This window comes from Collinsella aerofaciens (genome assembly GCF_028206795.1).
GTDB classification, from domain to species: domain Bacteria; phylum Actinomycetota; class Coriobacteriia; order Coriobacteriales; family Coriobacteriaceae; genus Collinsella; species Collinsella aerofaciens_AX.
Window position 1 is genome coordinate 1 of record NZ_JAQLFJ010000002.1, and the last position, 57,671, is coordinate 57,671.

The window sequence follows — 57,671 nt, forward strand, 5'->3', positions numbered from 1 at the left end:
AGCAAGAAGGCGGAGGGCTAGAGCAAGGCGGGGCCGAGGCCGCCTCGATCAATTTGCGAAAGAATCTTGACGGTACCGGGAGTGGAACTCAAGACCCGGCGGCGGAATCAATACGCATGCAATCATGGGCGGGATCGCGCTCAACGCGGTCAAAGTCGACATATGCAAGGTCGACATACAGCGGCTCCCTGGGGCGGATCGCAGGTAAAAATAATTCACCGGGGACTAAGCTCAATATTGGCGGTACCATTTCACGGTACTTGGTGGTGCCTAAGCTAGAAAATTCAAAAAGTGTTTCAGCAATAATATGCTGCACCTAGAAACATTATTCCCGGAAAAAGCAGTGTAAAGGTAGCAGTAATCCAGTTGTTGTCGCCGGTTTTGAGAAGAGCTAAAGTTGTCGCGGTGGCAGTCTTGGGCTTGGACGACGTGGCCACCGTGGCCTGGTCGTTGTGATTGTCTTGGGCGCTGCGTTCGTGGGCTTCGCTACGAGGTCCGTCAACTACCAAGCACCGGGCTGCCCTGCAACATGACCGGCACCGCCAGCAGGCTAGCCCGCCCTGCCACCCACGCGCCGCATCCATCGGTCTCCACACAGCCGGTGGCGTGGCCACAACGGGTCCAATCACCACATACGCGGCCACGGCCCCCGGCAGCATCTACCCACCTCAGCACCAAAGACCCCGCCGGAAGGCACCACAAACCGCGCAGACACAAGCGAGCCGCCCGTGCGCGCAACGCTGCCATCGGCACCGGTCGTATCCAGCCACGAGGCATCGACGGTGCAACGTCCAACGCGAACGCCTGTGAAACGTTATCATGCACTGGGGGCTCGTCGCCGTCAGGGTCCCGGTACCGCGAAGTGCCTGGTTGCCCCACACTTCCATGTCGCATAGCGTGATGACCGCATCGGTCGCATGCGACTATATCACGGAGTTTTGCCCGGTAAACGTCAGCACCATGTCGCCATCTGCGCCGATGGCCTCAGCCACGTAGCCGTTAAACTCCAGGTGGTCAGCATCGGTCCAGGCCCATCCGGGGCCCGACACGCTCGGCACGTAGTATGCTTCCGGCAGGAAAAACGCGAATTACCCTCAGCTGCACAGGTTAAGTCGATACCGCTTGTAAATCAAGACGCCTTCAACCTAAGCAGTTGAAGGCGTCATCTTCGCGAGCATTATTTATATTGCATTGGTCGTGCTCTGCAACCAAGATCTTCGCGGTAGTCGTTCTTTTGATTTCATTGGTCGCGCCTTACGAACAAAAACTGAGTAAAGCATACAGACGAATGGAATGAGTAGCAAGGCATGCCTAATTGCCATTCATCAGCTTGCATGAGCATTTCAAAATTAAACCGCCTATGCAGCGAGCATGGGAACATAGGAGTCTTGATCGACGCCCCAAATGATTGGAGTAAGTCCGTAGTTTTTGCAAGCTTCGATAGACTCGGGGGAGACAACACCATCTTTAGTGTTGGTGGAGTTGAGAAAAACGACTCCTTCGCAATCGTTGCGTGCCGACTTAATGTCTTCCCATCCAAATAATGCATTTTGAATGCCTTGCTTACCAGGATTATTTACCGTTTTAATAAGGCGCATGGGTCTTCTCTTGTTTTTACCAATTGCATAGTCAAATTTAAACGAAAGTCCGGATCGGCCCTGGAAAGACGGGCCAGGAACATAAGGGATTTCATTATCAAGCAGCCAATTGCCGACATCTTCAGTGAAGAGGTTTCTCACACTGCTTTGAGATAACAAGAACATATCATCAACAGAGGCCATAGCCTGAAGAAGCATATTCATCTTCATAGGAAGGTCAGATCCGGAAGCCGTTATACACAGTTCGCCTTTTTCTTCCTTTACCGAAAAGCCAGAAAGAATCGAATTGAGCTTATCGATTCGCTGTCCTTTCATGGTGAATCCAGACAATTCAAGATCATTGATGGTTTCACCAAGATCAGAAATGACATAGCCGCCTGCTGGGTCATCACCCAGATAAACCCGCATGCAATCGTTGTTTCGATTGAGCATGGGGGTGGAGATGCAGACGCCATTACCTTGCTGGACCGGGACCATATTTGCCTCTACGAACTTGGCGTATGCGCTGATAAAGCCTCGAGCCTGATCTACGTTCATCTCACACCCCCAGAGATAGCTCTACTTTAAGCTTGTCTGTAATATTACAAGTTTCCTGAAATGACCAAAAGAGTGATGCAAAATCGTCGTTCAGAGGTTTCAGAATATTTTGACCTGGGATGCCACAAGCCCATTTGGCGCCGTATCCGTCTATATCAAAATGGACATGAGTACCAAGGACCAGCGATCCGTCTGGATTTCTGTGACGAAGGACCTCGGGATTATCACTATAATCAAGACGAATTAATGGACGATCCGATACGCGTGTCTGCATGGTGCTTTTTCTGTCAGCGGAAAGTCCAAGGATTAAGGAAGAACTTCTTTTATTCTCTGTAAGATCAAGATAAAACTTAAGGGCTTTATTCTCGTTAGCAACGAGTTCGATTAGCGTTTTACCTCCAGGCGTAGGCCATTGTTTGCGATATTGCATATCACGCACATCTTTGGCCATCAAGATGTATTCGCGAGCAGTTGGATTCAAGTCGTTCCAGCTGAAGATATTCACAGCAGTTCCAATCCTTATGGCTATTGCCCAGTAATCTCATCCTATGATAGATGCTCGCTGGGACAGATATTCGAAAATGTAGCGGAAGCGTTTCCCGCAGGGGCTTTCTTCGTTATGTGTGTATCACTTTGGCATAACAAAAGGTATCGATGCGCCGGCAGTTGCAAGGCTTGAACCCAGGAGTAAAAATTTCTCGGTCCCAAGAGCCTGCCCTCATTCGGGAACTGAACTAAATCCATCCCAAGCCAAACGATGCTTTGGTAGAAATTATATCATCATGAGCCTCGTGAATATCGTAGCGAGGTAGCACGCGTGAGATGGTGAATGATATGTCGGCAAGCGCAATCATGGCCAATTTTAACTAACTGACTGCATGAGATACAATCGCCGACTGTTGGTTGGCCTCTAATGGAGACAATTCCGGAAGTGCGGGATAAAACCGAGATCTGCTGACCAGCCCACGGTTTTACGCTTTCGCGACCTGTGGTTTTGTTGATAAATAGCGGGTTACGGTCGACAGGTTCTGCTTTCCCCGCACTTCCGAAAAATTAGTGTTTCAGCAGCGGCGTACGGCGACGAGCAGCACTGTCCCCAGCAGCAAAAGCGCCACGGACGCGGCGATCCAGCAGTTCTCGCCGGTCTTGGGGAGCGTGGCGGTTGTCGTGGTAGCCGTCTTGGGCTTAGTGGTCTTGGCGACCGTGGTCTTGGTTGCTGTCGTTTTTGTCTTGGTTGTCGCGGCCGCGGGTTTCAGTGCGGGATTTGCCGTGGGCCCTGTGGTGGGCTCTCCGGCAGCGGGGGTAGCATTGGCGGGAGACTTGTCCGTGCTATCACCCGGTACCTCGCCCCCATCGGTCTCCCCCGTTGACGGCGTGGCCACATCGGGCTCAACTACCACATGCGGTGCTACCGCACCGGAGGCATCCACCACGCTGCTAGCACCAAAAGCCCCACCGGCAGGCGTCACAAACCGTGCGGACACAAGCGACCCGCCCGTGCACGCAACGCCGCCGTCGGCACCGGCCGCATCAAGCCACGAGGCGTCGACGGAAAGCCGACAGCCGGCCGCACCATCGCCAAGGCCCGCATCCTGCAGATACACGCCGTAGGCGCGCACGCCCGCTCCGGACCCGGCGCCCGCGGCAATGACGCGTCCGCCGCCGCGCACGGCCATGTCGCCTGCGATCACGCCGGCGACCGCCTCGTCCGTGATATCGGCCCCGTCCGCCCGGGCGTCGACGGTGCAGCCGTCCACCACGAGCGCCTGCGAGGCGTGGATCCCGCACTGCGAGCCCGTCGCCGTCAGGGTCCCGGTACCGCGAAGCGTCAGGTTGCCCCACACCTCCATGCCGAACAGCGTGATGCCCGCATCGGGCGCATGTGACTCCGTCACGGAGTTTTGCCCGGCAAGCGTCAGCACCAGGTCGCCGTCGGCGCCGATGGCCTCGCCCGCGTAGCCGTTAAGCTCAAGGTGGTCGGCATCGGTCCAAGCCCAGCCGGGGCCCGACACGCCCGGCTCGCAGTACGTCGCGCCCGCGATGATGAGGCTCTCAGCGCCCGCGGCATAAGAAGGCCCGCCCAGCAAAACGCATAGGCAGGCCATGACAACAATCGCAATGTAATGACGGCTAGTGTGGGACTTGGCAGCAAACATACCTGCTCCGATCTTCGCAGGAGCCAATAGAATGTGCACCAGAAAATGCCCTGGTAGCAGCAGTTATTAGTTTAGTGAGATCAACCCGAAAACAAAGAAAATGCCCGTAAACAGTCCGAGGAATTAGGTGTAAATCGTTTTGCCAGTCGGTGAAAGGAAGGGGTAAATGAGATTCCACCAGACATGAATTGATGGTATTCCTTGCGGGCATTTCTTGTTCAACATACTGATATACAATATTGCTAAAGATATCGAATTTATGTTCGAAAATCACTAGCCCTTAATGGCGTCAACTATACCTTGTCAATTTTTTACGATTGGGGACTATTTGGAAGATATGAGCTTTGAAATTTCAATACCTTGTGATGATGATGGGTTTGTTCTGCTTCAATGCCCCCACTGCGGGGAACTGTTCAAACTCACTGTCAAAGACATAGAGTCCGACAGCATTTTTAACATTTATTGCCCTTCCTGTGGATTGACTGGCGATGGGTTTATCACTGAAGATGTTAGAGACCTGGCGCTTGCTAAAGCGGCGAACCTAGCGTTCGATGCAATCGCTCCGGAACTTCAGTCGTTCTCGAAAAGGAGCAAAGGATCTCTAATTCAGTTCAAAGTGAAGTCATCTAGCAATAGGGAGCCTGAACTGCCCATTCGAGCGTCTATTGAGGCTTTACAGATTGCAACGTGCCAAGATTGCCTGTGTCAAAGCAAGATTTCTCCAACTTTAATAATGTCTGCTTATACGTGCCCACTCTGTGGAATAGGACAGCTTAATGAACAATAGCAAGATTACATTGAAAAAGCTCCTCTATGAACACAATACAGAGGCGAATGCGCTGCTTCGCGCGAGCTATTCAGAACTTGAGACGGCTATTACTCGATATTTAAAGTTCATAGAAGATAGCCCCTTATAAAAGACTTTATCGAAGACGCCGTTGTTAATCACACCCCAGAGGGGTTTGATGCATCCGCTGTTGTTCAATCTGTTTCTAAAAACGTTTATTCGAAATTTGGTCCGTTTCCGCCTGATTATAAAGGAGAGACGGCTGTCGTTTATTTACTCCTTCACGCCTTGGTTGAAGAGCATGCATGCAACAGGGACTTGTTGCTCATGGGCTATTCGCATGGTTCAAAACGGTTCGATGATTGGACTAAGAACTTTTTGGAGGATGTTGCAAGGCGTCTTATTGCGGGGATTATTCGTATGCTCACGTTGGAAGGAATTGAAATGGGGCTAGATAGTAATGCATCGCAAATAAATTACTTTGGAAATAAAGGTGGTGCAGTCGCCGCTATGGCAACGGATAACGCGACGGTTACGGTTAGCCAAGCAGACGGCGAGCTTAAAGAAGAACTTGACAAGATTCTGAATGACCTTAAAAGCTCTGTTAGCAGTCTTGAAGTAGATTGCCGGCAAGACGCCTCGAATGCCGTTGAGGCAATGCAAGAGGCCTTGGCTGAGGAGAAGCCGAAGGCGTCAATCGTAAAGACGGTCATGGGTGCACTCAAAGATTTTAATGGTTGCGTCGCTTTCGCGAATAACGTCGCAGCACTTACGACGTTCATAGTCACCAATTATCCCGGTCTTCTTAATTAGACAGCCGATAAACGATTTGAAGATAAATTCTGGAAGTTGAAAAATGGGGTGTATCGGCGTATGCGCTGATACACCCCTGTCCGCTCGTTCGCGGACTCGTTGCTTCAGCGGTTGGCATCGATCACGTTGCAGTCGACCTTGAAGGGGTCCAGATCGTGGCTGGCCTAGCGACCGACATACAGAGTGGGCTCGTAGACCAACACGGGCACGGTGACTGGATGCAACTAAGCACAGGTTGCGGCTCAAGGCGCAGTTGGGTTCAACAATGCCGCAGTCGACATGTGAGAGTGCCCAATGGTTCTCCAACAAGGTGCAATAAATGGATGTACAGCATTGCTTGCTCAAAAAGCAATTAATGACTCTTGGTTTAAAAGTCTGCTCAAATAAGGTCGGATTGCTTTATTTACTAGTAGTAAAGCGGTCCGGCCTCAAAAATGTCAGCATTGGCAAGTTTGATGTTAGATGACTCTTTCGTTTTTATCCTTACTCTTGTTGATCCTTCTTAATTGATTCAGCAAGAATGTTTGCAGAGAAATTCTACATTTGTGGGTGGCGTAGCGACGGTCGCGGTCGGGGCGGGCGGCGACCCAGCCGAAGTCCTTCAGGCCGTGTCCCATGGCCTCGAGAATCAAGCGCAGGGCCGTTATGTTACTCATCTCCCCGTCGACGCCGATTAGGTGGTTCTCCCCCATGCGGCCCTTCGTAAGGATATTCCAGACCACAGAGCTGTGGTCCTCGGTGTAAATTCAGCCGCGGACATTCTCGCCGCTGCGGTAGAGCTTGAGGCGGACACAGCCGATGGCGTTCTTAGGCTCGAACGTCATCGGCTGTGTCCAACCGCACGCTTGATACAAATTAAATAATAGAACCACCCATTAGGTTCGTCCTCGATGAAATAAGCGAGACGGACTGTCATTGCCTTGAATAAACAGCGGTGCTGCTCACAAGAGCTAGTGTTGTTTTCGCAAATAGCTGCCCAGTACCTCAACTCTTTACATTTTGCGAAACACAAATCTTGATAAAATTCTGTCCTAAATCCGTAACTCTATAACTCCAGCGCCGAAAATCAAATCTTTTACCATCCTCGAGCTCAATTTTCGCCATCACATCGCGAATTGCCTCGCTGGATTCATATGCCTCGAACGCTGGCTTATCGGCTTCGGAGTAATAATCAAAACGCTTAAGAATTCCCAGCCGATCAAGATTCCCGAGGTACACTAAAGACTGCTCAGGATGCTCGCAGACAGTCAGGCAGCACTCGTTATAGCCTGAAACAATAGTCTTCCATTCGCTAGGCACGATTTCGTTAGAACGAACGATACGTAAATCAATAAGAGGAATAGAAATCGGGCCGTCAGTCCCTAAGCCAGCCATCGATCCCAAGAGCTTAGCCTCGTCAGGACTAATCTCTTTGAGTATCTGAACAAAGCTTGGGTGAACATATTCAGCTACACGATCGTCCATAGAGGAAAGCAAAAGATTAGCGTACATCTCTCGTAAATCCTCGCTGTCATAACAATATGAAAGTTGCTGAATTGCAGGCACGGCAATATGGGCAGGAGGCTCAGTGAGATGGTCCTCGGGAATCTCATCAACACGAGATCCCATTGCATCTATGGTGCGCGCGATGCTCTCTTCCCTGTTCACTACCCAACGGTCCCAAGACGAAAGCCAAATGGCAACCGTTCTTGGTAACAAACTGAGCATTTTGCCAACCGACTTAGCGGAGGGATGGACAAGATCGTCATAAGCTTTTTCAAGTACCGGAACCTCAGCAAGTTCCTTTACAGTGTCAATATTCACACCGACCTCCTTATTAATTGACATCAAGTATGCATTTAATCAAGTCTTATCGTACGAGCCGGTTGCGTTAGACGCCCAGCTTCAGAAGTGAATCGAATTTGAAAATCTTTGAAGATTCAACTGGAACAATATGTTTAATAGCGGTTTCTTTATCTGGCTCTTTAATTTCAGCAGCTTTCAAAAAAGAATCAATAAGATCTTTCCGCCGCGTTTGGAAACGTCGGAAAGAACCAGTCCTTCTGTCAGGAAGTTCATGATCAAAAATATAAAGACGAGTAGCGGAGGTAGTGATTCTCCTACCAACAATTTTCCAAATATAAGCGTCACTGAGGCCGAGGCTGCATCCATAAATACAGATAGCATTAGCGGAGCTCACAAGAGATGCCATCATTTGGCCTTTAGTGTTGCGCAATAAGCTGGCGTTTCGCTCGCTCTTAACCCATAGCTCAATAAAATCAGGATCCTCCGAGCATAAACTCGAAGAAATCTGAGACTGGTCAGAGACCCCAAATATTGGTGAATCACCGTTACCCGAACTATCAACAACCCCGTGCAAATGAAGAAGATGGTCAGGGTAAAAAGATATCACGGCAGCTCCGTTCGCAACGGAATCTAACTTCTCATCATGAATGGCTGAATTCCAAAGTGAATCAAAGGAGTTTGTATAGTTGAGCGAAATCGCAGAAACCCAAGCGTTCTCCGATGGAATAACCTCCGGAATTGCTTCAATCTGATCCAGGGCTTCAAGACGACGTGAAAACAGGCATAACGATTCCCTGAATTCATCAATAGCAGCAGGAGGAAACTCATTGGGCAAACGTCCCGCCTCTTGCGCTACGTACTCCAGAAGCTGGCGTTGAATATCTTCGAACGTTTCATGGAACAGGTCTACGTCATCCTCATAATACTGAGACACTTCACCTAATAGCCGCTCGAGATCAGACCAAAGATCCGACTGAGATTTTGGATCAAAAGTATCCAAACGCCTAACGAGCTCATCGCGATACTCGTTAGTTTCACCGGGTGCAAAATACTTATTAAGCAGAAAAGAACGATAACCAGTCTTCAAGCCAAGGTTTTTATCAAAGCCGTTGCCGATTATCCAAAGAACTTTAGACACAGAGATCCACCGATCGAATCCAAATAGATTACTTCCAAAAATAATATTAAAACGTAATTGGAACCTGGTATCCAACCAATTTGTAACTCATGAAATGCGGTATCTATGTAGTAATAATTATTTTGAAAAGGGATGAGGGTCTATCGGCGTTAGCCGATAGACCCTCATCCTCAACACAGTAAAATCAAAGAAAGGGAATGCGCGCCCAGCACAGGCCGTCCCCTCCCCTAGTCCCGCTTAAACAGATCCCTCGTGTATGCCCGTCCGCCACGCCCGCGAGCTCGTTGCTCCAGCGGTTTGCGACGATAACGTCGCGGCCGGCCTTGAAGACATCCTGGTCGTGGATCACCTCGGAGCCGAAGAACTCCGGCGCGTCCAGCGTGGGCTCGTAGACCACCACGGGCACGCCCTCGGCCTTCGCGCACTTCATGACACCTTGGATTGAGCTTGTGCGGAAGTTGCCGAAGCCGGTCTTTGTCAGGCAACACGCGCCCATGACCGGTTCTTTTTTGCCGTCGTAGACGCGACAACAAACTATTTACGCGTTCTGTTTAATCCGCTTGAACAGCTCCGTTTCCTCTAATTCAGACATAGCACATTGGCCTGTTTTGATCCGGCTCCAAAGCCAATCAAGCTCTTCTGCCGCTTTTCGGCCTAGCTCAACTTCATTGTCATCAAGAAGCTTATCGGTCTCAACGCAAGCAAAATCTGACGCAATAGAAAACGAAGTAATGAATGAGCTAACGGGAGAATACTCATGCGATGTATCAAGACTAGCGAGATGACAGATCTCCGCGAGTGGAACGTTGACTCCGCCAAGTTGACTCGCGTAATCACTCATATCTGAAAGGTACAGACCGCCCGACGGTCTAGCCGAATTGCTAAATGCATCAAGCATGCCGGTTATATGAATGGCAATTACTTTCTCTGAGAATAGTGCAGTGAATAAAACAGCAGTTGCCTCATATAACGTTAACTTATCTAGCTCATCAAGAATGTCTTCGATGTTAGACAAATCAATATAGTGCACGTTTGAAACATTATATGTTGCCTCCTTCAACTGAGGAAATGTTGACTAAGTCGCATTCACCCAATTGCGGTAATAATCCGTCTCAATGTAATGCTCAACAAAATCGTTTCCCAAACAATTCCCAATAAAGCTCTGGCTGAATTCGGGCGTTATGCAATCTGGGGATCTATACTCACATTGGGGGTCGCTTCTTAATATGGGGAATGGGTCGGCTGCAAGGCGGAAGATCGCACAAGCCTTTACGACCGCCTTGAAATACTCAGCGTAATCTTCGCGAATGCGATCTGCGCTTTCGGGGGCGGTTGACGAGACCTACATCTATGACACCGACCTCTCCAAGGGCTACGGGCAGGCCCGCAAGCGCGGCCTATCCCGCCAGAAGCTCTGCATCTGCGTGGCAATCGACATCCACAAGAATCCCGTCGCGGTCGTCTGCAGCCACAGGAAGCCCAGCTTGGCGCGCGTGAGGAAGGCCATGTGAGCTGGATGTCGCCCGGGTCGCCGCTCATCCACGACCTAGAGAGGGCGCACAATGCGTTGGTCAGGGACGACGGGCTCGAGAGCGAGGCGCACAGGACCGACATCAACGACCCGGTCGACCTGGAGTGGATAGAGGTGGCAAACAATCTGTGCTCCAGGCTCAAGTGCTACCTGTGGCGCTTCACGGGGATGTTGCTGCAGAACATCCAGGCGCGCGACAGATGGGACCAGATCGCAAGGGTGGTGCGCCATTACCTGATAGCCGACAGGACTTACCCTAGATTGAGATAGATGCGATACCACACTTTATCTAAACTGTTTGATTAAATTATTGGACGTAAGCAGATAAGGTCTTTCTAATCTATTCCCTTCCCTAAATCCCAAAAATGCGTTTTGTCAAAGGCGATTTCTTTGAAAGCTGGATGACTACGGCAGAAAGTAGTGCAGAACCTCCGAGCGAAAAGAAATAAAGCAGGAGTCGATCTGCATTATTCGCATGAATGTCAGGATTGACGCCGCCACATATTCCGTAAACGAATACGACGGCGAACATCATATGAACTAGATAGATTATCGTGCTCGCGTTACGCATACCAACATGGGGAAGGAGGTCGGGGCCGCAGCGTTTAATCGAAAGCAAAAACAAGCAGGTACCGGCGCAAGCGCAAAACGGCAGGTGTGCATTTGCATTTATGAAAATGCACCCTACTACGCCAAAGATAAGGCCGATAAGAAGATAAACGAACGGCATCGCTTCGAAACGCTCATGCTTTGTGCCGAAAAATGCGCCCAATGCAACGTAAAAGAAGCCTTCAAATAACCCATTGCGAGTGTTAACGAATAGTTTCTCGTAAATACCCACTGGAATCGCAATCGCCCTCGGCGCATCGCTCCACTCAGCAACTACCATGATGAAATAACCAGCCAACAGAAAGAGGAAGGATAGCCCAACGACCCGCTTCAGGGCCACACCGCTCCGCAGGCAGCAATACATCAAGGCAAAAGCAACGAATCCCGCCAGTAAATACCATAAAGGCCACGAGCAGAAGTTCTCTCCCACAAACAGCGTTTGACGAACAAACGCTAGAAGCCCATGCAGCAAGTCCTTTCCATACAGCAAATCACCAAAGATGGTTATAGGTAGATAAAGTACCGTCCAGATGAGATAAAGCTCAAGAAGTTTATAGGCGGTCTTGCGAACCCTAATTGAGGCGCAGGATGAAGAATCTGAAAAATCAGCCTCGCTTAGGCCTCGAAAGCAGAGAAAAGCCGAAGCGATAAAAAAGAATGGCACCGCGACCACGTCTATACCTTCGACGATCCTCTCGGGAATATCCAGAGCCTCCAATGGCCGCGTATGAATCTCAACAACAAGAAATGCCATTAACAGTTTTGCAGTATCTAAATCGGGATAATTGACCTTTGTTGATGACTCATGAAGGGGAGCCGTTTCGTCCCTCTCTGAATGAATCATCGCAGCTGCGCCCATTAACGTATCAACCCCTCTTCGCAGTAACGCTTCACGACAGCCCGCTTCTTGTCAAACCTAAGATTCTTAGTAGGAAGAAAGTCTTCCCTATTTTTCTCCATGTACTCTTCAACTGTCTCAATAACCCGCGCGGGAACACCCACTGCCACAGAGTCATCAGGAATATCGTGTGTAACGATAGCGCCTGCTCCAATGATGCAGTTCTTGCCTATAGTTACGCCTGGCATGATAAGAGAATTCATTCCGATGTGACAATTATCGCCAATCTTTACCTTGCCGAATCGATCCATATCCATTAACTCAGGATATTTACGGCGGAGCACCCAGACACCTCCGTCATGAGTGGTGATGTTAACACCTCTCGTTATACGAACGTTGTTGCCAATCTCAACAAGGTACGGCTCAGAGCCAAAATTGTATCCGTTGAGTATTTCGCATCCTTCTCCGATAACCAATCCACGCTCGCGGAGTTTTTTAAGTTTCTTCTCCCCCGGCATTAACTTCCAGACAACGGTCGAAATAATTGACATTTGGTATCACTCCAATCTTATTTCGACATTTATTAAAGCGAGGCGATATCTTCATTATTCAGCATGGTTTTAGTGTGCGGCCGTCGAAGATAAATAACCCTAGAATGCGAATGCGCTAAGGCAGAACTACTCTCTTGATGTAAATGGTCTTGAGACAAATTGCTAGCGCATACTGCATGCACATAGCAAGTGGAATCGCCATGACCCCCATTACGGATAAGAGGAAATAACAGGCGAGGAGGTATGTAACATTGGCCAGAAGGGTTATTCCGGTCGACTGTTTAGAAAGTCCATAAGCGGTGAAACATGGGTGAAGAGCCGTAAATACGATACCGACCTCTGTAAGGGCCGTAAGGGCCGCAAAGAGGTACCAATACCTCCCGTACAGCGGGTCCATAAAATAGCCGAGCGCTGGCGGTACGACAATAATAGCCAAAAATGCAAACGGCGTAACCACCTTGATAAAGATTCGCTCGATTCTCTTAACCACACTGTAAGCCTGCTCGTTCTTGCCTTTCGCAATTAACTCGGCCAATTGTGGCATGATAGCTTGCTGCACAGGAGTGGACAGAAGGGTAAAGGCCGTAAGCAGCTGCTTAAAGAACTTAAATACGCCGACGACCTCGCTTGACAGCATTGAGAGGAAGAAGACATCGAAGTATTGAATGGGCGCATCCGCAGTTCCAGCGAGATTCGACCAGAGCGTGAAGGAGAGGAAGCCCGAAGGAAGATCATGTTGTTTAGCGGCAACTACTTTTTTGAGCCCGATGCGCTTACTTACAACAGCAAGAGCCAGAACGAAGAGCGCAACTCCCTTGATGATGTCAACGGCACAGTAGACGCATGCAACCGCTACGACGTTTGGCCCGTACAAATAAAGGGTTGATGCGACTAGCGCAAGCTTCATCGCTGCAATAGAAACAGCGTAAATGGCAACGTAGTTGAACTTATCAAAAAGCCTCAGCACGCCTGTGGGCGTCCCTTCGATGTGAACAATGATCTCGAAACAAAATATCGTAGCGGCGGTAGTGGAAACAGCATCCCATCCGAGCAGACTGGAAACATAAGGAACGATGGCAAAGGAGACAGCACAACCAACAATGGCAGAACAGACATCAACAAAAAAGCCCGCTTTGATAGTTGCCGCGAGCCCATCGTCATCATGCCGCTCCATGCAAATAGAGCCGTAACGAATAACTCCTTGCCAAGACTGAAAGTTGAGAAATGCGTCCACGGCCTGCATGAAAGTCTGGCCGATCATCAGGGAACCGTAACCCGCGGCTCCGAGAATACCAGCGGAAGCAAAGGCAGTAACCATATTGAGGGCCGATGCACCGCCTTGCCCAACGACAATGGTGGAGACGTTCTTGGCAAGCTTAAGCCAAAACTCGTTTCCCTTGAGCCTTTGTATCAACGATTTTATTTTATCGCCCATCAGCGTCCTTCCTAAACAGTGTAATAGAGGTCAATACAGCAGACTGGTCATTAAACACACAACGCTGCATGCGGCCCTTTAATAAACAATGCAAATTGATCGTCTGGCAATATCATCTGCTGGCTATACTTTTATCCCCGCGAGTCGTCTAAACTTGTTAGTCACGGTATTCCAGATAAATACTCTTAATGGACCGTTGTCGCCCGTAAATATCAAGTTCTTACCGCCGGCTTCCCTTAAGGCCTTAATCCATTCGAAAGCGCTGGTGCCCGTATCCCTCATATAGCGAAAATAGCTTGTCTCATAAATAACGCGATATGACTTTTCAGGATATTCGCATACAAATCCACTAGGAAGGCCAAGGCACTCTTTAGCCCATATAGACGGGAGATACAAGCCTTCGTAAAACGTGAATGCAGCGATGCCGCTCTGCCTAAAATTGATCTCGTTTAATAACACCCGATCCGGGGTTTTAAAGAATTCAATGTCGCAGAGTCCTCGATATCCCTCTTCAGCCAGTGTACTCAACACCCTATGAATCACTTGAAGAACCGAGGGATCAGTTTCGAGACGTCCAGAAGCGATACTGCCCCTTCCCTCGGGATAAACGACTTCCTTTGCATAGGCTCTCCATGCCAATGACCCGTCAAGCCGGATAAGACCAACACAAGTTACCTCGTATTCATAGCCGATAAGTTCCTGGACTAAAACGCGCTTATATCCGGCATTTGAGAAGGCGCTAACAGCATCAGCATACTCTGCCGGGTTTCGGCAGATTCTGATATCCGATTTCTGACCCTCGGCGCTGACGGCAGGTTTAATTATGACGGGAAGCGCCAAGGGGCTGTGGGGACCCGAGGCAGCCAAATCAATCTCGATGCCCTTGGCAACGGGAATTCCACGTGCGGCCGCCCACTGTGATTGGGCGTGCTTGTCCATAAGGTCACAGATTCGCCATTCATCCCCTAAAAAACCGCTTGTCTTTACGCCAAGCGACCTGAAGCGCTCGTCAATAACGAGTGCGGATAAGTCAGAAGATGGCATGAGAAGACAGTCGGCAGGATCCGAATCCCCCAACCAAGCCTTGATCGCTTTGTGGATGGAGTCGTAGCTCCCCTCGGCATAAATAGGAACGGGCGCATACTTAGAAGCGAAAACGGAAGATTTTCCGCACGACTTTCCGCTATGTATTAACAAATCGAAGTCGATACCGGCAAGTCCCAACGCTCTAACGGAAGCAAGGGTGTTCTCGTGGTCTCCGCCGATAACGAGTACTCTGGAATTATTTAGAATCGAAGCGCTTGAACAGCTAGCAGGCTTAATCGTTTTCTTCACTTTGCAAGCCCTCTCTCGAACGCCTTTTCGCTCGCCTTCAGCTTTTCCCCTCGACAACTGAAAAAATCCATTGCAAATGCCGTCATGCCTTGACCTTCGAAACCGAGTTTTGCCGCAACGGCAAAAGTCCTGTCGATAACCCGATACAATTTTTCTATGGAGCTCTCATCGGGAAAATTAGGACTACCTCCCGGCATTAGCTCTGAGGAATGGATCATGAACATCGCGTAGGCGTCATTTTTTTTGGAAACGTCTCTCAGAAGCGAAGTTAAAGAACTCGCCGAAGGGTTCATAGAAGGCCTCAGCCACTGCCATTGTCCCATCACAAGCCGCTTGCCCTGTCGGAGAACGTCGTGTGGCTCGTGCACAGCATCGAGGGCAAATCTATTGGTTCGTCGGATGGTCATAGGTACCTCGAGCAAACCTGGGCGGAGCTCATAGGGCAACTCATCCGACATCGAATAGTCTGAACCCGGAATACCACTCTGACCGAGAGCCCCCTCCCAACTCATGTGAGGGGTCACGGAGCAATCGACAACAAAACCACGCTCGGCCAAAAGGGCGATGTAGCGCTCGTCAAGAGCCCATCTCCCTGACCTATGGGAAGTAATCGGCGCCTCAAAGTTGCTTTGCAGAGCATCGAGAAGAGCGTCTATTTTTGAGGCCATCTGACTCTCGGTGTATTCGATGAGGTATGCGCGCTGGTCAGTAACGGTCTCAAGCGGAAACTCCGGGGGATTGTTCCATGCGTGAAGATGCATGCCAATCTCGCACAACCCGGCATCATTCTTTGGCTTCATGTATTGAACGAAACGTTCGTCATTGCACATCTCCCAATTCGTAAGCCAGGTTGGGATAAACCCATATCGCTCGCAGAGCTCCTGAAACCTTGGAAGATACAAGGTGTTTTCAGTAGATATTCCACGAGAAACATCCCACTGGTTATCGGCTTCAGTGTCAATCGTGATAAGGAGCTTCTTGCTCATCAATCGCACCTTCCAATATTGAAAGAAATGTGTCCGCCTGAGTACTTACTAGAAAATCACGCGCTGTTTCAACGGCTCGATCCCCCATGCGACAGCGAAGCGCCGCATCGTTTATTAAGCCCATAGTCTTATCAACAAGACCTACCGGGGATCCGTTGGGAACGATGTATCCGTCAAACCCATCCGTAATAATCGAACGAGGGCCATCGTTATCAAATGCTACGCAGGGAACGCCGTGAGACATACCCTCTAAGATAGATAGTCCGAAACCTTCCCAGCGGGATGGCGAGATGAGCACACTTGCGTGCACGTAATAATCGTCTGGGTTTGATACAAAGCCTTCAAATATCATTTGAAAAGGAAGCTCGGCATCGGAAACCCAGCGCTCAAGTTCACTACGGTAGGGACCATCTCCGACGACTTCAAATAGTCCTTCAAACCCCGACTCGGCAAGCCCACTGGCAATAGCGGGCAAATAGTCCGCTCCCTTCGAGCCGGAATCGAGGCGACCGCAATACAGGACACAATTCTCAGCCTTGCTTCTTAAGCCAAGATCAGTAATAGAGTTGGGAAGAACGAACGCCGAGCATCCCAATTCTCTTTCATATACCTTTCGGCTCTCGTCAGTTAGAACGAAGTTGACGGAACAGTGCTCAATCGCATCTCTATACAGTTCTGTGAGTCCATAATAGCCTCTGCCCTTCTGGCGAAAATATCCATCATAGGTGCTATGCTGCCAACCGCACACCTTTGCCTCAAATCCGTCACACATATAAACTGCAAATATCGTATGCAAAGGATCGCAACCAACAACGAAGTCGAAATGCCCATCAGCAAGGCGAGAGCGCATTAAGTTAAACTCTTTACCAGTTAGAATCGATTCGGGAAATCGCCCGTTATGAATTCGGGGACGAGGAAATCCAGTATGTTGTCTCACTTTTGAAACACATCTAGAAATTATCGAACGCTTGCCAGTCGGCTCAACCTCGAGAATCTGTACCCTATTGGAAAGACCATAAGGGTTGGCATTTAGATTAGGTCCATCCATAAGCACTGCAATGTGCTCACCACGATTAGCAAGCTCATTTGCAAGCAGAACAACGGCCCTCTGAACACCTCCGAGCGTTTCAAGCGACTGGCACAGAAAACAGATTCTCATGTCAGACTACTCATCACCTTTAAGTTCGGACCGCTTTTTATATTCTATAAATTGCGATACACATAGAAACATCCATGTGATCAAGACACACCGAAGCATTCCATCTTGAGCTACGCAAATTGAAGAGTAAGTATTGACGTGAAAAAAATACAATGCGAGAAGTAGTGCCGAGACAGTTCCGGTTTTGCGGAAAACATAGATGACAGGCAGAATAAACAATACGATGCCCAAAAGAGCTGAGAACGCAATCCCATACATAAATGCAAACCTGAGTAGAGGATACTCGAGGGCAACCACCAAGGAGGCCCTTACATAAGAGGTATAGCCAGTATCAAAAGGATGGCCCTGAAACCAATCGTAACGAATAATTCCAGCCCTCGTCATCTCTACAAGCTTGGTATTTCTTGAGGAAGTAATGTCGCCCGCCGCGATTCCCATTACGACACGGTCAATCAGCGTGTCAAAAATTCCGAATGCATACAGCAGCAACATTCCAAATACGATTACAACGATATATCTAATATTCTCAGTGCTCGAAAAAGAAATCAGGATCATCGACAGCAACACAACGGCAGCCGAACGGCTTCCTGTTAATACAACAATAAAAACGGCAATTAATGTAACTAGGATTTGATTATTATCCAGATCCATTGCCTTAGATGCAAAAATGTTCAGGGCAAAATAAGCGAGCGCAATCTCAGCCGTCAAAAGACTATGGCCCATATAAGAAACCAATCGACTCGAAGAGGTCAACCATTCAAGCCCCTCAGTCCCATAAAAAGAACCAATAGTCCTTGAAACGGCATATCCAGTCACCAGATCAAGCGCCGCGCATGCAGCAATAACTGCAACAGAAAAGTTAATGCTTTTCAAAAAGCCCTTAAACAGGCTGGGAAAGATGGTTTCCGGAACAACCACAAGCAGAATGAGGAGCGGTGCCCACTCAGCAATATAAACCGAAATTGGCGCGCCGGACACATGGAGCAACACTCCGCAAGCAGCGACTAAAGTTAGTTTGACAAGCGATATTGTTCTTGATATAGCGTATTTATGTCTCAACATATAGAGTAGCAGCCAGAAAATAGCGAATATAGCCAAAGGGTTTAAAGCCCAAATAGCTTCTGAGCCAGGAATAAGCTTGTACCTAAGCAGATAAGGAGTTAAAAAAAGCGAAGCGCCAAGAAGATTGCCGACTCGACGCCCCATTGTTTTATCTTGAAAACTAGGTCTAGTATTCTCTTGTGAGTTAAATAGAACACTCATTGAGCAACAACTCGAATCCACTCATCAGCAATCTCACCAACAGCAAGCTTTTTACGCACGTTAGCTGCCGCAGTACCGAGTTTCTCGGCAAGCCCATTCTCATCAGCAATGCGTTCCATCGCTGCCTCTAGCTCATTTTCGCTTCCGACGGGAACCAAAAGTCCGTTTTCTCCATCACGAATCACCATGCGCGCACCGCCGCAGGGGCAATCGGTGCAAATCACCGGCATGCCTATGGCCATTGCTTCAAGCATGGAATTTGAGAGACCTTCGTAGTCGCTGGGAAGTACAAACATTCCTGCGTCACGAACATAGTTATGAACATCCTGGAGACCATGATTGATAACGATCTTATCCTTAATCCCAAGATCACTTGCCAAGGACATAAGAGAGTTCCGCTCGGAGCCATCACCGTAAATTTCAAGCGTCCAATCGCTGTGGATTTGCAAAAAGATTGCGAAGGCGCGTAAGAGCATCTCTAGGTTTTTCTGCTTATTCAATCGGCAGAAGCACACCACGGTATTTCTGCGCTTGCCAACAAAGGGTATCGGTAGACCCTCTTTAACAGGATTAAGAATTACTGTCTTTTTGACCTTATCTGAGAAGTACGCAGCCGCTTCATCGGTTTGGCACACAAGCATATCCGCATGTCTATACAGGCGTTCGCGTAGCCAATCGGTCTTTTTACCGCTCCCCACCCGGGCGGGATCGTTGCGCTCGCTAATTACTAAACGATTAGGAAGGCCCGCAAGGGCAATCACGGCCTGCATATTCACAAAGTACTCAAATGCGATAATACAGGCGCTAGAGTTACGTTTCGCGACGGCACGAAGCCAGGCAATGCGACGCCCCTTGGTAGCAGTGTCTGAGCCCTGAGGGCCATATTCCTTCTGGATACCGTCTGCCAATGCGTACTCACCGTCGAAGTCGTTGTAGACGGCGATACCCACGCGCTTGCCGCGGGCATTGAACTCTGCGGCAAGCACACATATCACGCGCGCCGCACCCCCGTTTGCAAGTGCGTTGCTCACAAATATGATGTCTCGGTTCTCTAGAGTCACGTTTCCCCTTATTATCCTATCAAGCTCCGAAGCAGCTGTTTATATACTCAGTCACGTTGAACGATCGGTTCGCACCGAAGGGCTCCCACGACGCCAAGATGAATTCGCTGTTCTTCGGGCAGTGGATACGCTTGCAGCATTTCAAATCAGGGTGTTCCTTGGCCGCAAATATGAGCTTATGCTCAAGTGGAAGCGCGTCAAATGCCTTCAAGTCCTCTTCGGTGGCCCCATTCTGGTCGTTCAGTTTGAAGATCAGCCGGTCGTGATTGACACGTCTCACGCGGCTCTCCCACTTGCGGCGGGCAGTCTCCTCGTCATGGTGGTGCAGCATGTGAAGCTCCACGTCTCCAATGCGCCCGATTAGGTACGTCCCCCAGTTGTCATTGGCACTGAGGGGGTCCTTCCACTTGGACTCATCGGCTGAGATGAACTTAAGCGGTTCGGCTAGGTAGCGGTCAAGGTCCGCACAGAACCGCACGAAGTCGCTCGGCATGATGAACATTCCTACTGTGGGAGTGTCCTTTCGCATGCCGTAACTCTCATATATTGTGCCACCCCAGCAGTTGTTCGAGATGATGGTGAACCCGTCCACCTCAAGCCTCCTTGCGCGGACCCTGCAGGTCCTGGGTAGCCATAGCCCGTTGCGTATCTTGAGTCGAATGGTTTCGCGTTTGAGTTTCTTGAGCTTTTGCAGGATCATCTAAGCCACTGCTTTCGCGAGTGATACGACGTACGATCCGTACTGGCATCCCCGCATACACGCCCGATTCCGACAGAGAGTGCGTAACGACGACCCCCCGACACATATTTTGTCTGCAAGGGAAACGCCCTTTGTAATAAGCACGTTAGCCCCTAGCCAACAGCGCTCGCCTATTACCACGGGCGCGCTAATCAAATCGCCGTGCACGCCCTCCGCGTCGAACACGTGGTCGTGGTCGAACACACACGCATTCGGCCCGAGCATGGTTTGAGCGCCGATGTTCAAGTCTTCGGCAGCGACTATCCTGCAGTTGGTGTTGAGATAGCATCCCTCACCGATACTCATATGGGCGTCCGAGCAAACCTGCAGGCGGCAGCGGTCATCGATGTACACGCCGGATCCGAACTCCATAACTCCTCCAAGTTCCACATCAAGCCTGACTTTCCGACCAAGATATACGGGCTTGCCACCGCTCGGCAGTCGCAGCTTGTAACCCAGCCGCATCTTTGCACTCGCAACGCGCAGCGCGCTTGCAGACCATTTAATAAGCTTGCCTATTTGCATCTCCCTACTCCCTCAAAGTACAAACGACGGAGCATCGTGGCATTTTCATTTATGTCGTAGCCGGCGGACTTCGCGCGCTTGCGCGCAGAAAAACTTTCGTCCATGCGGTTGATATTCGTCATAGAATGTTCAACAGTATCCGCCCAGTCATTTACGTCAGCCTCGAGCGAAACTTGAGACACGAGCGCCGTTATTGCGCACTCGTCGGTAATGGCGTCTGACATAACCACGGGAAGCCCGTTGAGCTGCCACTCCAGTACAACATTCGGAAACCCTTCGTACAGCGAAGGGAACACCATGCAGTCAAGTCCGTTGAGCAGTCTTGGCACATCGTCACGACGCCCCAGGAAACGAACCGCCTCAGCGACACCGAGTTCCTCAGTCTTCTCCTTAATCTCGGGTATCAAGTGACCCTCTCCTATAAGGAATAGCCGCCTTGCAGAATTACGCCGATAAAGCTCCGCAAATACCTCGACGAGCTTGACATGATTCTTCTGCTCATTAAATCCGCCTACGTGCCCGAAGGCTGTCTCACTTTCGGTGAGTCCCAACTCCTCTCGTACGGCTTTTCTGGCTTGTGGGTTAAAAGCGTACGCAGGTAATTTTTTTCCGTTAGGGATGACAGTAAATGGACGATTGCCGAAGAGCCATTTACCCGCATCTCGCCCACAGGCATATCTGTCCGTTAGACTTGATTGGAAAAGTGGATTCAAAAGAAAGTTAGCAATCTTATGGGAGCACGTCGTGTTGTGCGAATGCGCGATGCGCATCTCTACACCATTCGTCGATGCCTGGAAGAGCTCTATCGCAGCAAGCGCGCTGCTGCAACACACATGGACGACCTCGAAGTGTCTGCTTGTTAGCAGACACCTGAGAGCTCGAGAATAGGCAGTTAAATTGTGTTGACGAGACGGAAGCGTCACAACCTCGACCCCCGCCGCCTCAACGTCCTCGATAACGCCACGTTCTGCGTCGTCGTATGCAACAGTTGCGACCGATAGACCATCTAAGTCCATTGCTCCAAACGTCGCAACAAGCCATGCTGTGATTCCGTCTTTCAGAAGACCGTTGGTCGAAATGACCAAGACATTAATACAGTCATTGGCCATCTCCTAGCACCTAACTTCAGGGAGCTTAATCCATGATCCCAACCTCTCGTCCCACTCGGGCTGGTCGAAAGGTCCGAAACCGCTGTTGTCAAAGAAGGTGTACTCACCGAAATACATCTTACCGTTGACCTCATAGAAGTCGATCCTGATATGCGCCAATCCTGCGGACAACTTCTTGGCGGCAGCGACCATCTGGTCGAAAGTCTCCGGCTTCTTGATTTCAAAATCGGCGTTCGGATAGTGCTGCGTAATAGGAAGGTGCCTAAAGTTCAAATCGTAAAAGTCAATTCTTGTGTCCCCAGCAGCCCTTCCGGTCACGACGAACATCATCTTCGGCTCACCGTCAAAACAGTAAAACTTGTAATCTCTTAGTTCGCCGCATGCGGTGTCCTCAAGGTAAGACTCTGCAAGAATGCGAGGCCTTACGTTCTTATATGGCCACTCCCTACCTATGTAATAGAAATTACAACGCATTGCCGACATGATCTTATTGCGCGCGGCAGAGACATCAAGCTTGGTCTTGTCCTTGACAATGACAAGACCTTCCGAGTCGTGACTGCATTTCAGTACAAAACGTTCAGGAAGCGAGTCAAAGTCGATATCATCGAAAGAGTCCCACACTCCTAGTGTCGGAATTATATGCTCTTCACCAATGATCGACGACGCGAGCTTCTTCGCCTCCACCTTGTCCACCATGTCGGTGTAGCGGGGATCACGATCGTGCAGCTTGAGCCACTGCAGTTTCTCGTTATAGGTCTTGGGGTTCTTCAAATTGCAAGGTTTATGCATTCGAAGCACATAATACAGTTTGATGTACGCCTCGTCGGGAAGCCACCTCAAGCTATACTTCGCCTGTTTTACCAAGATCTTCTTGTCCAAAATATCTCTCTTCTGTCAAATCCGTCATACAGCACTACGACGGTATGCCTTAACCACAGAGGGCGTGTCATCGCCAAACATGCTCAAACCTGATGCCATCTGAGACATCCACACCGCCTGGGAGACAAGGTTCACCTCCAATAGGGTGGGCATTCCCTCCTCGTCAACACAAACGTCCCAAGAGATGAATCCAAGCTCGCTGACTGCAAAGTGGCAACGCTTGACAGCTTCAATAGCCTCAGGGACGCCTGCAATCCAGCGGCCCTTGAACGGGATCTCGGTGTCGGGATGCTTTATAAATCTTTTCTGGTACTCAGTGAATGCCTCGTCACCTAGATAGCCATCGTTATCGACGTAGATGAAGATGCCGCCCGCATGGGCGTTGTCAACCTTCGCTCCGCCCTGCCCGATTCTAAGCGTAACGGGACAAGCGCCAACGCCCTGATCAGTCATATATGTGACGATTCGAAGTGTGTTAACACTCTCTGGATAAATTTTGTCGATACTCTCGTGCTGATGCACACGCTCTTGGCAGACCCACTCGCCGCCCATTGATTCGACGATGCTCTTGACGGATTTGCCGGATTCGATATCCCTGCCATCTTTGAAGTCAACAATGGCGACGTCCCTGCCAGAGTCGCTGTCGCGAGTTCTTTTGATAACGCAGGGGCCTATGTTACTGAGCGCATTTACCGTCTCATTCATGTTCAGAAGCACCCCGTTCCGATTGACAAGTCCGCAGGTGCAGCTTGCGTAGACATTGGGGATACGAAGCCCACCGCCTTGTGCAAAGAGGACGAGGTTGTTCTTATCGGCAAGCGCGTCGCGGTCACATCGGCGTGAAGAGTTGGGCTCCAGGTTGACCGAAAAGAGCATCTCTGGAATATACTTCGGGTCCCATTTTCCGGTGTAGCTGGCATAAAGGCGGTGCCACCAGAGCGGCCAACGCCTGCCGGTGAGTTTTTTCCAATACCTACGCGCATCCTCCGCTTGTTTAGCGGTGGGCTTGAATGACATCACTAAGGCTCGCTTGGACCAGATATTCTTGAGCTCATGAATCCAGATAAACAACTTCCAGAAGAATACGGTGAGAGTCTCGAAGAGTCGCTCGATTCTTACATAAATACTCAAAGCACTTCCTCCTGAATAAATAGGTCTATCTCGTCGATGATCGCGTTTGGATTGGGGTTTTTCCACGGTTTAAGTTTCACACTGCCGTTCTCCATGGCCTCGATGGCGTCCCCCAGCTCATCCATCTCGCGAACTGCGAGCACGAGCCCCTCAGAAGCTAACGTCTCGTTAATGCCTACTTGGTGATCATTGATGTGCTCGCCGTACTTCGCCAAACGGGACACAGCGATTACTCTCTTACCAGCATTAAGAGCACCCATAATCGAGCCTGATGCGCCATGGCTTATAACGATATCGGCCTCAGCCATCTTCGCTTTGAAGGCATCAGGGTCCATGAAACACTCGAACGCGAAGTTCTTCGGCTTGTAGGTCGACGCGCCAATCTGTGCAAACAGGGGCTCCTTCACGCAACCTTCGCCAACGAGCCTATCAAGCTCCTCGAAGAGCCGGTTAAACTGATAGGGCCTGGAACCAACGCACACAAATATCAATAAAGACACCCCACAAACCGTGCTTTCTCATAGAACCGCTTCTGGCTCTCCCACTGCACGAAGAACAGATCGGCGTGTTTTTGCATGAGTTTTCCAGCGACGGTGGGCTCGTTAGATCGACCAAAGGTCTCGATAAACACAAACTTCTTGCGGAACAGGACAGCAAGGAGATAGAAAGGGTATGCCACCATAGTGCCAGTGGTCACAACGATGTCAGGCCGCTCCTTTGCCCAGATTGCACAGGCGTGGATGCCGTTTACGAGCATCTTGGCAGGCATGAGCTTGTCCTTGAGGTCGGTCTGAACCATCAGATAAGGGCACCCCTTAACAAAGGGCGTCTTCTCGGTGACCATGAAGCCCCCGTACTTGTCCACGAGCGGCTTGAGCTTTTGTAGTTGTTCCCAGTGGCCGCCAGACGATGAGACGAGGCAAACCTTGGCCCGACCTTTTCCCATTACTCGGCTTCCACTTTGTAGTACTCGCGATACCACTTGGCAAAGGTCCTCAGACCGTCTTCGAGGGGCGTCGCGGGCTTGTAGCCAAGGTCACGCTGGAGCGCCGTAGTTTCCGCGTAGGTGACGGGCACGTCGCCGGGCTGCATCGGTACGAGCTGCTTGTGAGCCTCGAAGTCGTAGTCGGCGGGCAGCACGCCCTCCTCTACCAACACGCGCTGCAGCGTGTCCACGAAATCCAGTAGGTTCTCAGGGTGCGAGTTGCCGATGTTATAGACGCGGTGCGCGGCGAGGGGCAGCCCATCCTCGCCCATCTGTACCTCGGGGGCGGCGTCCATGACGCGCCTAACGCCCTCGACGATGTCGTCGACGTAGGTAAAGTCGCGGCGGCAGTCGCCCATGTTGAAGATCTTGATGGTCTCTCCGTGACGCAACTTCTCGGTGAAGCCGAAGTAAGCCATGTCGGGCCTGCCCATGGGGCCGTACACCGTGAAGAACCGCAGGCCGGTCGCCGGGATGGAGTAGAGCTTGGAGTAGGCGGCGCCCATAAGCTCGTTGGACTTCTTGGTGGCAGCGTACAGTGACACCGGAGAGTCAACGCGGTCCTCCTCGGAGAACGGCACCTTCTTGTTGCCGCCGTAAACGGAGCTGGAGCTGGCGTAGACCAGGTGCTTGACCGGGTGGTGGCGGCATGCCTCGAGGATGTTAAAGAAACCCACGAGATTGCTCTCGAGGTATGCGCGTGGGTTCTCGATGGAGTAGCGGACGCCCGCTTGGGCAGCGAGGTTCACAACGACATCGAAACCGTTCTCAGCGAACAGGCGCTCGATGAGGGCGGCGTCGCACAGGTCACCTCGAACGAAGGTAAAGCGACCGTCTGTATCGGCATCGGCCAGCATGCGCAGACGCGCGTACTTGATGCCAGGGTCATAGTAGCTGTTGAGGTTGTCGAGGCCGACGATCACGTCATCGGTCTCCTCGAGCAGCTTCTTGACGAGGAACGCGCCGATGAAGCCGGCGGCACCGGTGACGAGTACTTTTCTATTTGACATGCTTATCGCCTAGTCTCTCTTATACAAATCGCGCGTATAGACCTTGTCCGCCACGTCCGCGAGCTCGTCGCTCCAGCGGTTGGCCACGATCACGTCGCAGCCGGCCTTGAAGGCCTCCAGGTCGTGGGTCACCTCGGAGCCGAAGAACTCCGGCGCGTCCAGCGTGGGCTCGTAGACCACAACGGGCACGCCCTTGGCCTTCACGCGCTTCATGACGCCCTGGATGGAGCTCGCGCGGAAGTTGTCGGAGTTGGACTTCATCGTCAGGCGGTACACGCCCACGACCGGCTTCTCCTTGCCCTCGTACACGCGGTTCCACACCATCTGCAGCACCTCGTCGGCCACGAAGTCCTTGCGCGTGCGGTTGGCGTCCACGATGGCCTCGATCAGGTTCTGCGGCACGTCCTTGTAGTTGGCCAGCAGCTGCTTGGTGTCCTTGGGCAGGCAGTAGCCGCCGTAGCCGAAGCTGGGGTTGTTGTAGTGGCTGCCGATGCGCGGCTCCAGGCACACGCCGTCGATGACGTCGCGGGTGTTGAGGCCGCGGACCTCGCAGTAGGTGTCGAGCTCGTTGAAGTAGGCCACGCGCAGCGCCAGGTACGTGTTGGCGAAGAGCTTAACTGCTTCCGCCTCTGTGGTGCCCAGCACGAGCTCCGGGATGCCCTTGGAGCCGTCGGCGTTCACGCGCTCCAGCTCGGCGGGATCGGCGCCCTGCGCGAGCAGACGCGCGAAGCGCTCGGCAGCCGCGACGGCGTCGGCGTCCTCCTTCGGTGCGCCCACCACGATGCGGCTGGGGTGCAGGTTGTCGTAGAGAGCCTTGCTCTCGCGCAGGAACTCCGGGCTGAAGAAGATCTTGCTGTCACTTAGCCTCTCTCGCAGGCCCGCGGTGTAGCCCACGGGGATGGTCGACTTGATGACGATCCAGGCGTCCGGGTTCACAGAGCGCACGGCGGCGATGGCGGCCTCAACGGAGCTCGTGTCAAAGAAGTTCCTGTCGCTATCATAGTTGGTGGGCGTGGCGATGACTGCATAGTCGGCACCTGTGTAAGCCTCGGCGACATCGACGGTAGCGTGAAGGTCGAGCTCACGCTCCCCCGCCTTGGCCTCCGCAAGGAATCGCTCGATCTCGTCGTCCTGAATGGGCGACTGGAAGGCGTTGATCTTCTCGACCTTTTCGGCAACGATGTCCAGCGCGTGCACCTCATTGTGCTGCGAGAGCAAGACGGCTAGGGACAGGCCAACGTAGCCAGTACCGGCGACAGCAAATTTCATATTCTTCTCCGATTCGATTCGGGTGTCAAAACCAGTCATTAGTACGCATCGCTCCCGTTGAAGACCTCCAGAACCGTGAGGAGGACGATTTTGAGATCTGTGACGATCCCGCGCTTGGCTATGTACTCGAGGTCACGGCGGACCATGCCGTCGAAACCAGTTGAGTTTCGATCGGTAACCTGCCACCAGCCGGTGATGCCAGGCTTCACTGCCAATCGTTGTAGGTCGTACTCGGTGTACTGCGCCACCTCATTGGGTAACGGCGGGCGCGGCCCCACGACGGACATCTGCCCCAGGAACACGTTCAAGAACTGAGGGAACTCGTCGATGGAGTGCTTGCGAATGAACTTGCCGATCCTGGTGACGCGGGGATCTTCCTTCATCTTGAACATGGCGCCGGCGATCTCGTTCTGCTCCTTGAGCTCGGAGAGGCGCTCGTCGGCATCCTTGTACATGGAGCGGAACTTCCACATGCGGAAGGTGGTCAGGCTCCCGTCGGGGCGGGTCTGGCCCACGCGGATCTGGCTGTAGAAGGGGCTGCCCTCGCTCTCCAGGCGGATGAGCGCCGCGAGCACCAGGCTGGGGATCGCGATAATGACGAGCGCGGCACCGCTGAACACGATGTCGAACGCGCGCTTTACGGCCCGGTAGGCCAGGCGCGAGCGGTCCCAGTCCATGATGGATTGCATGGCCTTGTAGCGGCCTGCGTCTTCGCGCCGTTCCATGGCCTGAGCGATCAGCGCCGCCCCTACGGGCGCATTCGTTGCATATTCGGTTTTATCCGACACGTTCTCTTCCAAGATTTCGTCCCCGAGTCGGGGATCCTCCCTGTTCTTTGCAGCGATCGCCAGCAGCTAGGCAATCGCCTTTTTGAGGTTTCGCATCACACGCTGCTCGTTTGAAAGCACAGCAAGCCCAACGCGAGTGGTTACGCGTCGGCCGCACAGATCGAGCTCCAAATAAGCAGTGCTCTTGCGTCTGTTAATGGTTTTGATAAGGCCTTCATGGTGATAAGGCCTTCATGGCCCAGCAACGGACCGGCCGTCACTACGACCCGATCACCATCTTTTAAGGCCTCGCTCATGGGCACCACACGGTCTCCCCTACGCGTAAAACAGCCAATGAACTGGGTCTCTTCTTTTGCCAGCGGCACAAACTGACCGTCCTGGGAAAGCACCCGGGCAAAGTCGTCCATGCGCAGCAGATACTGTTGCACGGTGCGGGGATCTGCCGTGTCGCAGATCAGGTAACCGGGAAAGAGCGGCTTGGTCGTATTGACCCATTCTCCGTGTACTTTGATTTCGGTTTGAAATTGAGGGTAAAAGAGCTCCTGCATGGCACTCGCCGGCACCATGCGCTCGATGCGCTCGCGCATTACGTCTTCGCGTCCGTTAATGACCTGGATCACATACCACACGAGCACCACCCCCTTGCTGTCTTACGTGTGGCTCACGGGATTTGGGTATGGCTTCGCCAGGGCGTTTGTGCGCGAAGGCGCTCCATATTCAAACCCTGAGCCCAGTTAGACAAGCACGTGGCTCTGCCCCACCGTGAACGGTATGTATGAAAGCAGCGCTGAAGCTGCAGGCTCGTATCGCAAGATTGCCTACAACCTCAGCTGGCTGCGTGCGAGCCAGTCAAGATAGTTCAAAACTGGTCCGCACGCAAACAGCTGAAGACTGCTGCTGTTTGTCATGATAATAAATTCCACTCCCCAATGCGAGCTTATAAAAACAGTCACAAAAGGAAGTGCAAAATCGCACATGACAATCCATATTGGAGCTCGTGGTGTTTCTGGCACCGCCGTTACGGCCGGATGCTGATCGACCCTGCGCTTTGTGGCTTGCTGGAGCCATGAGCACAGTTGAACTCATGTAACGTTAGGTATCCTAGCACAAGCTGTTAGTGAAACTGATTTGGGTTGCGTTGGACAACATTTCGTTCATTTGACGTGCTTAAGGGGGTTGTTTTGGGATGTTGTTCACGTTGGCGCAGGTTATTGTGGTGCTGGCAATAATTGGGAGTGTTCCTGAAGCCCAACTGAAGCAGCGAGCTGCACTGGTAATTGCGTTTGGATAACAAACTATGTACAGACATGGGAAATAAATTGTGCAACTTTTTGTTGATGTGGGTATGGGTTTGTGGCGCGAGGTATTTTGGCAAAAAAAAGGCCTTCGGAATTCCGAAGGCCTTTTTATTCACGATGGTGGAGACGAGGGGGATCGAACCCCTGACCTCTTGACTGCCAGTCAAGCGCTCTCCCAGCTGAGCTACGCCCCCGTGACGAGGAGATACTATAGGGGAAGTTGGCTCGACGTGCAAGGACTTTTTTGGGTGAGACTTTAAATGCCTATTGAGCCAATTGATATAGGTAAGCGATGGCGGTGCCGGTGTGGACTTGGATCTTGGCCGTTCTCCTGACTACATTGGATATTCCAGTGTCAGCTAGTAATCCCAGGGGGCTGTGGTCTAGCTCCCACTCTAGGCCGTGTTCACTTACCTCGGTGTTGGGGGCAATGGCGATGATGGAGAATGTCTTGCCCTCAGCGCCTTCGATGGTCCAGGATTCGCCTGTGTGTAGGATGCGGGCGACTACCTTGTCCTCAGCAATCCAGACCGGGGCATCCTCATAGCCAGCGAGCAGCCCCAGTACGGATAGCGCCATATCAGGACGGCCGCCTGTAGCGCAAGTCGTAACCACTTCGGCACCCGGCCAGCGGCGTCGGACGGAATCGAGGGCCAGTGCCAGATCGGTGTAGTCCTTGTAGGGGTCGTGACGCTCCACCTCAAAGGCTTCGGCGGCATCGACCAGTACGCGACCTGCATCGCTCACCGTGTCGGCATCCCCCACATATACATCGCAGCTCAAGCCGGCATCCAGCAGAGCATCTAGGCCGCTGTCCACAGCGATGACGTGATCGCACTCCCCTGCTAGCCTACGCAACAGATCCGCACTCGCCACCACGGGCGAGCCGCAGACCACTAATACCTTGCAAGCCACGGGCCTCACCTAGCCCTCAAACGAAAGCACACGGTCAAGGTCCAGCTCTTCATAGCTGTCGATAAAGATGTCGCAGTTGGCACGCACCTCGTCGCGCTCCATACGGCCGTGCGGGTCATAGATGCCCACGCGCTTAAAGCCGGCGGTGCCAGAGCTCTTAAGGCCAAAGACGGCGTCCTCAAACACCCATGCGCGGTCAAACTTATGCCCATGGCGCTCCTCCAGACGGCGCAGCGCCAACTCGTATACGTCGGGGAACTGTTTGGAGCGTCCTACCTCACCCGTCGTGGTAACAAACTCCATGTAGGCATCGAGCCCGGCGCCCGCAAGCGCAGACTTAACCAGCTCGGCTGGCGTAGACGTGGCAACACACATGGCAATGCCCGCCGCCTTCGCCTGCTCCAAAAAAGCCAGGAGCCCCTCGCGCGGCGGCACCTTGGAGTATTCATCGATCAAAATCTCGCCCAGCTCGCGATACAGTTCCTCGCCATTCGCACCAATGCCCCACGTGTCGTGGTAGGCCTGGCACTCGTCCTCGAGCGACAAATGCTCAAACTGGGCAAAATCGTCGACCGTCACGTCAACTCCGTGGCGGTGCAATAACTCGGGCTGGGCATAGGCCCAAACGGGGGTGCTATTAACCAGTGTGCCGTCGCAATCGAAAATAAAAGCAACGTTGGGGGCGGCGGTCTGGGACATAAACGAACCTTTCGATGTCAAATGGTAAACATCCTGCTAAAAACGTTTTACCAAACGTCAAGCTAACAATCTAAAAACCCTATTTGGTAAAACTGTCAAGAGTTTTACCACGGTAATTCTGCCAGTGGTCTAAACATGGCGCTTACCGATTAAACGCCGCCCTAAAACCACTTTCCTTCATAAAAGTAACGTACAGGTGTTATCGTAGTTTCTGCCGAAGGTTCCACCGAGCACGCGAGGTGGAACGAATCATAGAACTATCGCCGTCCCTTCGATTCGTGCAGCCTTGGACCTTTCGCATCTAGTCACCAAGGCAACACGCTGCCGCGTCATGATGGGATCAAACGTGAGCGATACAAAGCTAAAGCCAGCAACCAAAAAGCCTGCTACCCGTAAAGCCGCCCCGCACGCACCGGAGCTCTCTAAGGACGATGTCTACCTGTTTGGCATTGGCATGTGGGAGCGCAGCTGGGAAAAGATGGGCGCGCACCCCGACACGCAGAACCGTACGCGCGGTTGGCGCTTTTGCGTTTGGGCGCCCGACGTAAAGAGCGTCCATGTCATTGGCGAATTTAACGACTGGAATGAGGAAGCCAACCCGCTGGTGCCCGTGCATACGAGCGCTATTTGGGAAGGCTTTATTCCTGGCGCAGAACAAGGCCAGCTCTATAAATATTTAATCGAGACCAACGAGGGCGAAAAACTGTACAAGGCCGATCCGTACGCCTTCAAGGCCGAGTGCCCTCCGGGTACCGCTAGCGTGCTGTGGACCCTCGATGGCTACAAATGGAATGACGCCGCATGGCTCAAGCGCCGCGCCGGCCACAACCACATGTCGCAGCCCCTTAACATCTACGAGGTGCATATTGGCTCGTGGAAGCGCCACGGCGACGCGCCGCAGGGCGAGCCGGACGAGTATGGCAACTATCCCGGCCCCATGGATCCCTTCCCCGCGCAGCGCGGCGAGTTTTACACCTACGACGACCTGTCGGTGGAGCTCGTGGACTACGTGCGCGACATGGGCTATACGCATATCGAGGTCATGCCGCTCATGGAGCATCCCTTCGATGGCTCCTGGGGCTACCAGACGACCGGCTACTATGCCGCCACGTCGCGCTATGGCGACCCGCAGCAACTCATGCACTTTATCGATGCGTGCCACGAGGCCGGCATCGGCGTGATCATGGACTGGGTGCCCGGCGGTTTTTGCGCCGACTCCCACGGCCTTGCCACCTTTAACGGCCACATGCTGTTTGAGCACGAGATTCACCCCAACTGGGGCACGCACAAGTTCGACTTCGCCCGTGGCGAGGTCCGCTCCTTCTTGGTCTCCAACGTACTATATTGGCTCGAGAACTTCCATGTTGACGGCATTCGCATGGATGGCGTATCCAGCATGCTGTACCTCAACTTTGGCATCGATGATCCCGGCCAAAAGAAGTTCAACAAGTACGGTACCGAGGAGGACCTGGACGCCAGCGCGTTTATCCGTCAGGTCAACTGCGCTGTGGAGGCGCACTTCCCCGACGTGATGATGATGGCCGAGGAGTCCACCGCGTGGCCGCTCGTGACCTACCCGCCGCAGGACGGCGGCCTGGGCTTCCACTACAAGTGGGACATGGGCTGGATGAACGACACCCTGCACTACATGCAGACCGATTTTCCGTGGCGCCCCGGCAACCACGGGCTGCTCACGTTCTCCATCATGTATGCCTTTACCGAGAACTTTATTTGCCCGCTGAGCCACGACGAGGTCGTCCACGGTAAATGCTCGCTGATCGGCCGTATGCCGGGCGACTGGTGGCGTCAGTTTGCCGGCCTGCGCACGCTCGCCTTCTACCAGATGACGCACCCCGGTGCCAAGCTCAACTTTATGGGCAACGAGATCGGCCAGTTTATTGAGTGGCGCTACTACGAGTCCATCCAGTGGTTCCTGACCGAGGAGTACGAAACCCACCGTCATCATCAGGCGTTTATCAAGGCGCTCAACCACCTGTACACCGCCGAGCCCGCCCTGTACGAGCGCGGCTACACCGACGACGGCTTTACCTGGATCGACGCGGACAACTCCAAGCAGTCCATCGTGAGCTTTGTGCGCCAGGGCGAGGACGTCGATGACGACCTGGTGATTCTGATCAACTTTGACCCGGCGAGCTACGAGAGCTTCCGCGTGGGCGTGCCGCGCGAGGGTGACTGGGAGGTCATCTTCGATTCTGACCGTCCCGAGTTCGGTGGCAGCGGCTATGCCGGCAAGGAGCCCTACACCTGCTCGAGCGAGCCCTATCCCTGGAACGGGCAGATGGACTCCATCGAGATCAAGGTTCCCGGCCTGGCAGGTGTGGTGCTTAAGCGCCGCGGCCCCAGCAGCTACAAGCCGCCGGTGGTTGAGGTCCCCAAGAAGGCGACGCGCAAGCGTGTGTCCTCGGTAAAGCCCAAGCCCGCGGCTGCCAAGAAGGCTCCCGCCAAGGCGAAGGCTAAGGCTGCAAAACCCGCCGCCAAGACCGCCACGGCCAAAAAGGCGGCCAATAAAAAGGCTGCTCCCAAGGCTAAGGCAGGTGCTGTTAAAGCATCTGGCAAGAAAGCGTAACAAAAGCGTTACCACTGCAATTACCCGCCCCAACGGGACGTAGGATACAAGTCATAACCGTTCCGGGAGAAACATCCCCGGGGGAAAGGAACGTATGAATAAGATCTTCGACAACAAGCAGGAGTTTACCGAGCTCTATCGCGATGCCGTCATGAGCATCAGCGGCAAGAGCGTCGAGGCCGCCAGCGACCTCGACCGCTTTAACGCCCTGGCCAAGCTCGTGGCCGAGAAGGCCCGCACCGTTGCCACCAAGAGTGACGCCCGTGTGACCGCCGAGGGCAAGAAGCGCGTGTACTACTTCTCGATCGAGTTTTTGATCGGCCGCCTGCTCGACAACTACCTGCTCAACTTTGGCGTGCGCGACATGGTCGCCGAGGCGCTCGACGACATGGGCTTTGACCTGTCCGTCATCGAGAACCAGGAGCCCGATCCGGCCCTGGGCAACGGTGGCCTGGGTCGTCTGGCCGCGTGCTTCTTGGATTCCATGGCAGCCGAGGGCATTGCCGGCTACGGCAACGGCATGCGCTACCGCTACGGCCTGTTTAAGCAGGAGATCGTCAACGGCAGCCAGGTCGAGGCCACCGACGAGTGGCTCACCCACGGCTATCCTTGGGAAGTCCGTCGTCAGGACAAGGCCGTGACCATTAAGTTTGGCGGCCGCGTCGAGGGCTTTGAGGAGAACGGCCGCACGTTCTACCGCACGGTAGACACGCAGGACATCCTGGCCGTCCCTTATGACATCCCCGTCGTGGGCTATGCCGGCGAAACCGTCAACAAGCTGCGCGTCTGGGCCGCCGAGCCAGTCGAGGAGCACTTTGACCTGGAGGCCTTCAACCGCGGCGACTACGCCCTGGCCGACGCCGAGCGCGCCGAGGCCGAGGCCATCAGCGCCATCCTCTACCCCAACGACGCCGGCGAGCACGGCCGTCTGCTGCGTCTGAAGCAGGAGTACCTGTTTGTCTCGGCCGGCATCTACAGCCTGCTCGATACCTTTGAGAAGGAGCACGGCGAGAACTGGGAGCTGCTGCCGCAGTTTGTGGCCATCCACACCAACGATACGCACCCCGCCATGTGCGGCCCCGAGCTCATGCGCATCCTCATCGACGAGAAGAAGCTCGAGTGGGATGACGCCTGGAACATCGTGACGCAGGTCGTGAGCTACACCAACCACACCATCCTGCCCGAGGCTCTGGAGAAGTGGCCCATCGGCACGTTCTCCAAGCTCCTCCCCCGCGTGTACCAGATCATCGACGAGATCAGCCGTCGTTGGCACGAGTCGTTCGACACCACGCAGGAAGGCTGGCAGGAGCGCCTGCGCCAGACCGCCATCCTGTGGGACGGCGAGATTCGCATGGCCAACCTGTCCGTGATCTGCAGCCACAGCGTCAACGGCGTGGCCAAGATCCATTCCGACATCATCAAGAACATCGTGCTCAAGGACTTCTATGCCCTGACGCCCGAGAAGTTCAACAACAAGACCAACGGCATCTCGCACCGTCGCTTCTTTGCCGAGGCTAACCCCACCTACGCCAAGCTCGTCACCGAGGCCATTGGCGACGGCTGGCTCAAGGACGCCTTTGAGCTGGAGAAGCTTAAAAGTTTCCAGGACGACACCGAGTTCCTGAAGGCCGTGGGTGCCTCCAAGCGCGCCAACAAGGAGCGTCTGGCCGCCTACGTTAAGGCCGAGACCGGTCTGGTCATTGACCCCAACACCGTCTTCGATGTTCAGGTTAAGCGCTTCCACGCCTACAAGCGCCAGCTTATGAACATCATGAAGGTGATGGATATCTACAACCGTCGCATCGCCGATCCCAACTTCCACGTGACGCCGACGACCTTCATCTTTAGCGGCAAGGCTGCCTCGAGCTACACCTTCGCCAAGGAGACCATCCGCCTCATTAACTCCGTGGCCGACGTCATCAACAACGACGCCCGCGTCAACGAGGTCATGAAGGTCTGCTTTATCCCCAACTTCCGCGTGAGCAACGCCCAGCTCATCTACCCCGCCGCCGAGATCTCGGAGCAGATCTCCACGGCCGGCAAGGAGGCCTCGGGCACGTCCAACATGAAGCTCATGATGAACGGCGCCATTACGCTGGGCACCCTCGACGGCGCCAACATCGAGATCGCCGACCTGGCCGGCCGCGAGAACGAGGCCATCTTTGGCCTGACCGCCCCCGAGGTCGAGCAGCTCTGGGCGTCGAACAGCTACTTTGCGTGGGATACGCTCAACGGCGACCGCGAGCGTCTGGGCCGCGTGATGGACGAGCTCAAGGACAACACCTTTGCGGGTCTTTCGGGCAACTTCGAGAGCATCTACAACGAGCTCATGAACAAAAACGACCCCGACCTGGTCATGGCCGACTTCCGCAGCTACGTGGATGCATGGGAGGCGCTCACGAACAGCTACGGCGACCAGGAGACCTGGAACCGCAAGGCCCTGCTCAACACCGCCTCCTCCGGCTGGTTCTCGAGCGACCGTACCATTCGCGAGTATCGCGACGAGATCTGGCACGCGTAAAGGCGCGCGAGCTCCCTTTGCCGCACGGCATTACTCGACGGGCGTGACGCTGCGCCGCGCCCGTCGCTAATGGGTTTAGGAACATCGATGACAGAAGGAGAAATCGATGAGTAAGAAAGAATGCATCGCGATGCTCCTCGCAGGAGGACAGGGCAGCCGATTGGGGGCACTCACCCAAAAGATCGCCAAGCCGGCGGTTAGCTTTGGTGGCAAGTTCCGCATTATCGACTTTTCGCTCTCCAACTGCTCCAACTCGGGCATCGACACGGTGGGCGTTCTGACGCAGTACCGTCCCTACCTGCTGCATGCCTACGTGGGCTCTGGCGAGGCGTGGGATCTGGACAGCCGCGACGGCGGCGTGTCGATCCTGCCGCCGTACGAGACGCAGACCGGCGGCGCCTGGTATGCGGGCACGGCCGACGCCATTACGCAGAACCTCGACTACATCAAGGCCAACGACCCCAAGTACGTCCTGATTCTTTCGGGCGACCACCTGTATCGCATGGACTACCGCAAGATGCTCAAGACGCACATTGAGAACAACGCCGACCTCACGGTGAGCGTTATGCCCGTGCCGTGGGAGGAGGCCAGCCGCTTTGGCATCCTGACCACCGACCCCGAGGACGGCCGCATCACCAAGTTTACCGAGAAGCCCGAGAAGCCCGATTCGAACCTCGCATCCATGGGCATCTACATCTTCTCGGCCGACGTGCTGATCAAGGCGCTCGAGGAGGACGCTCTGGACCAGCGCTCGAGCCACGACTTTGGCAAGGACATCATCCCCAAGCTGCTCGGTGAGAACAAGCGCCTGTACAGCTACGAGTTCCACGGCTTTTGGAAGGACGTCGGCACTATCGCCAGCTTCCACGAGACCTCGATGGACCTGCTGGGCAACAACCCCGAGTTCGATCTGTTCGACAAGAACTTCCCCATCATGTCCAACATCACCACGCGTCCGCCGCACTACATTGGCCCGGACGGCCGCCTGGACGACTGCCTGGTCTCCAACGGCTGCAAGATCTACGGCACCGCTCGCCACTCGATCCTTTCGACCGATGTCATCATCGAGGAGCGCGCCGTGGTCGAAGACTCTGTGCTGCTGCCGGGTGCGCACGTTAAGAGCGGCGCGCACATCTGCCGCGCTATTTTGGGCGAGAACTCCACGGTCGAAGAGGGCGTGAAGCTCGGCTCTGTCGATACCACCAAGGATACGGCCGTCGTTGGAAATGACGTCGTTATCGGGAAGGGGGAATGATCCGATGATCAATCGCAAGGCCATCGGTTACATCACCGCTAACTACTCTTCGACCTACGGCAGCGTCCTGCTCAAGGACCGCCCCATCGCGTCCGTTCCGTTTTTGGGCCGCTACCGCCTGATCGACTTCCCGCTGTCCAACATGATGAATGCCGGGATTAAGACCGTCGGTGTCGTCATGCCGGGCAACTACCGCTCGCTGATCGACCACGTGGGCTCTGGCAAGGACTGGGGCCTGGACCGCAAGAAGGGCGGCCTGTTCATGGTGCCCGGCAACGCATATGGCACCACCAAGGGCGGCATGCGCTTCCTGCTGCGCGACATCATCTCCAACAAGACGCTGTTCCAGCGCTCGGAGAAGCCCTATGTCGTGATGATGGGCACCAACATCATCTTTAACATGGACCTCAACACCATCATCGAGGCGCACGAGAAATCCGGTGCCCAGATGACCGTGGTGTACTGCAAGGCCACGCGCAACGTCGATGACGAGACCAAGCTCGATATTAACGAGAACGGTCGTCTGACGGGCGTGAGCGCCGGCGTCGTGTACGGCGACAACGCGTCTATGGACTGCTGCATCGTCAACCGCGAGACGCTGCTCGAGATCATCGACCACTACCAGGCCGCCGACTATCTGGACCTGCTCGAGGCGCTCCAGGGCGACTTTGGCAACATCGACGTGTGCAGCTACGAGTACAAGGGCGAGGTCGTGGGCGTGTTTAGCGAGAAGTCGCTGTATCGCCGCAGCATGGACCTGCTCGACCAGACCGTCGCCGACCAGCTCTTTGACCCCGAGCGCCCGATCCTGACCAAGGCTCACGACGTGCCGCCTTCGCGCTATGCGACCGGCAGCCACGCGTGCAACTCGATCATCTCGGCCGGCTGCATCATCAAGGGCACCGTGCGCAATTCGATCCTGTCGCGTGGCGTCGTGGTCGAGGAAGGCGCTTCGGTGACCAACTCGATCATCAACCAGAGCTGCATCATCAAGAGCGGCGCCCGCGTCGAGAATGCCATTCTGGACAAGAACAACGTGGTCCCCACCAACACCGAGCTTCGCGGCACGCCCGAGAACATCCTGGTGCTGGGCAAGGCTCCGTTAACTTCTGACACCACCATCGTACGTTAACGTTGGCACCGCAACATCGCTCGTAACATGTAGAATAGCCGCCCGGTTAGCGCCAGGCGGCTATTCTCGAATTGCAACATGGGAGACAATATGGCTGATTCCAGCAAAAAGATGCAGATCGTGTTTGCCTCGGCCGAGTGCGCACCGTTTGTAAAGACCGGTGGCCTGGGTGACGTGGCAGGTTCGCTGCCTGCGGCGCTTGTGCGCGCCGGCGCCGAAGTCATCGTGATGGTGCCCAAGTACGCCACCATCAAGAACGAGTACAAGGCGCAGATGGAGCACTTCTCCGATTTTTACGTGAGCCTGGGCTGGCGCAACGAGTACTGCGGGCTCGAGAAGCTCGAGCACGACGGCGTCACCTATATGTTCATCGACAACGAGCGCTACTTTGCGCGCGACTATCCGTACGGCTTCTTTGATGACGGCGAGCGCTTTGCGTTTTTCTCCAAGGCCATCACCGAGAGCCTGCAGCACCTGCCGGCCGGCTTTGAGTGCGACATCCTGCACTGCAATGACTGGCAGACGGCACTTGCGCCCGTGTTTTTGCGCGAGTTTTACCAGGGCCTGCCGCTGTATGACCGCGTCAAGACCGTGTTCTCGATCCACAACGTGGCGTTCCAGGGCCAGTTTAGCGACACCGTGATGGAGGACATCCTGGGCGTGGCGCATATTCCGGCGGCCGCCTCGCAGCTGCGTTGCGACGCCTGCAGCATCAACTACATGCTGGGCGCGCTGCGCTATGCCGATGCCATCACCACGGTGAGCCCCACCTATGCCAACGAGATCCAGACGCCCGAATTTGGCGAGGGCCTGGACGGCGTGCTGCGCGAGCGCTCCTATGCGCTGCAGGGCATCTTGAATGGTATCGACGTCACGGGCTTTGACCCGGCGACCGACAAGCGCATTGCCGCCAACTATACGGTTGAAGACCGTTCCGGCAAGGCCGTGTGCAAGGCCAAGCTGCAGGAAGAGCTGGGGCTCGAGGTTCGCGACGACCGTCCGCTCATGGTGATGGTCACGCGCCTGACGCGCCAGAAGGGCATGGATCTGGTCATGTACGCGCTCGACCGCATTCTGGCCGGCGGCGTGCAGGTGGCGGTGCTGGGCACCGGCGACCGCGACTACGAGGACGGTCTGCGCTACTTCCAGGACAAGTACCCCGGTACCATGGCCGCACGCATCGAGTTCGATCCGGCGCTGTCGCAGCGCATGTATGCCGCCGCCGACATGTTCCTGATGCCTTCGAAGTTTGAGCCCTGCGGCCTGTCGCAGATCATCGCCATGCGCTACGGCACCCTGCCCATCGTGCGCGAGACCGGTGGCCTGAAGGACACCGTGCAGCCGTACAACGAGTTTACCGGCGAGGGCACGGGCTTCTCGTTTAGCAACTTTAACGGCGACGAGATGGGCGACGCCGTATTCCGCGCGGCGCGCCTGTTCTGGGACAACCGCGATGCCTGGAACCAGCTGGTCACGCAGGCCATGAGCCAGGACTTTAGCTGGACGCGCTCGGCCGACAAATATCTGGACCTGTACTTCTTTATGCACCCGGAGATTGAGAGGCCGGCGGCTGTTGTCGACGAGCCTGTGGTTGTGGCTGAGCCGGTGGCCGCTGAGGAGCCCAAGGCCGAAGAGAAGCCGGTTGAGGCTAAATCTGAGGTGAAGGTTAAGGCGTCTCCCGAGGCTGAGGATAAGCCTGCTGCGAAGCCTGCGGCAAAGAAGACCGCGACTCGTAAGACGACGGCTAAGAAGACCACGACCACGAAGGCCGCTGCGAGCAAGGCTGCGACTGCGAGCAAGGCCACCGCTGCCAAGGCAACTACTGCCAAAGCAACGACCACGCGCAAGCGCACGACCGCCGCTGCCAAGAAGGCCGCCGAGGCCGAGGTCGTTCCCGAGGTAAAGGCCGAGACCGCCACCGCCGAGGCTAAGCCCGCGGCAAAGGCTCCGGCCAAGACTGCAGCCAAGAAGACGACCGCGACCAAGAGCACGACCAAGAGCACTGCCGCCAAGAAGGCGACGGCTACGAAGGCGACGGCTACGAAGGCGACGGCTACCAAGGCCGCTGCAACGAAGGCTGCTCCCAAGGCGGCCGCAAAGGCTGCCGCCAAGGTCGAGGAGACGCCTGCCGAGTCCAAGGCGGAGGCAACCGTCGAGGTCAAACCCACCGCCAAGACCACCACGCGAAAGCGCACGACGGAAACCAAGAAGACAACGGCAAAGGCCGCAACTCCCAAGGCAGAGACTAAGCCCGCTGCTGCCAAAGTGGAGCACAAGGCCGAGGTAAAGGCCGAGCCGACTCCGAAGGCCGCTGAGGTCAAGACCGCTCCGAAGGCTACGGCAAAGACCGAGCCCGCCAAGGAGGCCTCGGTCTCCCCCGCCGCTCCGGCCGAAGAAAAGGCTCCGACCAAAAAGACCTCCGTCCGCAAGGCAACGGCCGCCCGCAAGCGCCGCTAAACCTGACGATTAAAACTTAATCCTCAACGCAAAAGAGGGCGCCCCAACCAGGCGCCCTCTGCTCAGTAGATTTTTGGGACATGCCTTAAAATCTACCTTTTAGCTCAGTCGGCATGCGATTCACGAAAGGTAGATTTTAAGGCATGTCCCAAAAATCTACTGCGGTTGGTAAAACGATTTTCTAGGACAACCGTTCGCCGATAATGAGCGGCTGTAGTTTATACAACTAAAGTGCAACGATATACTTAAGTACTGTGCGTTAAGCCCATGGCCCGCTGGCCATGACTGTATAGAACTGGACCGTACTATGAGATTGATTCACAACAGCCGCCTGCCGCAGTTTCGCACTCCGTTTGGCGCTGTGACCACTGGAACTACCGTTGCACTCTCGGTGATATTGGAGGATGCCGATCCCAACCTGGCAACACTTACGCTGCGCACCTGGGTCGATGAGATCGGTGAGTCTCTGTATCCCATGACGCACGAGGGCGACGGCATATTTACCGTAGAGCTTGAGTGCACCGAGCCCTGTCTTATCTGGTACAGCTTTATCTGCAATATCGAGGGCCAGCCCGAGGTTCGCCTGGGCGCGCCGCAAGGTCGCACCGGCGGCGAGGGCGTAACCTACGGCTACGCCGAGGTACCGTCCTTCCAGATTACCGTCTATAAGCACCGCGAGAACCGTCCTACCTGGTACGAGCGCGGCATGGTGTACCAGATCTTCCCCGACCGCTATGCCCGCGACGAAAACTGGCGCGAGCGCACGCTGGCCGAGGTTGAAAAACCGCGCAACGGAATCCAGCGCCGCATGATCGAGGACTGGAACGAGCCGCCCGTGTACGAGCGCGCCGAGGACGGCTCAATCAAGACCTGGGACTTCTACGGCGGCTCGCTCAAGGGTATCCAAAATGACCTGCCCCGCATAGCGGAGCTGGGCTTCACGGCCATCTACCTCAACCCCATCTTTGAGGCCGCGAGCAACCACCGCTACGACACGGCCGACTACACCAAGATCGACCCGATCCTGGGCACCGAGCAGGACTTTACCGAGCTGTGCCAGGCAGCCGAGAAGCTGGGCATCTCCATCATCCTGGACGGCGTCTTCAACCACACGGGTGACGACTCCATCTATTTCAACCGCTATGGCAACTACCCCGGCGTGGGCGCGTGGCAGAGCGAGGATTCGCCGTGGCGCGATGCGTTTTATTTCCACGAGGACGGCTCGTACGACTGCTGGTGGGGCGTGGGCAATATGCCCGCCATCAATGAGAGCTCCGAGCTGGTACGCGAGCGGCTCCTGGGCAAGGACGGCGTGATCCGTAAATGGCTACGCGCCGGCGCTCATGGCTGGCGCCTGGACGTCGCTGACGAGCTTTCGGACGATTTCCTGGCCGAGATCAAGAAGGCCGTACTTGCCGAAAAGCCTGACGCACTGTTGCTCGGCGAAGTCTGGGAAGACGCCTCAAACAAAATTAGCTACGGCCATCTGCGCCGCTACCTGCAGGGATCCGAGCTGGACTCTGCTATGGATTACCCCTTCCGCGACATGGTCATCGGCTTTTTGATGGGCTACAAGAACGCCTACCAGGCAGCCGAGGATATCGAGACCCTGCGCGAGAACTACCCGAGCGAGGCATTGTCCTGCGCGCTCAATCTGCTTTCGAGCCACGACCGCCCGCGTATCATCTCGGTGCTCGGCGGCGGCCCCGACGAGTCGCAGCTGCCCGAGTGCGAGCGCAGCAAATGGCGCCTGGACGAGAACTCGATGGGCCTGGCCAAGAGCCGTTTTTGGCTCGCCACGCTCATGCAGATGACCTTCCCCGGCGTGCCTTCGATCTACTACGGCGACGAGTACGGCCTGGAGGGCCTTACCGATCCGGGCAACCGCCGCACCCTGCCCTTGAAGGAAGACCTGCACGACTTCGACACGCTGGCTATTGTCAAGAACGCCTCCGCCGTACGCCGCGCACTGCCGTTTATGATCGACGGCGAGATCAAGGCCTTCGCGCTCAACGATGAGGTGCTGGCCTACAACCGCACGGGCAAGGATGGCGAGTCCGCGACGGTTATCATCAACCGCAGCCTGCGCAATTCGCACCGCGTGACGATTCCGGCGCTCGACGAATGCGCGAGTGACGTGATCAGCGGTCACGAGTGCGAGATCCACAACGGTACGGTCACGCTCGATCTGTATCCGCTGGGCTCGTCGATCATCTATCACCATGCCGAGCAGCGCCTGCAGGAGCCGCTCGATCACGGCGCGGGCGTCGTGTGCCACATCACCTCGGTGCCCACCGACGACGGCAAGCCCGGCACGATCGGCGCACCCACCCGTCGCTTTATCGACCATCTGGCCGCTATGGGCATGCGCTACTGGCAGGTCCTGCCCGTCAACCCAACGGACTTCTTCCGCTCCCCATACGCTGGGCCTTCGGCTTTTGCGGGCAATGTTGACCTGCTGCCCGAGAGCCAAGTGGAACTGGCGGCCGACTTTGAGACTTGGAAGGCCCGTGGCGGCGAGGATGCAGACCCGCTCTACACGGCGTTTAAACATCGCAACGCCGATTGGCTCGAGAAGTACTGCGTCTACATGGCCGTCAAGAAGTACTTTGAAGGTGAATCGCGTCACGATTGGCCGGCCGATGTCGCGCGCTACAACGAGCATCTGATTGACGACAAGCGTTTCCACGACGAGGCAGAGCTGCAGGCGTACATGCAGTACCGCTTTGACCTTGCCTGGTGCGAGCTCATGAACTATGCGCACAAGAAGGGCATCGAGGTCATCGGCGACATTCCCATGTACGTTTCGGACGATTCGGCCGACGCGTGGAGCGAGCCCGAAAACTTCTGGCTTTCCGATACCGGCAAGGCAATCGAGATCTCCGGTGCGCCGCCCGATAACTTTGCGCCCGAGGGCCAGGTGTGGGGCAACCCGACGTTCCGCTGGGACCACATGAAGCAGAACGGCTACCGCTGGTGGATGGACCGCCTGCGTCGCGCGTTCTCGCTCTACGACCGTGTGCGCCTGGACCACTTCCTGGGCTTCCACAGCTACTTTAGCATTCCCGCAGGCAAGGCCTGCGCCGACGGCCGCTGGCTGGCGGGTCCGGGCAAGGACCTGTTCCAAACCGCCTTTGACGAGCTGGGTCCGCTCAACTTTATCGCCGAGGACCTAGGCTACCTGACGCCCGGTGTTCGCGCCATGGCTTCGACCTGCGGCTTCCCCGGCATGGACGTGCTGGAGTTTAGCGATTACGACGTTCGCTGCGGCGTGTGTCCCACGCCGGGCAAGATTCTATACACCTCGACGCACGACACGTCGACGCTCGCCGGTTGGTGCACGCGCTCCTTTGCGGGCGGCGACGAGCCGAGCGGTGTTGAGGTGGCAGCCAAGCTGATGAGCGACGCGCTCGCAAGCGACACTCCCTTGGTGATGATGCCGCTGCAGGATGTCCTGCGGCTTGGCGACGACGCGCGCATGAACGTACCGGGCGTGGCCACGGGTAACTGGACCTGGCAGGCCGATGAGGCCGCCGTTGCGGCCGCCGAGGGCAAAACTGCACAGCTCCTGCGCAACACCCATAGATTCTGGGGCGAAGCGTGATAAAACCCCCGATATAGGGTACAGTTACAGCTGTTTGAATTTATGCGGGCAGAGCGATCTGCCCGCTTTGTGCTGAAAAGGAAGTATTATGGCGCGCTACGATTACAAGTGCTCGAGCTGCGGCAACGTGTTTGAGGTTGAGCATCCCATGTCCGAGACCCCCGAGGTCGTGTGCCCGAGCTGCGGCGCTCCGGCGGCCAAGACGTTCTCGGCCAGCGGCATCAAGTTTGAGGGCAGCGGCTTCTACAACACCGACCAGCGCAGCGGTGGTTCCAGCACCAGCGCCACCAGCGGCTGCTGCGCCAATTGCCCGCACAACCACTAGAAACTAAGCCGCCCCGCGACCGACACACCGATCGCGGGGCTATTTCTTTGCGCTATGGGTAGCTAATTATCTGCCAGGTTTCCTTATGAGTTGCGGTGAAATAAGGACTGTTTGGCGGTTAGAAGCCGATATTCAATCCCTATTTCACCGCAACTTAGTAATTATTTGCGAACCAATCTGGCGCAGAAGTGACCGTCGTAGGAGTCGGCGTTTACCGGCACGCTTTGGAAAAGGCCTCGAGAGTTTTGGCGTACGGAAACGAGCTTCTTGGCCTGATCGAACTCGGGGAGTTGCAGAATCTGCGCCTCGGAAAGCGGTGCCACGTTAAAGCCGGCACCCTCGGGAGAGCTCAGGAAAGCGTCCACCACCTGCGTGTTCTCCTCGTCGAAGACCGAGCATGTCGCATAGATGAACTCGCCGCCGGCAGTCACGCGCTCAGCAGCCTCTTTGAGCATCGTCAACTGCAGCTTGGGCAGCTCAACCGTCACATCTTTTTCGGTCAGGCGCCAAGGGATCTCGGGATGACGACGCATGGTGCCGGTGCCCGAGCACGGCGCATCGATAAAGACCGTGTCGAACTTAACCGGCTCGCCAAGCATGGCATCAAACGATGTGAGCACCTCATCAAGCTCGCAAGCATCACCCGAAACCGTGCGAACGCCCTGAATACCGGCCTTATGCAGACGAGCGAGATTCAGATCGCACTTGCGATCATGCAGATCGAGCGCCGTATGCTGACGCTCATAGCCCGCACGCTTGGCCTGGCACATCATCACATAGGTCTTGGTGCCACGGCCGGCACCAATCTCAAGGCAGCTACCAGGGCGAGTGGCAGCTGTGGCGATAAGCTGCGCGTTGAGATCGGATGCCACCGCGGCAGCACGCTCAAACACACCCGAAGCAACGGTAACCTGGGCATCAACCGGGGCATGGCAGCCCGGGAACACGGGTGCCACAAGCTGCGATAGGTACGGATCAGGTTTGGTTGCAAAGGCGTTCTCGTGTAAAGCGAGCGGCGCGGGCGCCAGATTGCCGGCGAAGCCGAGCGCACCCTCTGGCGTGTCAAACGACGCCATAATGCGAGCGCATAGCCAGCGCGGAAGACCCATCAGGCGAGACAGGCGAACCAAGCGTCGCTCGGACTCATCCCCATCGGATGCCGTGGCAAAGTCCTCAACGTTGTCCGCAACCTTGTGCAGCACCGCGTTTGCCAGGCCCGCAGCAGACTTAGCACCACTGCGCACCAGCTCAACACCCTGGCTCACGGCAACGCGGCCCGGCGTATGCAGGTAGAGCATCTCGAAGGCCGAGATACGAAGCGCCATGCGAACGCGCGGCGCAACCTTTTTGGGTTTATCGAGAAACTGATCGAGCAGCTCGTCCAAAATACCCTGCGTGGCGGCCACGCCCAGCGCCAAGCGGGCGGCAAAAGCGGAATCGCGCTGGTCAATAGCCTTGGCCGATGCGCGAGAGGACAGCACGTCGCGCGCATACATACCGCGGCGATCGGCCTCCATCAGTACATCGAGCGCAAGCTTGCGCGCGGGAGATAGCTTGCTCATGACAATACACCCCACGAAAGATCGGCACCCTGCAAGCCAGCAGCCCAAGCAGAAGCAGTCATAGCACGCTTGCCATCAGGCTTAACCTCGAGCAACTCGACCGAGCCATCGAAAAGGCCCAGGTAAACATGCTTGGCCTGAACGGCGACGAGCCCCTCACCAAGCGACACATCAGCCGGCGCAGCATCGAGCACGCGCACGGTCTTGCCGGCAATCACGCAACGAGCAGGCGCGGTATCGGACGAAGCCAGCACATGACGCACGCAATCAAGCGCCGCCATGTGCGGATCCAGACGCATCTCTTGCTTGGAGATCTTGGCAGCATGGGTAACGAGCGCCTCATCCTGTTCAGTCCACACGGCGGTGCCATCGGCAAGAGAAGGAAGCGTATCGGCAAGCAGTTTGCCGCCCAGCTCACCAAGCTCCATCGTGAGCGCCTCGGCATGCTTACCGGCAACCGACGTGGAAGCCTGAGCACAATAAGCACCAGTATCCACGCCATGCCCAATGCGCATGATAGAAACGCCAGCAATCTCATCACCAGCGAGAATCGCACGCTGAATAGGAGCAGCCCCACGCCAACGAGGCAGCAGCGAAGCATGAACATTCACAATACCAAGCGGCGCCATATGCAGCACCTCATCGGGCAAAATGCAACCATAGGCTGCCACACAGAAAATATCAGCCTGCGCAGCCTTGAGTACCTCAACAACCTCAGGCGTCATACGATTAGCCTCAATGACCGGCAACCCCAGCTCCAGTGCCTTAGCCTTAACAGGAGATGGCTCAAGCTTCTTACCTCGCCCACGAACAGCATCGGGACGAGTAATAACGAGCGCAACCTCATTACCAGCCGCAACAAGCGAAGTCAGCGAAGGCACAGCAAAATCAGGCGTACCCATAAACACAATTCGCATAAAGATCGTCTCCTCTCAACCAAAGCCGAGACGGCTACAAAGAGCAGCGGAAAGCCAAATCACCAGCCCATCCGCAATAACATTTCAACAAGAACAAATATACCCAAAACCAAAGAAAGAGCCGCAATAAAAGCAGCTCTTTCAGCAAAGCACCCATCAGCGAAGACGCCCATCCCTGGCCCGACGGCACCCGGGCGAACCGAGCCAGAACAACGCAGTCCCCGGTGCTGAGCGCCCACATATCGTCCCGCGCGCAGTTTCGCAGCAAAGCGAGAATGTTTGAGCACGGGATGATATGTGGGCGCTCAGCACCGGGGACGGTGGGACCTACTCCGTCTCGCCCGGTCGAGCGCCGCGGGCCAGGGCGTCCTGGTACTCCTTAACTGCCTTGAGCCTCTGCATGGGCTTAAGGCGCTCGAACATGGTGTTGCCGTGCAGGTGATCGATCTCGTGCTGCAGACACACGCAGAACAGGTCGCCCGAAGCTTCGTAGCGAATCAGGTTGGCGTCCAAGTCGTACGCCTCGACGACGACATGGTCGGGACGCTCGATCTCGCAGCTAATGCCAGGGATGGACAGGCAGCCCTCGCTAAACGGCACCATATGGTCGCTCTGCTCCACAATCACGGGGTTGATGAGCACGTACGGGTCGTAGTCGTTCTTATCGCTGTAGTCGCAGTCGATGGTGACGAGCTGAATAAGCTCGCCGATCTGCGGAGCAGCCAGGCCGCAGCCGCCGTTCTCGAACATCATCTTCTTCATCTTCTCGGCAAGCGCCTCGATCGCCGGGGTGATCTCCTCGATGACGGCGCACTCCTGGCGCAGACGAGGGTCGGGCGACAGTACGATTCCGTTGGCTTCCATGGCCATCCTTTCGGGTTGTTACATCAAATCATAGGCGTCGACGTCAACACTCACGCTCACGCCGCGCACAGAGCCCACCTCTTTGAGGCAGGCGTCGATATCATCAGAGACATGGTACCCCACGGGCGACTTCACAAGCAGATGGAAGCGGTAACGGTCCTTGGCTCTCTCGATTACACACGAAGCCGGGCCTAGCACCTGCGGCACGGCACTCCCCGCCCGCAAAAAATCGGGCGCGGCGGCATGCCAGCGGCGCTTAAGAAGCTTTGCAATGCGCCCAATGTAGTCCTGCGCGTCGTCTCGGTTCGCCGACCAAACCAAAATGTTGACCAGACGCACGAACGGTGGATACAGGGCGTCGCGGCGCTGGTCCAGGTCGTAGTCGGTAAAGATCGAACGGTCGTGCTTAGCGACGGCGCGAATGACCGGATCCTCGGGCAGGTAGGTCTGGATGATCACCTCACCGGGACGATCGCCGCGACCGGCACGGCCCGCCACCTGTTCCAGCAGATCGTAGGCGCGCTCCCCTGCGCGGAAATCGGGCAGCTTGAGGGCGAAGTCGGCATTGACCACGCCCACGAGCGTGACCTCGGGAAAATCGAGACCTTTAGCGATCATCTGGGTACCCAGCAACACGGCGCAATCCGCCGCATCGAACTGCTCGAGCAGCTTTTTGTGCGCATCCTTGCCACGCGTGGAATCGGCATCCATGCGAATGATGGAAACGTCCTCGGGAAGCAACTGGTGCAGTGCGTCCTCGATCTGCTGCGTGCCCAGGCCCATTTTTGCCAGGTAGCGACTGCCACATTTGGGGCAACGGCTCGTGGGCGCGGGATACGGCTGCACGCGCCAGGAGGATCCGCATGTGTGACATTGCAGCGTGTGCGTGCGCTCGTGATACGTAAGCGCGGTGGAGCAGTGGTTGCAGGTGGGAACGCAGCCGCACTCGCGACACATCAGGAACGGCGCAAAGCCACGGCGGTTATGCAGCAGCACGGCCTTCTCGCGGTGCTCTACAACGCGCTCCAAACCTTCCATCAGCGGTTTAGAGATCATTGAACGGCTACCGTGCGAAAACTCGCGGCGCAGGTCGGCAATGCGGACCTCGGGCAGCACGGCGTGTCCCGGGCGCTCGGGCATCTCGACGCGCGTCCAAGTGGTGCCGTTATACGTTCCACGGCGGCAGTGGTCGAGGGCCTCGGCCGAGGGCGTGGCGGAGCCCAACACGAGCGGGCAGCGGTAGCGCCGCGCCATCTCGGCCGCCACCTCGCGCGCGTGGTAGCGCGGACTGGACCCCTGCTTGTAGCTGGTCTCGTGCTCCTCGTCAATGATGATGAGGCCCAGGTCGCCAAGCGGGCAAAAGAGCGCCGAACGTGCGCCGACGACCACGCGGGCCGCACCGCTGGCAACCATATCCCACTGGTCCAGGCGCTCGCCGGCCGAAAGCCGCGAATGGAACACGGCGACCGTCTCGCCAAAGCGCGAACGGAAGCGGCCGACGGTCTGGGCCGTCAGCGAAATCTCGGGCACCAGCACGCAGGCCGAGCGACCGGCTGCGAGCACGCGCTCGATGGCGGAGAGGTAAACCTCGGTTTTGCCGGAGCCGGTGACGCCGTCGACCAGCACCACGTCGCCATGAGCGTCCAGACGGGCGCGCTCAATCTGCGCGAGTGCCTGTTGCTGGCCACTGGTAAGGGAGACCGGCGCTTTGCCGCTTGCCGAGGACAGCGTGGTCTGCTCGCCGCAGCCACGCCAGGCGCGGCGCTCTTCCACCACCACAACGCCGCGTTTTTCGAGCGCCTTGATGGTCGCCGACATGCTGTTATAGAGAAGGTTGAGGTCGCGCGTCGTGACCGGTCCGCACTGGAGCGCCTCGATGAGTTGGCGCTGGCGGACCGCGGTCTTGGGTGGCGTGTAGTCAAAGCCTTCGGGCGTAAGCATCACCCAGCGGTTTTGGATGGGTTTGACGGCTGGACGTTCAACCGTCCACACGCCGTCGTCGCCCTTGACCACACGCGGGCTGCCGCCCGGTGGCAAAAACAGGCGCAGGCACTCGGAAAGCGTCGCGACATACTCGCGGCTCATCCAGCGCGCAATGCGTGCAGCCTCGGCGGTAAAGAGCGGTTTGCTGAGGATGGCTTCGACAGGCTTGATGCGCGAAAGGTCAAGGGCGTTGTTGCCTTGCAGGTCGCCCAGCTCGGGCGCAATATCGACGATGTAGCCTGCGGCGGCACGGTTGCCAAAGTGGACCAGGACCGTCGATCCGACCTGGGCCTCGTTGGCAAGGGACTCGGGAATGCCGTAGGCGAATGGCTCGGACAGCGCTCGGGTAGGAATGTCGAGAACCACGCTCGCGTAGGCAGCGATGGGCTCAGGTGCAGGCTTAGGCTGAGCCGAGGCAGCGGCAGGCATGAGCTTCACCAGAGCCTCCTCCGGTTCCGGCGAACCAAACAGCGACAGTTGTTGAGCCATACACCACCTCTAACGAACGGACCTGAAAGGGGTGGGACAAAATAATCAGTAGTGTTTGTCCCATGGCCGATACGAGTGTCGAGCTTGTTGCGTCACTCGAACATGGGACAAACACTACTGATTATTTTGTCCCAGCAACCCACTCATCGGTACAGAAACAAGAGCCCCGCTCGGGGTGAACGGGGCTCGGATACATGCGTTTGCGCGTCTACTACAGCGCCATCGTGCGGGCGCGGTCGATGCGCGCCAGGCAGTCGTCGCGGCCGACGAGCGCCATGGTCTCGCCCAGCGGAGGGCTCACCATGTTGCCGCAGACGGCGACGCGCACGGCCTGGAACACCACGCGCTTCTTAAGGTCCATCTGCTCGGGCAGCGGCTCAAGCGCGGCATCGATGGCCTCGGCAGTCCACTTGTCCACGCCCTCGAGCGCGGCCTTGGCGGCGTCCAGGATGGCACCCATGCCTTCCTTGGCCAGGCCCTTGTTGACGGATTTCTCGTCATACTCGAGCGTCTCGGCCGTAGCAAAGATGGGAGCGGCGACGGTCACGGCGTCGGCCGGCATCTTGGTGCGCGGCTTGACGATGGCGGCAAGCGCATCGATCCAATCCTCGCCGTACTCGACGTTGCCCTCGATGAGACCCGCCTCGTGCAGCTCGGGGACCATGATCTCGTCGGCAAACTGGGCATCGGACATGCCGTTGATGTACTCGGCATTGACCCAGTCGAGCTTCTTGGGGTCGAAGGTCGCCGGGTTCTTGGAGATGCGGTCGAGCGAGAACTTGCTAGCAAGAACATCGCGCGGGATGATCGTGGTCTCGCCGTCGAGCGACCAGCCGAGCAGTGCCAGGTAGTTGACGAAGGCGTCGGAAAGGTAGCCGGCGTCGCGGTACTCCTCCACCGAAGTTGCGCCGTGGCGCTTGGAGAGCTTCTTACCGTCGGCGCCCAGGATCATGGAGATGTGGGCGAACGTGGGCACGGGCGCGCCGAGGGCCTCGTAGACCATGACCTGGCGCGGGGTGTTGGACAGGTGGTCGTCGCCGCGGATGACATGGGTGATCTTCATCATGGCGTCGTCGACGACGGTCGCGAAGTTGTACGTGGGCGTGCCATCGGAGCGGAAGATGACAAAGTCGTCGAGCTCCTTGGCGTCGAAGGTCACCTCGCCGTGAACGGCGTCGTGGATGACGACGTCGCCGCGGTCCTCGGGCACCTTGATGCGCAGGACGTAGGACTCGCCGGCCTCGATGCGACGGCGGGCCTCCTCGGGATCAAGGTCGCGGCAACGGCGCTGATAGCCCTGGAAGGGGTCCTTGCGCTCCTGCGCGGCCTTGCGATCGGCGTCGAGCTGCTCCTTGGTGCAGAAGCAGGGATAGGCCTTGCCCTCGTCCCAAAGCTTCTGGGCGGCCTGCTTGTACAGGTCCAGGCGCTCGGTCTGGGCGTAGGGGCCAAAATCGCCGCCCACCTCGGGACCCTCGTCCCAGTCCAGGCCCAGCCAACGCATGGCGCGCAGGATAATCTGCGTGTTCTCGTCGGTAGAGCGGGTGGGGTCGGTGTCGTCGATGCGCAGGATGAACGTGCCGCCGTTTGCACGGGCGAAAGCCCAGTTATAGATAGCGGTGCGGGCGCCGCCGATGTGCAGTTTGCCCGTCGGTGAGGGTGCAAAGCGGACGCGAACGTCTGATGCCATGGAAATCTCCTCGATTGCAGGATGGATGTCTAACCGCATCAGTATAAAGCATCAAAGCAACCTCCGCACAAAGGGCACCGACCCACTCATTGGGGACAGACTTAAATGACCAGTCTTTGGGGACGCTCTTCGAAGCTAACTGAACAGGAGTGTCCCAAACTGCCGTCACTTGGGGACGTTCCTAAACTGCCGGCAGAAAAGGATCGTCCCCAAGTGCCGACACATAAGGAACGTCCCCAGGTGCCGTAAGAGTGTTCCTATTGGCTGGTCATTTAAGTCTGTCCCCAATGAGTAGGTGCGGAAAGGGTGTGAATGTTTGATTTACGCGCTATGATGTGCCCTTGCATAGAGAGCCCGGCGGAATGGTAACGGTCGCTGGGACACGTTTTTGAAAGGACAATCATGTCAGAAGAACTTCGTTCCATCCCACCCCAACACGGGTCCTTTGTTTTTACGTCGGAGTCGGTGACCGAAGGTCATCCCGATAAGATCGCTGATCAGATCAGTGACGCCGTCCTCGACGCAATCCTCGCCAAAGAAATAGAGCTGCAGGAGCAGGGCTATATTGCGCCCAACGGTGTGCCCGCCAACGTGGAGAACGTCCGCTGCGCCTGCGAGACCCTCGTGACCACCGGCACGGTCATCGTCGCCGGCGAGATTCGCACCCAGGCCTACGTCGACGTACAGGAAATCGCCCGCGGCGTCATCCGCCGCATTGGCTACAACCGCGCCAAGTTCGGTTTTGACTGCGACACCTGCGGCGTTATGAGCCTCATCCACGAGCAGTCGCCCGATATCGCCCAGGGCGTCGACGAGTCCTTCGAGACCCAGACCGGCGCTACCACCGACCCGATCGACCTGATCGGCGCCGGCGACCAGGGCATGATGTTCGGTTATGCCTCCAACGAGACCAAGACCCTCATGCCCATGCCGCACTACCTGGCAAGCCGCCTGGCCGAGCGCCTGGCTGCCGTGCGCCATGACGGAACCCTGCCCTACCTGCGCCCCGACGGCAAGACCCAGGTCACGGTGCGCTACGAGGAAGGCGAGCCCGTGGAGGTCACGACCATCGTCATCTCCACGCAGCACGCCGCCGAGATTGAGGACATGGGCAAGATCAAGGCCGACCTCATCGAACACGTCATCACCCCGGTCATGGCCGCCGAGAACATGCCGTGGGACAACGCGGACATCTACGTGAACCCCACCGGTCGCTTTGTCGTGGGCGGCCCCATGGGCGACACGGGCCTCACCGGCCGCAAGATCATCGTCGACACCTACGGCGGCTACGGCCGTCACGGCGGCGGCGCCTTTAGCGGCAAGGACTGCACCAAGGTTGACCGCTCCGCCGCGTATGCCGCGCGCTGGGTCGCCAAGAACGTGGTCGCCGCCGGCCTGGCCGACCGCTGCGAAGTCGAGCTTGCCTACGCCATCGGCGTTTCCAAGCCCCTCTCAATCATGGTCGACACCTTCGGTACCGCGCATGTTGCCGAGGACAAGATCGTCGAGGCCGTCGAGAGGACCTTCGACCTGCGCCCGGGGGCTATCATCCGCGACCTAGACCTGCGTCGCCCCATCTACGAAAAGACGGCAGCCTACGGTCACTTCGGCCGCGAAGACGCCGACTTCACCTGGGAGAATACCGATCGAGTCGAAGAACTCAAAGCAGCCTGTGGCCTGTAGGCTTACGAGAAAAGCCACAGCCAAATAGAAACACGCCAAAAAGAGGTACCGGAACAACCGGTACCTCTTTTTTTATTAACCGGTGGCGAAGATGAGTCGACATGGGACGCAGAATAGGTTCCCAGCTGATGAATTTTGGAGCAAGCGTGCCCCTACCATGTATCCTAAGTTCCGAGGGCTTTGGTATTTGGTCGATCGCGAGTTCCGCACGAGCCGGAGGCCACTTAATGTGGCCTCCGTGCGAGCCAGGACTGTAGAGCAGGCGACCAAATACCAAAGCCCTCGGAACGACGGGATAGAACAGGAGCGCATATGGCAGGCAAGCCGCAAACACTAGCTACGACCTCGGCATTCGAGATTTTGGGGCCCGTCATGGTCGGTCCCAGCTCATCGCACACCGCTGGCGCCCTGCGCTGCGCACAAGTTGCCGCCAGCCTGCTGGAAGGCCGCATCACCAAAGTCACCTTTGGCCTGTGGAACTCCTTCGCCCACACCTACCGCGGCCACGGCACCGACCGCGCTCTCGTCGCGGGCATTCTGGGCCTCGACACCGATGACGAGAACATCAAGCAGGCCTTTGACCTCGCACGTGAGCAGGGCCTCGAATATCACTTTGACATCAAGGGCGACGACGCCTCCATCCACCCCAACACCGTCGACATCGATATGGTCGACGCCACGGGCGCCACGGCGCAGGTCCGCGGCGAGAGCTTGGGCGGCGGCAAGATGCGCATCAGCCGCATTAACGGCGTCGGCGTCGACATCTCGGGCATGTATTCCACGCTCTTCGTGGCGCACCAGGACGTCCCCGGCGTGCTCGCAGCGCTCACCAACCTGCTCGCCTACGCCCATGTGAACATCGCCTTCTGCCGCACCTACCGCACCGAAGTGGGCGGCCAGGCCTACTCCGTCTTTGAGACCGACGGCGCCCCCGACGACACCGTCGTCCCCATGCTCCGCAAGCTCGACAATGTCGATTACGCGACCTTTATCGAGCTCCCCGGTTCTGCCTCGTCGCTCTCCCCCGGCGTCTCGGCAAAGGAAATCTTCGACGACGGCGAGCAGCTGCTCGATGCGTGCGAAGAACTGGGGCTCAACATCGGCGCCGTCATGGCCGTGCGCGAGGCACGTCTGACCGGCGAGGCACACGCTATCGCCGCCATGCGCCGCGTACTCGACGTCATGCGCGAAGAGACCACAGCCCCCATTTCCAATCCACAGCGCTCGCTCGGCGGCCTCATCGGCGGCGAGGCAAAGCTTGTCGATGCCACCAGCCGAAACGATCTGAGCACAAGCCTGATGGGCGCTGTCCAGACCGATGCCGTGGCCCGCGCCATGGCCGTGCTTGAGCGCTCCGCCACCATGGGCGTGATCGTCGCCGCCCCCACTGCCGGCTCCGCGGGCGTCGTGCCCGGCTGCGTGCTGGCGCTCGCCGACCATCTGCAGCTCGACGACGAGCAGGTCATGGACGCACTCTACTGTGCAGCCGCCATCGGCCTCAACCTCACCACGAGCGCCTGCGTTGCCGGCGCCGAGGGCGGCTGCCAGGCTGAGGTAGGAAGTGCGGCCGCCATGGCTGCCGCCGCGCTGGTGCAGATGCTCGGAGGTACGCCCGAGCAGGCACTCGATGCCAGCTCCATCGCCCTGAGTAACCTGCTGGGCCTCGTTTGTGACCCCGTCGGTGGCCTCGTGGAGGTGCCCTGCCAAAACCGCAACGCCATCGGCGTGGCAGCCGCCTTTAGCTCCGCACAGCTTGCCCTCGCCGGCATTAAGAGCCTGGTGCCGTTTGACCAGATGGCGCACGTCATGCTCTCGGTGGGCCACGCGTTGCCGGCCACGCTGCGCGAGACGGCAAAGGGCGGCATCGCGCAGGCTCCGGCCGCACTTTCGGCCTGTGCAAAATGCGGTGTGTGCGGATAGCAACAAAGAACGACTCGAAGGTGGGACAAATGTCCCACCTCTTTTGAATGCCACCGTTTCCATACCACAATCAACTAGGTAATCGCTATAATGCAAGCCCAGTAAAAACACGATGAGCCGCAAGGCGAAATTCGAAGGATATGCATACGATGTCGCAAAACGATCGAACTCAACTGATTCCCGATCCGCAGCAGCCGAGCAGGCACACCGGCGGCGTTCAGTCGCCGCGTCCTATCGCGCCGAGTCACGGTCAGCAGCGTGGTGCAGCAAACACTTCGCACCGCCCGAACCAGCAGCGCCAGCAACGTCAGCAGCGCCAGGCAAACGGCAATACGCTCAAGCAGCCCCCCACGCACGGTCGAAGCGATCGCGGCCCCGCGCGCAAACCCACCGGGAACAATAAGTCGGGCAAAAAGACGACGCTCTTTGTCCTCCTGGGTCTTATCGGCATTGTCTATATCGTAGGCGTCGTAGCGTTTTCGCAGGTAGCCTACCCCAACACCACCATCGCCGGCGTCGACGTCTCGTTCTCCAACGCTTCGTCTGCCGCCACCAAGGTCAACTCAACGTGGAAGCACTATAAGCTCACCGTGGCGGGCGATGACTTTAGCTGGACCTATCAGCCCGAGTCCGATGAGCCCATCGTCGACGGCGAAGCTGCCGCAAAAGAGATCATCAACCACAACGAAGCCTTTGTATGGCCGGTCCGCCTTGTAGAATCCTTAAGCGGCAAGACCAAAACAACCGCTACCTCCAACGAAGTAGATCTTGATCAAGACGTCGACCTGTCCATGCTCTCCGATACCTTTGACCAAAAGCAGTTTGAGAAGGATCTGGGCACCGCCATCGATGAGTTTAACGAGGGCCGTTCGGGCACGTTCGAGGCCAATAGCTCCTATGATGAGCAGGCCGGCAAGTTTACCGTCGAGAAGGCGCGCTCCAACGAAAAACTCAACCGCGAGCATGTCATTAAGTATGCCGAGCTCGAGCTTGCCTCGCTGGCCGAGACCGTAGATCTTTCCAAGCTCGGCAACGATGCCTATGAACCGCTCAATGGAACGCTGACCGATGATCAGATTCAGACCGCATGCGATGCCGCCAACAACTTCTTGGGCGTCAACGTGACCCTCAAGCTCAACGGCGAGGATGCCGGAAAGGTTGATGGCAGCTCCGTGTTGCAGTGGATCAGCTTTGCCGATCCTGCCAACCCCACGCTCGATACGTCGCAAATCAGCAGCTGGGCAGCCGAGCTCGCTAACGGCTTTAATACCGTGGGCTCCACTCGCTGGTGGACGCGCGCCGATGGCAAGCAGTGTGCCGTCGAAGGCGGTGACTTTGGTTGGTCCATTGACAGCAGCTCGCTCGCCAAGCAGGTCGAGGACGCCATTAACAACAAGCAGACCGGCGAAATCGAGATCAAGTACTCCCAGAAGGCCGACACCTTTACCGCAAAGGGAGAGCCCGACTGGAAGGCGTATATCGACGTCGATCTGTCCGAGCAGCACGCGCGCTACTATGACGAGAACGGTAATATCGTTTGGGAGGCCAACTTTATTTCTGGCAAGCCGGGAGAGGACGCCACCCCCGAGGGCGTATGGCAGATCAACAGCAACGATGGCGCCAGCAAACTCATCGGTGCCAAGGACCCCGAGACCGGCAAGCCCAAATACGAGAGCCCGGTAAGCTACTGGATGCCGTTCGAGGGCAATATGGTCGGATTCCACGACGCCACCTGGCAAAACGATTCGAGTTTCGA

Annotated in this window: 48 protein-coding genes and 1 tRNA gene (1 of these 49 running past the window's edge); 13 read left to right on the forward strand and 36 right to left on the reverse strand. The window is 56.0% G+C overall.

What is annotated here, in order from left to right:
* Nucleotides 1–923: 923 nt before the first annotated feature.
* From PMX70_RS01085 to PMX70_RS01100, 4 genes are all read right to left on the reverse strand, one after another.
* Complete coding sequence (locus PMX70_RS01085) at nt 924–1,058, reverse strand: hypothetical protein (RefSeq protein WP_262348760.1); 135 nt, start codon at nt 1,056–1,058, stop codon at nt 924–926.
* 300 nt (nt 1,059–1,358) lie between these two features.
* Nucleotides 1,359–2,135, reverse strand: a complete 777-nt coding sequence (locus PMX70_RS01090; protein WP_055250181.1) for a DUF1828 domain-containing protein — start codon at nt 2,133–2,135, stop codon at nt 1,359–1,361.
* A gap of 1 nt (nt 2,136) precedes the next feature.
* Complete coding sequence (locus tag PMX70_RS01095) at nt 2,137–2,640, reverse strand: DUF6978 family protein (RefSeq protein WP_124786174.1); 504 nt, start codon at nt 2,638–2,640, stop codon at nt 2,137–2,139.
* A 556-nt stretch (nt 2,641–3,196) separates the two neighbouring features.
* Entirely contained in the window at nt 3,197–4,291 is a 1,095-nt protein-coding gene (locus tag PMX70_RS01100; protein WP_271742542.1) for a hypothetical protein, read from the reverse strand.
* A gap of 1,114 nt (nt 4,292–5,405) precedes the next feature.
* On the opposite strand from PMX70_RS01100, the gene PMX70_RS01105 reads away from it, so the two are divergent.
* The gene (locus tag PMX70_RS01105) at nt 5,406–5,891 is read left to right on the forward strand and encodes a hypothetical protein (protein WP_271742543.1); all 486 of its coding nucleotides are present in this window, start codon (nt 5,406–5,408) and stop codon (nt 5,889–5,891) included.
* A gap of 458 nt (nt 5,892–6,349) precedes the next feature.
* On the opposite strand, the gene PMX70_RS01110 is transcribed toward PMX70_RS01105, so the two are convergent.
* From PMX70_RS01110 to PMX70_RS01130, 5 genes are all read right to left on the reverse strand, one after another.
* Nucleotides 6,350–6,613: a hypothetical protein gene (locus PMX70_RS01110; RefSeq protein WP_271742544.1), complete on the reverse strand. Its 264-nt coding sequence runs from the start codon at nt 6,611–6,613 to the stop codon at nt 6,350–6,352.
* A gap of 262 nt (nt 6,614–6,875) precedes the next feature.
* Complete coding sequence (locus PMX70_RS01115; RefSeq protein WP_271742545.1) at nt 6,876–7,694, reverse strand: DUF4393 domain-containing protein; 819 nt, start codon at nt 7,692–7,694, stop codon at nt 6,876–6,878.
* A gap of 67 nt (nt 7,695–7,761) precedes the next feature.
* Entirely contained in the window at nt 7,762–8,814 is a 1,053-nt protein-coding gene (locus PMX70_RS01120) for an AbiH family protein (RefSeq protein WP_271742546.1), read from the reverse strand.
* A 184-nt stretch (nt 8,815–8,998) separates the two neighbouring features.
* Nucleotides 8,999–9,310: a hypothetical protein gene (locus PMX70_RS01125; protein WP_271742547.1), complete on the reverse strand. Its 312-nt coding sequence runs from the start codon at nt 9,308–9,310 to the stop codon at nt 8,999–9,001.
* 42 nt (nt 9,311–9,352) lie between these two features.
* Nucleotides 9,353–9,829, reverse strand: coding sequence for a hypothetical protein (locus PMX70_RS01130; protein ID WP_271742548.1), 477 nt, complete (start codon nt 9,827–9,829; stop codon nt 9,353–9,355).
* A 292-nt stretch (nt 9,830–10,121) separates the two neighbouring features.
* Between PMX70_RS01130 and PMX70_RS01135 the strand changes: the two genes are divergently transcribed.
* Together PMX70_RS01135 and PMX70_RS01140 are read left to right on the forward strand one after the other, a co-directional pair.
* Nucleotides 10,122–10,325 carry a hypothetical protein gene (locus PMX70_RS01135; protein ID WP_271742549.1) on the forward strand — a complete coding sequence of 68 codons (204 nt, stop codon included), beginning with the start codon at nt 10,122–10,124 and terminating at the stop codon, nt 10,323–10,325.
* Nucleotides 10,322–10,615: a hypothetical protein gene (locus tag PMX70_RS01140; protein ID WP_271742550.1), complete on the forward strand. Its 294-nt coding sequence runs from the start codon at nt 10,322–10,324 to the stop codon at nt 10,613–10,615. Before PMX70_RS01135 ends, PMX70_RS01140 begins: the two co-directional genes overlap by 4 nt.
* Nucleotides 10,616–10,697: 82 nt before the next feature.
* Here PMX70_RS01140 and PMX70_RS01145 read toward each other — a convergent pair whose 3' ends face one another.
* The 22 genes from PMX70_RS01145 to PMX70_RS01250 all read right to left on the reverse strand — a co-directional run bounded on the left by PMX70_RS01145 (nt 10,698) and on the right by PMX70_RS01250 (nt 30,929).
* Nucleotides 10,698–11,813 (reverse strand): acyltransferase family protein, encoded by a 1,116-nt coding sequence (locus PMX70_RS01145; protein WP_271742551.1) that lies wholly within the window; start codon nt 11,811–11,813, stop codon nt 10,698–10,700.
* Nucleotides 11,813–12,343 (reverse strand): acyltransferase, encoded by a 531-nt coding sequence (locus PMX70_RS01150; RefSeq protein WP_271742552.1) that lies wholly within the window; start codon nt 12,341–12,343, stop codon nt 11,813–11,815. Before PMX70_RS01150 ends, PMX70_RS01145 begins: the two co-directional genes overlap by 1 nt.
* A 115-nt stretch (nt 12,344–12,458) precedes the next feature.
* On the reverse strand, nt 12,459–13,778 hold the full coding sequence (locus tag PMX70_RS01155; protein WP_271742553.1) for a lipopolysaccharide biosynthesis protein: 1,320 nt from the start codon (nt 13,776–13,778) through the stop codon (nt 12,459–12,461).
* Between the two features lie 123 nt (nt 13,779–13,901).
* Nucleotides 13,902–15,113, reverse strand: a complete 1,212-nt coding sequence (locus tag PMX70_RS01160; RefSeq protein WP_271742554.1) for an ATP-grasp domain-containing protein — start codon at nt 15,111–15,113, stop codon at nt 13,902–13,904.
* Nucleotides 15,110–16,099, reverse strand: a complete 990-nt coding sequence (locus PMX70_RS01165) for a polysaccharide deacetylase family protein (protein WP_271742555.1) — start codon at nt 16,097–16,099, stop codon at nt 15,110–15,112. The genes PMX70_RS01160 and PMX70_RS01165 overlap by 4 nt, the downstream gene beginning before the upstream one ends.
* The gene (locus PMX70_RS01170) at nt 16,071–17,258 is read right to left on the reverse strand and encodes a glycosyltransferase (RefSeq protein ID WP_271742556.1); all 1,188 of its coding nucleotides are present in this window, start codon (nt 17,256–17,258) and stop codon (nt 16,071–16,073) included. Before PMX70_RS01170 ends, PMX70_RS01165 begins: the two co-directional genes overlap by 29 nt.
* Before the next feature lie 6 nt (nt 17,259–17,264).
* The gene (locus PMX70_RS01175; protein WP_271742557.1) at nt 17,265–18,464 is read right to left on the reverse strand and encodes a hypothetical protein; all 1,200 of its coding nucleotides are present in this window, start codon (nt 18,462–18,464) and stop codon (nt 17,265–17,267) included.
* A gap of 53 nt (nt 18,465–18,517) precedes the next feature.
* Nucleotides 18,518–19,582: a glycosyltransferase gene (locus PMX70_RS01180; RefSeq protein WP_271742558.1), complete on the reverse strand. Its 1,065-nt coding sequence runs from the start codon at nt 19,580–19,582 to the stop codon at nt 18,518–18,520.
* A 19-nt stretch (nt 19,583–19,601) separates the two neighbouring features.
* Nucleotides 19,602–20,282, reverse strand: a complete 681-nt coding sequence (locus PMX70_RS01185) for a DUF1919 domain-containing protein (protein WP_271742559.1) — start codon at nt 20,280–20,282, stop codon at nt 19,602–19,604.
* Nucleotides 20,283–20,846 (reverse strand): acyltransferase, encoded by a 564-nt coding sequence (locus tag PMX70_RS01190; protein WP_271742560.1) that lies wholly within the window; start codon nt 20,844–20,846, stop codon nt 20,283–20,285.
* Complete coding sequence (locus tag PMX70_RS01195; protein WP_271742561.1) at nt 20,837–21,955, reverse strand: glycosyltransferase; 1,119 nt, start codon at nt 21,953–21,955, stop codon at nt 20,837–20,839. The genes PMX70_RS01190 and PMX70_RS01195 overlap by 10 nt, the downstream gene beginning before the upstream one ends.
* Before the next feature lie 3 nt (nt 21,956–21,958).
* Nucleotides 21,959–22,834 (reverse strand): ATP-grasp fold amidoligase family protein, encoded by an 876-nt coding sequence (locus tag PMX70_RS01200; RefSeq protein WP_271742562.1) that lies wholly within the window; start codon nt 22,832–22,834, stop codon nt 21,959–21,961.
* Nucleotides 22,835–22,858: 24 nt separating this feature from the next.
* Nucleotides 22,859–23,965, reverse strand: a complete 1,107-nt coding sequence (locus PMX70_RS01205) for a sugar-transfer associated ATP-grasp domain-containing protein (protein WP_271742563.1) — start codon at nt 23,963–23,965, stop codon at nt 22,859–22,861.
* Nucleotides 23,962–24,465 (reverse strand): glycosyltransferase, encoded by a 504-nt coding sequence (locus tag PMX70_RS01210; RefSeq protein ID WP_334203824.1) that lies wholly within the window; start codon nt 24,463–24,465, stop codon nt 23,962–23,964. Before PMX70_RS01210 ends, PMX70_RS01205 begins: the two co-directional genes overlap by 4 nt.
* The gene (pssD, locus tag PMX70_RS01215) at nt 24,453–24,911 is read right to left on the reverse strand and encodes a PssD/Cps14F family polysaccharide biosynthesis glycosyltransferase (RefSeq protein WP_271742564.1); all 459 of its coding nucleotides are present in this window, start codon (nt 24,909–24,911) and stop codon (nt 24,453–24,455) included. Before pssD ends, PMX70_RS01210 begins: the two co-directional genes overlap by 13 nt.
* Nucleotides 24,911–25,960, reverse strand: a complete 1,050-nt coding sequence (locus PMX70_RS01220; protein WP_271742565.1) for an NAD-dependent epimerase/dehydratase family protein — start codon at nt 25,958–25,960, stop codon at nt 24,911–24,913. Before PMX70_RS01220 ends, pssD begins: the two co-directional genes overlap by 1 nt.
* Nucleotides 25,961–25,969: 9 nt before the next feature.
* Nucleotides 25,970–27,229 carry a nucleotide sugar dehydrogenase gene (locus PMX70_RS01225; protein ID WP_271742566.1) on the reverse strand — a complete coding sequence of 420 codons (1,260 nt, stop codon included), beginning with the start codon at nt 27,227–27,229 and terminating at the stop codon, nt 25,970–25,972.
* Between the two features lie 38 nt (nt 27,230–27,267).
* On the reverse strand, nt 27,268–28,017 hold the full coding sequence (locus PMX70_RS01230) for a sugar transferase (protein ID WP_271742567.1): 750 nt from the start codon (nt 28,015–28,017) through the stop codon (nt 27,268–27,270).
* Between the two features lie 140 nt (nt 28,018–28,157).
* Nucleotides 28,158–28,646, reverse strand: coding sequence for a transcription termination/antitermination NusG family protein (locus tag PMX70_RS01235; RefSeq protein ID WP_271742568.1), 489 nt, complete (start codon nt 28,644–28,646; stop codon nt 28,158–28,160).
* A gap of 787 nt (nt 28,647–29,433) precedes the next feature.
* Nucleotides 29,434–29,509, reverse strand: a tRNA-Ala gene (locus PMX70_RS01240).
* Between the two features lie 70 nt (nt 29,510–29,579).
* Nucleotides 29,580–30,230 carry a thiamine diphosphokinase gene (locus PMX70_RS01245; RefSeq protein WP_271742569.1) on the reverse strand — a complete coding sequence of 217 codons (651 nt, stop codon included), beginning with the start codon at nt 30,228–30,230 and terminating at the stop codon, nt 29,580–29,582.
* Nucleotides 30,231–30,239: 9 nt separating this feature from the next.
* On the reverse strand, nt 30,240–30,929 hold the full coding sequence (locus PMX70_RS01250; RefSeq protein WP_271742570.1) for an HAD family hydrolase: 690 nt from the start codon (nt 30,927–30,929) through the stop codon (nt 30,240–30,242).
* 454 nt (nt 30,930–31,383) lie between these two features.
* Here PMX70_RS01250 and glgB point away from each other — a divergent pair, with 454 nt between their 5' ends.
* From glgB to PMX70_RS01285, 7 genes are all read left to right on the forward strand, one after another.
* A complete protein-coding gene (gene glgB / locus PMX70_RS01255) occupies nt 31,384–33,516 on the forward strand; it encodes a 1,4-alpha-glucan branching protein GlgB (RefSeq protein ID WP_416378130.1) in 2,133 nt (710 codons plus the stop codon).
* A 94-nt stretch (nt 33,517–33,610) separates the two neighbouring features.
* Nucleotides 33,611–36,037: a glycogen/starch/alpha-glucan phosphorylase gene (locus tag PMX70_RS01260; protein ID WP_271742571.1), complete on the forward strand. Its 2,427-nt coding sequence runs from the start codon at nt 33,611–33,613 to the stop codon at nt 36,035–36,037.
* A 106-nt stretch (nt 36,038–36,143) separates the two neighbouring features.
* Complete coding sequence (locus tag PMX70_RS01265) at nt 36,144–37,292, forward strand: glucose-1-phosphate adenylyltransferase (protein WP_271742572.1); 1,149 nt, start codon at nt 36,144–36,146, stop codon at nt 37,290–37,292.
* Between the two features lie 4 nt (nt 37,293–37,296).
* Nucleotides 37,297–38,424, forward strand: coding sequence for a glucose-1-phosphate adenylyltransferase subunit GlgD (glgD, locus tag PMX70_RS01270; protein ID WP_118935431.1), 1,128 nt, complete (start codon nt 37,297–37,299; stop codon nt 38,422–38,424).
* Nucleotides 38,425–38,514: 90 nt separating this feature from the next.
* Entirely contained in the window at nt 38,515–40,881 is a 2,367-nt protein-coding gene (gene glgA, locus PMX70_RS01275; protein ID WP_271742573.1) for a glycogen synthase GlgA, read from the forward strand.
* A 307-nt stretch (nt 40,882–41,188) separates the two neighbouring features.
* Nucleotides 41,189–44,485, forward strand: coding sequence for a 4-alpha-glucanotransferase (locus tag PMX70_RS01280; protein ID WP_271742574.1), 3,297 nt, complete (start codon nt 41,189–41,191; stop codon nt 44,483–44,485).
* Between the two features lie 88 nt (nt 44,486–44,573).
* A complete protein-coding gene (locus tag PMX70_RS01285; protein WP_117803239.1) occupies nt 44,574–44,810 on the forward strand; it encodes an FmdB family zinc ribbon protein in 237 nt (78 codons plus the stop codon).
* 161 nt (nt 44,811–44,971) lie between these two features.
* Here the strand turns inward: PMX70_RS01285 and PMX70_RS01290 are convergent, their stop codons facing one another.
* The 5 genes from PMX70_RS01290 to gltX all read right to left on the reverse strand — a co-directional run bounded on the left by PMX70_RS01290 (nt 44,972) and on the right by gltX (nt 52,312).
* Nucleotides 44,972–46,372: an RsmB/NOP family class I SAM-dependent RNA methyltransferase gene (locus tag PMX70_RS01290; RefSeq protein WP_271742575.1), complete on the reverse strand. Its 1,401-nt coding sequence runs from the start codon at nt 46,370–46,372 to the stop codon at nt 44,972–44,974.
* Nucleotides 46,369–47,289 (reverse strand): methionyl-tRNA formyltransferase, encoded by a 921-nt coding sequence (gene fmt / locus PMX70_RS01295; RefSeq protein ID WP_271742576.1) that lies wholly within the window; start codon nt 47,287–47,289, stop codon nt 46,369–46,371. Before fmt ends, PMX70_RS01290 begins: the two co-directional genes overlap by 4 nt.
* Before the next feature lie 327 nt (nt 47,290–47,616).
* Nucleotides 47,617–48,153: a peptide deformylase gene (def, locus tag PMX70_RS01300; protein WP_271742577.1), complete on the reverse strand. Its 537-nt coding sequence runs from the start codon at nt 48,151–48,153 to the stop codon at nt 47,617–47,619.
* Between the two features lie 18 nt (nt 48,154–48,171).
* Nucleotides 48,172–50,625, reverse strand: coding sequence for a replication restart helicase PriA (priA, locus tag PMX70_RS01305; protein WP_416378127.1), 2,454 nt, complete (start codon nt 50,623–50,625; stop codon nt 48,172–48,174).
* 211 nt (nt 50,626–50,836) lie between these two features.
* Nucleotides 50,837–52,312, reverse strand: coding sequence for a glutamate--tRNA ligase (gene gltX / locus PMX70_RS01310; protein ID WP_118334373.1), 1,476 nt, complete (start codon nt 52,310–52,312; stop codon nt 50,837–50,839).
* Nucleotides 52,313–52,714: 402 nt separating this feature from the next.
* Between gltX and metK the strand changes: the two genes are divergently transcribed.
* From metK to PMX70_RS01325, 3 genes are all read left to right on the forward strand, one after another.
* On the forward strand, nt 52,715–53,995 hold the full coding sequence (gene metK, locus PMX70_RS01315; RefSeq protein WP_271742578.1) for a methionine adenosyltransferase: 1,281 nt from the start codon (nt 52,715–52,717) through the stop codon (nt 53,993–53,995).
* A 312-nt stretch (nt 53,996–54,307) separates the two neighbouring features.
* The gene (sdaAA, locus tag PMX70_RS01320) at nt 54,308–55,915 is read left to right on the forward strand and encodes an L-serine ammonia-lyase, iron-sulfur-dependent, subunit alpha (RefSeq protein ID WP_271742579.1); all 1,608 of its coding nucleotides are present in this window, start codon (nt 54,308–54,310) and stop codon (nt 55,913–55,915) included.
* Nucleotides 55,916–56,064: 149 nt separating this feature from the next.
* Nucleotides 56,065–57,671: the 5' portion of a L,D-transpeptidase gene (locus tag PMX70_RS01325; RefSeq protein ID WP_271742581.1), read on the forward strand. It continues 118 nt past the right edge of the window; 1,607 of the gene's 1,725 nt are visible here — the first part of the coding sequence; the start codon lies at nt 56,065–56,067; its stop codon lies off the right edge, out of view.

Coding starts and splice junctions, on each gene's coding strand:
- glgA (WP_271742573.1), top strand. CDS start 38,515: ATGGCTGATTCCAGCAAAAAGATGCAGATCGTGTTTGCCTCGGCCGAG.
- PMX70_RS01150 (WP_271742552.1), bottom strand. CDS start 12,343: ATGTCAATTATTTCGACCGTTGTCTGGAAGTTAATGCCGGGGGAGAAG.
- PMX70_RS01195 (WP_271742561.1), bottom strand. CDS start 21,955: ATGGCCAATGACTGTATTAATGTCTTGGTCATTTCGACCAACGGTCTT.
- priA (WP_416378127.1), bottom strand. CDS start 50,625: ATGGCTCAACAACTGTCGCTGTTTGGTTCGCCGGAACCGGAGGAGGCT.
- sdaAA (WP_271742579.1), top strand. CDS start 54,308: ATGGCAGGCAAGCCGCAAACACTAGCTACGACCTCGGCATTCGAGATT.
- PMX70_RS01100 (WP_271742542.1), bottom strand. CDS start 4,291: ATGTTTGCTGCCAAGTCCCACACTAGCCGTCATTACATTGCGATTGTT.
- PMX70_RS01090 (WP_055250181.1), bottom strand. CDS start 2,135: ATGAACGTAGATCAGGCTCGAGGCTTTATCAGCGCATACGCCAAGTTC.
- PMX70_RS01105 (WP_271742543.1), top strand. CDS start 5,406: ATGGGCTATTCGCATGGTTCAAAACGGTTCGATGATTGGACTAAGAAC.
- PMX70_RS01285 (WP_117803239.1), top strand. CDS start 44,574: ATGGCGCGCTACGATTACAAGTGCTCGAGCTGCGGCAACGTGTTTGAG.
- PMX70_RS01280 (WP_271742574.1), top strand. CDS start 41,189: ATGAGATTGATTCACAACAGCCGCCTGCCGCAGTTTCGCACTCCGTTT.
- PMX70_RS01265 (WP_271742572.1), top strand. CDS start 36,144: ATGAGTAAGAAAGAATGCATCGCGATGCTCCTCGCAGGAGGACAGGGC.
- PMX70_RS01290 (WP_271742575.1), bottom strand. CDS start 46,372: ATGAGCAAGCTATCTCCCGCGCGCAAGCTTGCGCTCGATGTACTGATG.
- PMX70_RS01175 (WP_271742557.1), bottom strand. CDS start 18,464: ATGGGGCGTCGAGTCGGCAATCTTCTTGGCGCTTCGCTTTTTTTAACT.
- PMX70_RS01170 (WP_271742556.1), bottom strand. CDS start 17,258: ATGAGAATCTGTTTTCTGTGCCAGTCGCTTGAAACGCTCGGAGGTGTT.
- PMX70_RS01185 (WP_271742559.1), bottom strand. CDS start 20,282: ATGATCCTGCAAAAGCTCAAGAAACTCAAACGCGAAACCATTCGACTC.
- PMX70_RS01125 (WP_271742547.1), bottom strand. CDS start 9,310: ATGGGCGCGTGTTGCCTGACAAAGACCGGCTTCGGCAACTTCCGCACA.
- glgB (WP_416378130.1), top strand. CDS start 31,384: ATGTGGGAGCGCAGCTGGGAAAAGATGGGCGCGCACCCCGACACGCAG.
- gltX (WP_118334373.1), bottom strand. CDS start 52,312: ATGGCATCAGACGTTCGCGTCCGCTTTGCACCCTCACCGACGGGCAAA.
- PMX70_RS01135 (WP_271742549.1), top strand. CDS start 10,122: ATGCGATCTGCGCTTTCGGGGGCGGTTGACGAGACCTACATCTATGAC.
- PMX70_RS01165 (WP_271742555.1), bottom strand. CDS start 16,099: ATGAGCAAGAAGCTCCTTATCACGATTGACACTGAAGCCGATAACCAG.
- PMX70_RS01190 (WP_271742560.1), bottom strand. CDS start 20,846: ATGCAAATAGGCAAGCTTATTAAATGGTCTGCAAGCGCGCTGCGCGTT.
- PMX70_RS01260 (WP_271742571.1), top strand. CDS start 33,611: ATGAATAAGATCTTCGACAACAAGCAGGAGTTTACCGAGCTCTATCGC.
- fmt (WP_271742576.1), bottom strand. CDS start 47,289: ATGCGAATTGTGTTTATGGGTACGCCTGATTTTGCTGTGCCTTCGCTG.
- PMX70_RS01155 (WP_271742553.1), bottom strand. CDS start 13,778: ATGGGCGATAAAATAAAATCGTTGATACAAAGGCTCAAGGGAAACGAG.
- glgD (WP_118935431.1), top strand. CDS start 37,297: ATGATCAATCGCAAGGCCATCGGTTACATCACCGCTAACTACTCTTCG.
- def (WP_271742577.1), bottom strand. CDS start 48,153: ATGGAAGCCAACGGAATCGTACTGTCGCCCGACCCTCGTCTGCGCCAG.
- metK (WP_271742578.1), top strand. CDS start 52,715: ATGTCAGAAGAACTTCGTTCCATCCCACCCCAACACGGGTCCTTTGTT.
- pssD (WP_271742564.1), bottom strand. CDS start 24,911: ATGGGAAAAGGTCGGGCCAAGGTTTGCCTCGTCTCATCGTCTGGCGGC.
- PMX70_RS01225 (WP_271742566.1), bottom strand. CDS start 27,229: ATGAAATTTGCTGTCGCCGGTACTGGCTACGTTGGCCTGTCCCTAGCC.
- PMX70_RS01220 (WP_271742565.1), bottom strand. CDS start 25,960: ATGTCAAATAGAAAAGTACTCGTCACCGGTGCCGCCGGCTTCATCGGC.
- PMX70_RS01250 (WP_271742570.1), bottom strand. CDS start 30,929: ATGTCCCAGACCGCCGCCCCCAACGTTGCTTTTATTTTCGATTGCGAC.
- PMX70_RS01145 (WP_271742551.1), bottom strand. CDS start 11,813: ATGGGCGCAGCTGCGATGATTCATTCAGAGAGGGACGAAACGGCTCCC.